This is a genomic window from Heyndrickxia ginsengihumi, from assembly GCF_011008565.1.
Taxonomy (GTDB): Bacteria; Bacillota; Bacilli; order Bacillales; family Bacillaceae_C; genus Weizmannia; species Weizmannia ginsengihumi.
Map to the genome: position 1 here is coordinate 1 of NZ_JAAIWK010000023.1, position 56,887 is coordinate 56,887.

71 protein-coding genes, 1 rRNA gene and 2 other annotated features (1 of these 74 cut by a window edge) are annotated in these 56,887 nt (G+C 37.4%); of the genes, 2 read left to right on the top strand and 70 right to left on the bottom strand.

The genetic code is table 11. The features are described 5' to 3' along the window. Both G4D61_RS13230 and G4D61_RS13235 read right to left on the bottom strand, forming a co-directional pair. Positions 1–59, bottom strand: a 16S ribosomal RNA gene (locus G4D61_RS13230); the annotation flags it as partial. A gap of 412 nt (positions 60–471) precedes the next feature. Beyond that, complete coding sequence (locus G4D61_RS13235) at positions 472–705, bottom strand: hypothetical protein (protein ID WP_025729760.1); 234 nt, start codon at positions 703–705, stop codon at positions 472–474. Positions 706–845: 140 nt separating this feature from the next. Here G4D61_RS13235 and pdaB point away from each other — a divergent pair, with 140 nt between their 5' ends. Then, positions 846–1,595, top strand: a complete 750-nt coding sequence (gene pdaB / locus G4D61_RS13240) for a polysaccharide deacetylase family sporulation protein PdaB (RefSeq protein ID WP_025729762.1) — start codon at positions 846–848, stop codon at positions 1,593–1,595. Between the two features lie 339 nt (positions 1,596–1,934). Continuing rightward, entirely contained in the window at positions 1,935–2,498 is a 564-nt protein-coding gene (gene gerD / locus G4D61_RS13245; RefSeq protein WP_025729763.1) for a spore germination lipoprotein GerD, read from the top strand. Positions 2,499–2,528: 30 nt separating this feature from the next. On the opposite strand, the gene salA is transcribed toward gerD, so the two are convergent. The 68 genes from salA to clpC form a co-directional block, all read right to left on the bottom strand. Further along, entirely contained in the window at positions 2,529–3,578 is a 1,050-nt protein-coding gene (salA, locus tag G4D61_RS13250; RefSeq protein WP_025729764.1) for an iron-sulfur carrier protein/transcriptional regulator SalA, read from the bottom strand. A gap of 144 nt (positions 3,579–3,722) precedes the next feature. After that, positions 3,723–4,439, bottom strand: coding sequence for an N-acetylmuramoyl-L-alanine amidase CwlD (cwlD, locus tag G4D61_RS13255; protein ID WP_025729765.1), 717 nt, complete (start codon positions 4,437–4,439; stop codon positions 3,723–3,725). 66 nt (positions 4,440–4,505) lie between these two features. Continuing rightward, on the bottom strand, positions 4,506–4,946 hold the full coding sequence (locus G4D61_RS13260; RefSeq protein ID WP_163174165.1) for a DUF2521 family protein: 441 nt from the start codon (positions 4,944–4,946) through the stop codon (positions 4,506–4,508). Positions 4,947–5,085: 139 nt separating this feature from the next. Further along, positions 5,086–5,967, bottom strand: coding sequence for a superoxide dismutase (locus G4D61_RS13265; RefSeq protein WP_163174167.1), 882 nt, complete (start codon positions 5,965–5,967; stop codon positions 5,086–5,088). A 142-nt stretch (positions 5,968–6,109) separates the two neighbouring features. Then, positions 6,110–7,564 (bottom strand): amino acid permease, encoded by a 1,455-nt coding sequence (locus tag G4D61_RS13270; RefSeq protein WP_081979051.1) that lies wholly within the window; start codon positions 7,562–7,564, stop codon positions 6,110–6,112. A 326-nt stretch (positions 7,565–7,890) separates the two neighbouring features. Further along, entirely contained in the window at positions 7,891–8,058 is a 168-nt protein-coding gene (locus tag G4D61_RS13275; RefSeq protein ID WP_155918482.1) for a hypothetical protein, read from the bottom strand. A 283-nt stretch (positions 8,059–8,341) separates the two neighbouring features. Further along, the gene (gene rpsI / locus G4D61_RS13280) at positions 8,342–8,734 is read right to left on the bottom strand and encodes a 30S ribosomal protein S9 (protein ID WP_025729773.1); all 393 of its coding nucleotides are present in this window, start codon (positions 8,732–8,734) and stop codon (positions 8,342–8,344) included. A 22-nt stretch (positions 8,735–8,756) separates the two neighbouring features. Then, positions 8,757–9,194, bottom strand: coding sequence for a 50S ribosomal protein L13 (rplM, locus tag G4D61_RS13285; protein WP_025729774.1), 438 nt, complete (start codon positions 9,192–9,194; stop codon positions 8,757–8,759). Positions 9,195–9,380: 186 nt separating this feature from the next. Then, entirely contained in the window at positions 9,381–10,118 is a 738-nt protein-coding gene (truA, locus tag G4D61_RS13290) for a tRNA pseudouridine(38-40) synthase TruA (protein ID WP_025729777.1), read from the bottom strand. Between the two features lie 11 nt (positions 10,119–10,129). Continuing rightward, positions 10,130–10,927 carry an energy-coupling factor transporter transmembrane component T family protein gene (locus tag G4D61_RS13295; protein WP_025729779.1) on the bottom strand — a complete coding sequence of 266 codons (798 nt, stop codon included), beginning with the start codon at positions 10,925–10,927 and terminating at the stop codon, positions 10,130–10,132. Continuing rightward, on the bottom strand, positions 10,924–11,787 hold the full coding sequence (locus G4D61_RS13300) for an energy-coupling factor ABC transporter ATP-binding protein (RefSeq protein ID WP_035354108.1): 864 nt from the start codon (positions 11,785–11,787) through the stop codon (positions 10,924–10,926). Before G4D61_RS13300 ends, G4D61_RS13295 begins: the two co-directional genes overlap by 4 nt. Next, positions 11,763–12,614: an energy-coupling factor ABC transporter ATP-binding protein gene (locus G4D61_RS13305; RefSeq protein ID WP_025729783.1), complete on the bottom strand. Its 852-nt coding sequence runs from the start codon at positions 12,612–12,614 to the stop codon at positions 11,763–11,765. Before G4D61_RS13305 ends, G4D61_RS13300 begins: the two co-directional genes overlap by 25 nt. Before the next feature lie 368 nt (positions 12,615–12,982). Next, the gene (gene rplQ / locus G4D61_RS13310; RefSeq protein WP_025729785.1) at positions 12,983–13,345 is read right to left on the bottom strand and encodes a 50S ribosomal protein L17; all 363 of its coding nucleotides are present in this window, start codon (positions 13,343–13,345) and stop codon (positions 12,983–12,985) included. Between the two features lie 57 nt (positions 13,346–13,402). Continuing rightward, positions 13,403–14,347, bottom strand: a complete 945-nt coding sequence (locus G4D61_RS13315) for a DNA-directed RNA polymerase subunit alpha (RefSeq protein ID WP_025729787.1) — start codon at positions 14,345–14,347, stop codon at positions 13,403–13,405. 176 nt (positions 14,348–14,523) lie between these two features. Then, positions 14,524–14,913, bottom strand: a complete 390-nt coding sequence (rpsK, locus tag G4D61_RS13320; RefSeq protein WP_025729789.1) for a 30S ribosomal protein S11 — start codon at positions 14,911–14,913, stop codon at positions 14,524–14,526. A gap of 23 nt (positions 14,914–14,936) precedes the next feature. Continuing rightward, positions 14,937–15,302, bottom strand: a complete 366-nt coding sequence (rpsM, locus tag G4D61_RS13325; RefSeq protein WP_025729791.1) for a 30S ribosomal protein S13 — start codon at positions 15,300–15,302, stop codon at positions 14,937–14,939. Between the two features lie 20 nt (positions 15,303–15,322). After that, the gene (rpmJ, locus tag G4D61_RS13330; RefSeq protein WP_003156543.1) at positions 15,323–15,436 is read right to left on the bottom strand and encodes a 50S ribosomal protein L36; all 114 of its coding nucleotides are present in this window, start codon (positions 15,434–15,436) and stop codon (positions 15,323–15,325) included. 159 nt (positions 15,437–15,595) lie between these two features. Further along, positions 15,596–15,814 carry a translation initiation factor IF-1 gene (gene infA, locus G4D61_RS13335; protein WP_025729794.1) on the bottom strand — a complete coding sequence of 73 codons (219 nt, stop codon included), beginning with the start codon at positions 15,812–15,814 and terminating at the stop codon, positions 15,596–15,598. Positions 15,815–16,531: 717 nt separating this feature from the next. After that, positions 16,532–17,179: an adenylate kinase gene (locus G4D61_RS13340; protein ID WP_025729796.1), complete on the bottom strand. Its 648-nt coding sequence runs from the start codon at positions 17,177–17,179 to the stop codon at positions 16,532–16,534. 65 nt (positions 17,180–17,244) lie between these two features. Beyond that, complete coding sequence (secY, locus tag G4D61_RS13345) at positions 17,245–18,537, bottom strand: preprotein translocase subunit SecY (protein ID WP_025729798.1); 1,293 nt, start codon at positions 18,535–18,537, stop codon at positions 17,245–17,247. Continuing rightward, a complete protein-coding gene (gene rplO, locus G4D61_RS13350; protein ID WP_025729800.1) occupies positions 18,537–18,977 on the bottom strand; it encodes a 50S ribosomal protein L15 in 441 nt (146 codons plus the stop codon). Before rplO ends, secY begins: the two co-directional genes overlap by 1 nt. A gap of 31 nt (positions 18,978–19,008) precedes the next feature. Beyond that, the gene (rpmD, locus tag G4D61_RS13355; protein ID WP_025729802.1) at positions 19,009–19,185 is read right to left on the bottom strand and encodes a 50S ribosomal protein L30; all 177 of its coding nucleotides are present in this window, start codon (positions 19,183–19,185) and stop codon (positions 19,009–19,011) included. A gap of 13 nt (positions 19,186–19,198) precedes the next feature. Then, complete coding sequence (gene rpsE, locus G4D61_RS13360) at positions 19,199–19,699, bottom strand: 30S ribosomal protein S5 (protein ID WP_025729804.1); 501 nt, start codon at positions 19,697–19,699, stop codon at positions 19,199–19,201. Positions 19,700–19,720: 21 nt separating this feature from the next. Then, positions 19,721–20,083, bottom strand: coding sequence for a 50S ribosomal protein L18 (gene rplR / locus G4D61_RS13365; RefSeq protein ID WP_025729806.1), 363 nt, complete (start codon positions 20,081–20,083; stop codon positions 19,721–19,723). Positions 20,084–20,114: 31 nt separating this feature from the next. Beyond that, the gene (gene rplF, locus G4D61_RS13370; RefSeq protein WP_025729808.1) at positions 20,115–20,651 is read right to left on the bottom strand and encodes a 50S ribosomal protein L6; all 537 of its coding nucleotides are present in this window, start codon (positions 20,649–20,651) and stop codon (positions 20,115–20,117) included. 28 nt (positions 20,652–20,679) lie between these two features. Further along, entirely contained in the window at positions 20,680–21,078 is a 399-nt protein-coding gene (gene rpsH, locus G4D61_RS13375) for a 30S ribosomal protein S8 (protein WP_025729810.1), read from the bottom strand. A gap of 29 nt (positions 21,079–21,107) precedes the next feature. Then, positions 21,108–21,293, bottom strand: coding sequence for a 30S ribosomal protein S14 (gene rpsN, locus G4D61_RS13380; RefSeq protein ID WP_025729812.1), 186 nt, complete (start codon positions 21,291–21,293; stop codon positions 21,108–21,110). 31 nt (positions 21,294–21,324) lie between these two features. After that, positions 21,325–21,864 carry a 50S ribosomal protein L5 gene (gene rplE / locus G4D61_RS13385; protein ID WP_025729813.1) on the bottom strand — a complete coding sequence of 180 codons (540 nt, stop codon included), beginning with the start codon at positions 21,862–21,864 and terminating at the stop codon, positions 21,325–21,327. Positions 21,865–21,890: 26 nt separating this feature from the next. After that, the gene (rplX, locus tag G4D61_RS13390) at positions 21,891–22,202 is read right to left on the bottom strand and encodes a 50S ribosomal protein L24 (RefSeq protein ID WP_025729814.1); all 312 of its coding nucleotides are present in this window, start codon (positions 22,200–22,202) and stop codon (positions 21,891–21,893) included. 36 nt (positions 22,203–22,238) lie between these two features. Beyond that, a complete protein-coding gene (gene rplN / locus G4D61_RS13395) occupies positions 22,239–22,607 on the bottom strand; it encodes a 50S ribosomal protein L14 (RefSeq protein ID WP_025729816.1) in 369 nt (122 codons plus the stop codon). A 45-nt stretch (positions 22,608–22,652) separates the two neighbouring features. Next, positions 22,653–22,916, bottom strand: a complete 264-nt coding sequence (gene rpsQ, locus G4D61_RS13400) for a 30S ribosomal protein S17 (RefSeq protein ID WP_025729818.1) — start codon at positions 22,914–22,916, stop codon at positions 22,653–22,655. 20 nt (positions 22,917–22,936) lie between these two features. After that, on the bottom strand, positions 22,937–23,140 hold the full coding sequence (gene rpmC, locus G4D61_RS13405; protein ID WP_025729820.1) for a 50S ribosomal protein L29: 204 nt from the start codon (positions 23,138–23,140) through the stop codon (positions 22,937–22,939). Then, positions 23,130–23,564 carry a 50S ribosomal protein L16 gene (gene rplP, locus G4D61_RS13410; RefSeq protein WP_025729822.1) on the bottom strand — a complete coding sequence of 145 codons (435 nt, stop codon included), beginning with the start codon at positions 23,562–23,564 and terminating at the stop codon, positions 23,130–23,132. Before rplP ends, rpmC begins: the two co-directional genes overlap by 11 nt. Positions 23,565–23,566: 2 nt before the next feature. Then, positions 23,567–24,223: a 30S ribosomal protein S3 gene (rpsC, locus tag G4D61_RS13415; protein WP_025729823.1), complete on the bottom strand. Its 657-nt coding sequence runs from the start codon at positions 24,221–24,223 to the stop codon at positions 23,567–23,569. 3 nt (positions 24,224–24,226) lie between these two features. After that, positions 24,227–24,568 carry a 50S ribosomal protein L22 gene (gene rplV, locus G4D61_RS13420; RefSeq protein WP_025729825.1) on the bottom strand — a complete coding sequence of 114 codons (342 nt, stop codon included), beginning with the start codon at positions 24,566–24,568 and terminating at the stop codon, positions 24,227–24,229. A gap of 18 nt (positions 24,569–24,586) precedes the next feature. Further along, the gene (gene rpsS, locus G4D61_RS13425) at positions 24,587–24,865 is read right to left on the bottom strand and encodes a 30S ribosomal protein S19 (protein ID WP_025729827.1); all 279 of its coding nucleotides are present in this window, start codon (positions 24,863–24,865) and stop codon (positions 24,587–24,589) included. A gap of 60 nt (positions 24,866–24,925) precedes the next feature. Then, positions 24,926–25,756 (bottom strand): 50S ribosomal protein L2, encoded by an 831-nt coding sequence (gene rplB, locus G4D61_RS13430; RefSeq protein WP_025729829.1) that lies wholly within the window; start codon positions 25,754–25,756, stop codon positions 24,926–24,928. A 34-nt stretch (positions 25,757–25,790) separates the two neighbouring features. Continuing rightward, entirely contained in the window at positions 25,791–26,075 is a 285-nt protein-coding gene (rplW, locus tag G4D61_RS13435) for a 50S ribosomal protein L23 (RefSeq protein WP_025729831.1), read from the bottom strand. After that, on the bottom strand, positions 26,075–26,698 hold the full coding sequence (rplD, locus tag G4D61_RS13440; RefSeq protein WP_025729833.1) for a 50S ribosomal protein L4: 624 nt from the start codon (positions 26,696–26,698) through the stop codon (positions 26,075–26,077). Before rplD ends, rplW begins: the two co-directional genes overlap by 1 nt. Before the next feature lie 27 nt (positions 26,699–26,725). Next, entirely contained in the window at positions 26,726–27,355 is a 630-nt protein-coding gene (rplC, locus tag G4D61_RS13445; RefSeq protein WP_025729835.1) for a 50S ribosomal protein L3, read from the bottom strand. A 36-nt stretch (positions 27,356–27,391) separates the two neighbouring features. Next, positions 27,392–27,700, bottom strand: coding sequence for a 30S ribosomal protein S10 (gene rpsJ, locus G4D61_RS13450; RefSeq protein WP_025729837.1), 309 nt, complete (start codon positions 27,698–27,700; stop codon positions 27,392–27,394). A 307-nt stretch (positions 27,701–28,007) separates the two neighbouring features. After that, positions 28,008–29,195 (bottom strand): elongation factor Tu, encoded by a 1,188-nt coding sequence (gene tuf, locus G4D61_RS13455; RefSeq protein ID WP_025729839.1) that lies wholly within the window; start codon positions 29,193–29,195, stop codon positions 28,008–28,010. Between the two features lie 128 nt (positions 29,196–29,323). After that, positions 29,324–31,402, bottom strand: a complete 2,079-nt coding sequence (gene fusA, locus G4D61_RS13460) for an elongation factor G (RefSeq protein WP_025729841.1) — start codon at positions 31,400–31,402, stop codon at positions 29,324–29,326. Positions 31,403–31,448: 46 nt separating this feature from the next. Beyond that, positions 31,449–31,919: a 30S ribosomal protein S7 gene (gene rpsG / locus G4D61_RS13465; RefSeq protein ID WP_025729844.1), complete on the bottom strand. Its 471-nt coding sequence runs from the start codon at positions 31,917–31,919 to the stop codon at positions 31,449–31,451. Positions 31,920–31,960: 41 nt separating this feature from the next. Then, on the bottom strand, positions 31,961–32,380 hold the full coding sequence (gene rpsL, locus G4D61_RS13470; RefSeq protein WP_025729846.1) for a 30S ribosomal protein S12: 420 nt from the start codon (positions 32,378–32,380) through the stop codon (positions 31,961–31,963). Positions 32,381–32,475: 95 nt separating this feature from the next. Then, positions 32,476–32,724, bottom strand: a complete 249-nt coding sequence (locus G4D61_RS13475; protein ID WP_025729849.1) for a 50S ribosomal protein L7ae-like protein — start codon at positions 32,722–32,724, stop codon at positions 32,476–32,478. 146 nt (positions 32,725–32,870) lie between these two features. Further along, a complete protein-coding gene (gene rpoC, locus G4D61_RS13480) occupies positions 32,871–36,464 on the bottom strand; it encodes a DNA-directed RNA polymerase subunit beta' (RefSeq protein ID WP_025729852.1) in 3,594 nt (1,197 codons plus the stop codon). A 152-nt stretch (positions 36,465–36,616) separates the two neighbouring features. Then, entirely contained in the window at positions 36,617–40,177 is a 3,561-nt protein-coding gene (rpoB, locus tag G4D61_RS13485; protein WP_025729854.1) for a DNA-directed RNA polymerase subunit beta, read from the bottom strand. Between the two features lie 237 nt (positions 40,178–40,414). Further along, a complete protein-coding gene (locus tag G4D61_RS13490) occupies positions 40,415–41,017 on the bottom strand; it encodes a class I SAM-dependent methyltransferase (RefSeq protein ID WP_025729857.1) in 603 nt (200 codons plus the stop codon). A gap of 103 nt (positions 41,018–41,120) precedes the next feature. Further along, positions 41,121–41,486 (bottom strand): 50S ribosomal protein L7/L12, encoded by a 366-nt coding sequence (gene rplL, locus G4D61_RS13495; RefSeq protein WP_025729859.1) that lies wholly within the window; start codon positions 41,484–41,486, stop codon positions 41,121–41,123. A gap of 61 nt (positions 41,487–41,547) precedes the next feature. Then, positions 41,548–42,048, bottom strand: a complete 501-nt coding sequence (gene rplJ / locus G4D61_RS13500) for a 50S ribosomal protein L10 (protein WP_035354116.1) — start codon at positions 42,046–42,048, stop codon at positions 41,548–41,550. A 35-nt stretch (positions 42,049–42,083) separates the two neighbouring features. Then, positions 42,084–42,230, bottom strand: a sequence feature (ribosomal protein L10 leader region). Positions 42,231–42,275: 45 nt separating this feature from the next. Continuing rightward, positions 42,276–42,974: a 50S ribosomal protein L1 gene (gene rplA, locus G4D61_RS13505; protein WP_025729863.1), complete on the bottom strand. Its 699-nt coding sequence runs from the start codon at positions 42,972–42,974 to the stop codon at positions 42,276–42,278. A 110-nt stretch (positions 42,975–43,084) separates the two neighbouring features. Beyond that, positions 43,085–43,510 carry a 50S ribosomal protein L11 gene (rplK, locus tag G4D61_RS13510; RefSeq protein ID WP_025729865.1) on the bottom strand — a complete coding sequence of 142 codons (426 nt, stop codon included), beginning with the start codon at positions 43,508–43,510 and terminating at the stop codon, positions 43,085–43,087. 171 nt (positions 43,511–43,681) lie between these two features. Continuing rightward, positions 43,682–44,215 (bottom strand): transcription termination/antitermination protein NusG, encoded by a 534-nt coding sequence (gene nusG / locus G4D61_RS13515; protein WP_025729867.1) that lies wholly within the window; start codon positions 44,213–44,215, stop codon positions 43,682–43,684. Positions 44,216–44,366: 151 nt separating this feature from the next. After that, positions 44,367–44,555 (bottom strand): preprotein translocase subunit SecE, encoded by a 189-nt coding sequence (gene secE, locus G4D61_RS13520; protein WP_025729868.1) that lies wholly within the window; start codon positions 44,553–44,555, stop codon positions 44,367–44,369. 39 nt (positions 44,556–44,594) lie between these two features. Then, positions 44,595–44,741 carry a 50S ribosomal protein L33 gene (rpmG, locus tag G4D61_RS13525; RefSeq protein ID WP_081750044.1) on the bottom strand — a complete coding sequence of 49 codons (147 nt, stop codon included), beginning with the start codon at positions 44,739–44,741 and terminating at the stop codon, positions 44,595–44,597. Between the two features lie 138 nt (positions 44,742–44,879). Continuing rightward, positions 44,880–45,530: an RNA polymerase sporulation sigma factor SigH gene (gene sigH, locus G4D61_RS13530; protein ID WP_025729869.1), complete on the bottom strand. Its 651-nt coding sequence runs from the start codon at positions 45,528–45,530 to the stop codon at positions 44,880–44,882. A 76-nt stretch (positions 45,531–45,606) separates the two neighbouring features. After that, entirely contained in the window at positions 45,607–46,116 is a 510-nt protein-coding gene (locus G4D61_RS13535; protein WP_025729871.1) for an NYN domain-containing protein, read from the bottom strand. A gap of 1 nt (position 46,117) precedes the next feature. Beyond that, the gene (rlmB, locus tag G4D61_RS13540; protein ID WP_025729873.1) at positions 46,118–46,861 is read right to left on the bottom strand and encodes a 23S rRNA (guanosine(2251)-2'-O)-methyltransferase RlmB; all 744 of its coding nucleotides are present in this window, start codon (positions 46,859–46,861) and stop codon (positions 46,118–46,120) included. After that, a complete protein-coding gene (locus G4D61_RS13545) occupies positions 46,858–47,286 on the bottom strand; it encodes a Mini-ribonuclease 3 (RefSeq protein ID WP_163174171.1) in 429 nt (142 codons plus the stop codon). The genes rlmB and G4D61_RS13545 overlap by 4 nt, the downstream gene beginning before the upstream one ends. Further along, on the bottom strand, positions 47,286–48,683 hold the full coding sequence (gene cysS, locus G4D61_RS13550; RefSeq protein WP_025729877.1) for a cysteine--tRNA ligase: 1,398 nt from the start codon (positions 48,681–48,683) through the stop codon (positions 47,286–47,288). Before cysS ends, G4D61_RS13545 begins: the two co-directional genes overlap by 1 nt. A gap of 4 nt (positions 48,684–48,687) precedes the next feature. Continuing rightward, positions 48,688–49,335 (bottom strand): serine O-acetyltransferase, encoded by a 648-nt coding sequence (cysE, locus tag G4D61_RS13555; RefSeq protein WP_035348845.1) that lies wholly within the window; start codon positions 49,333–49,335, stop codon positions 48,688–48,690. 89 nt (positions 49,336–49,424) lie between these two features. Then, positions 49,425–49,653: a binding site (T-box leader), on the bottom strand. Between the two features lie 57 nt (positions 49,654–49,710). Then, positions 49,711–51,168, bottom strand: coding sequence for a glutamate--tRNA ligase (gltX, locus tag G4D61_RS13560; RefSeq protein WP_025729879.1), 1,458 nt, complete (start codon positions 51,166–51,168; stop codon positions 49,711–49,713). A 150-nt stretch (positions 51,169–51,318) separates the two neighbouring features. Continuing rightward, a complete protein-coding gene (gene ispF, locus G4D61_RS13565; protein WP_025729881.1) occupies positions 51,319–51,795 on the bottom strand; it encodes a 2-C-methyl-D-erythritol 2,4-cyclodiphosphate synthase in 477 nt (158 codons plus the stop codon). A 44-nt stretch (positions 51,796–51,839) separates the two neighbouring features. Continuing rightward, complete coding sequence (gene ispD / locus G4D61_RS13570; protein WP_025729883.1) at positions 51,840–52,520, bottom strand: 2-C-methyl-D-erythritol 4-phosphate cytidylyltransferase; 681 nt, start codon at positions 52,518–52,520, stop codon at positions 51,840–51,842. Between the two features lie 45 nt (positions 52,521–52,565). Further along, on the bottom strand, positions 52,566–53,678 hold the full coding sequence (locus tag G4D61_RS13575) for a PIN/TRAM domain-containing protein (RefSeq protein WP_025729885.1): 1,113 nt from the start codon (positions 53,676–53,678) through the stop codon (positions 52,566–52,568). Between the two features lie 187 nt (positions 53,679–53,865). Then, complete coding sequence (gene radA / locus G4D61_RS13580) at positions 53,866–55,236, bottom strand: DNA repair protein RadA (protein ID WP_025729887.1); 1,371 nt, start codon at positions 55,234–55,236, stop codon at positions 53,866–53,868. A 101-nt stretch (positions 55,237–55,337) separates the two neighbouring features. Further along, positions 55,338–56,887, bottom strand: partial view of an ATP-dependent protease ATP-binding subunit ClpC gene (gene clpC / locus G4D61_RS13585; RefSeq protein WP_025729889.1) — the 3' portion only. 898 nt of this gene lie beyond the right edge of the window; 1,550 of the gene's 2,448 nt are visible here — the last part of the coding sequence; the start codon falls outside the window, past its right edge; the stop codon is at positions 55,338–55,340.

Below are 56,887 nucleotides of genomic sequence, written 5' to 3' on the forward strand. Positions count from 1 at the left end.
TGCATGTATTAGGCACGCCGCCAGCGTTCGTCCTGAGCCAGGATCAAACTCTCCAAAAAGATGTTTGATATAAGCTCATAAAAAATTGACGTTTCGTTTTGTTCAGTTTTCAAAGATCAATCACTTTTTTTCACAGCGACTTTTATATTATATCAGTATAATATGTCGTTGTCAACATTTTTTTAATTATTTTTTGTTGTTTACTAACTTCTTTAGCAGCAACGTTTAATAATATATCAAGTTTTTTAGGCATTGTCAACATGATTATTGATTTTTTTTAAAAGGCTTTGCCACATGTTAATTCGACTGTTTTTTTATAAAATCCTTACGAGCATATAAAAGGAATATTAGTCCTACCCCTATTGTTAACAACGTATAAACTTTTGTATCAAAAAAAGAAGTTTAACAGTTTAAATTAATATTTTGAAAAAACAATACCGATATCTTACTAAGACACATTCAAGGAAAAAACTAACCTTTTTTCTGCCGTTTCCTGATTGGGAGAATATAATGCGCACATTCACGGTGAGAAGAAGCTACTTTTGTAAATAATTTAAATAAAATTTGATATCTTTCCTCCATTGCCGTTTTTACAATTTGATTGAATCGATCGTCTCGAAGTTCAAATAAGATTTCATCCATTTCTCTTTTAAGTAAATATTGAATTTCTTGAATTTCTTGATCATGTACAATTAAACCGCGCATTCTACCACCCTTTCTGTTTAGCTTGGAAAGTATTTTTACCAAAAAACGAAAAATTATCAAAAAAAGATCTCATTGCATATTCACACAATATAAGAGCATATGATAAGACAGGAACTTGTCTAATAGGGGATGATAAAAACATGAATTTTTTCGTTACATTAAATGGGCGTAGGTTGAAGCAAATACTTTTTATCATAATTGTTTCTTTTTTTACGGCATTATTCTTTTATACACAAACAATCGCGCAAACTCCTGTTTTTTCAGCAAATGATGGCCCGAAAGCCATTTATAAAGGGGAAAAAGGGATTGCTCTGACTTTCAATATTGGATGGGGAGATGAAAAAGCAGTACCAATTATTAATACTTTACAAAAAAATGGGGTTAAATCTGCAACGTTCTTTTTATCCGGTTCATGGGCCGAACAACACCCCGACATCGTTGAGAAAATAGTAAAAAGTGGCTATGAAATTGGCAGTTTAGGGTACGCCTATGTTGATTATACTGAACTTGATGAAAGTAAAATTCGGAGCGATATATTAAAAGCTCAAGAAGTATTTAAAAAATTAGATGTTCATGATGTAAAGCTTTTACGTTCACCAACAGGGCATTTTGATAAAAAAACATTAAAAGTTGCTGAACAACTTGGCTATACAGTTGTACATTGGAGTGTCGACTCAGATGACTGGAAAAATCCCGGAGTGAAAACAATCGTCAATAAAACAGTAAAAGCGAAAAACGGGGATATTATTTTATTGCATGCATCAGATTCAGCAAAACAAACTGCGAAGGCATTGCCAATCATTACGAAAGATCTTTCACACAAAGGAAAATTCACTACCGTCTCAGATTTGATTACAAACGGTCATGTAAAAACAACACTTATTCAATAAATTTGAAAGAGGCTTAAGGATAAGGGATTTTCACCTTGTCCTTTTATTTTCCCCCCTGTTCCCCACTCCAACAATTGACATAACCCAAAGTACACTAATTTTGGCCAAATTATTACTTTCACTTAAAGTGATTTATTAAAATAATGATTCAGACACAATTCGAGGCTCCCTGACTGCCTGCGGAAAGCGGACCCCTGAAGCGAAACTCACCCCCTCCTTTTTTATGGAAAAAAGTTCCCGGAAAACAGACAAAATTAAAGAGGTTCGTGTGAATAAAACTGCTAAATTTCCTTATCCTATGTATAAGACAATGCATAGAAGAAGGGAAGTAGCCACTGAATGAACAAACTTTTACCTTTGCTCCTGTTATCTATTATCGGTCTAGCCGCTTGTTCAGGAGAAGCAACCTCAAGTGGTCAAATGGATTATAATCAAACGAAAAAAATGATGATTGATGTTTTAAAAACGGATGAAGGGAAAAAAGCGTTACAAGATATAATGACTGATGATGCAATGAAGCAAAAATTAGTCATTGATCAAGATTTTGTAAAGAAGACAATTGAAAGTACATTGACTTCTAAAAAAGGGCAGGAGTTTTGGAAGACAGCTTTTCAAGACCCTAAATTTACACAAGCATTTGCGAAAAGTATGGAATCACAAAATAAAGACTTACTAAAAAAGTTAATGAAAGACCCTGATTATCAAAAAATGATGATCGACATATTAAAAGACCCTGATTACGAGAAAGAAGTTTTAACTTTACTAAAAAGCAAGGATTTTCGCAGTCATATTCAAGATGTTATTATTGAAACTTATAATGACCCGCTTTTTAAAGCCAAATTAGAAGATTCTCTTTTAAAAGCCGCAAAAGAAATGAATAAAACTGATAATAAACAAAAATAAGGCGAGAAATCACTCTCGCCTTTTATCATTTTAGTCATTAAATGTTTGATCAATCTTATGAGCAATATCACCATAAATTTTTCCAACACGATGATCTTCTCCATATACGGAAGGAGCGAAATCCGCTTCATTCCAATCAGGTTGTTGTAATGGCAGTTGCCCTAATAACGATGTATTTAGCTCCTTCGCAAGCTTTTCACCGCCGCCTTTACCAAAAACATACTCACGTTCACCTGTTAATTTACTTTCAAAATAAGACATATTTTCAATTACACCTAAAATAGTATGTTCCGTTCTTAATGCCATAGCGCCAGCTCGCGCAGCAACAAATGCAGCAGTTGGATGCGGAGTTGTAACAATAATCTCATTACATTTTGGCAGCATGGAATGGACGTCTAAAGCAACATCCCCTGTTCCAGGAGGCAAGTCAAGCAAGAGATAGTCTAAATCTCCCCATTCTACCTCTTTAAAGAAGTTATTTAACATTTTCCCTAGCATTGGACCACGCCAAATAACAGGAGCATTATCCTCGACAAAGAATCCCATTGAAATTACCTTTACACCAAAACGTTCAACAGGATAAATTTTCTGACCGCGAACGACAGGACGTTGCATAATTCCCATCATGTCCGGAACACTGAAACCATAAATGTCAGCATCTACTAAACCAACTTTTTTACCAAGACGTGCAAGAGCGACCGCTAAATTAACGGATACAGTAGATTTACCTACACCACCTTTACCACTGGCAATTGCTATGTATTTCGTTCCTTTAGAGGATAATGGGTTATGCTCTGCTTCTAATTCCCCGCGGTATTTTTCTAATATTTCTTTTGGCAATTCAGCAAAACGAATTCCTACTGTATTTGCCCCAATTTCTTTTAATTTATTTACAATCGCCATTTGCAATTCTAATTGCTCTTTTGTTCCTGTTTTTGCAATGGCAACCTTTACACTGACATGCTGAATTTCGTCTTTTATTTTAACTTCTAGAATGCCATCTGTTTCTTCTAAAGTTTTATGTAAGAAAGGATCTTTAAACCCTTTAAGAGCATCTGTTACCTGTTTTTCGCTCAACATCTTTCCAAACACCTTCCTTAAAATGAATTCGTTCCCAATCTTTCATTAGTATAACACACTTACTACCATTTTTAGACTAGAACGACTTGTAAAAGCAGGGACTAAAAAAGGGCACACTATTTGTGTCCCTTTGAAAAACGTCGTTTATTTTAAATCCAAATCTTTTTCTTTTGAAAAATATCTCATCACCCCATTATAGATTGAGGCTGCAACCTGTGTTTGATATTTATCTGAAGTTAGATTCTTCCGCTCTTGCGGATTTGATAAAAAGCCAATCTCCACTAAAGCCCCTGGTTTTTTCGCATGCTTTAATAGATAGACGCTGGAAAGTGTCTTTGGAATCCTCTTTGTATTTTCAAGATTACGAATCAATTCCGCCTGAACAAAAGACGCTATCCGTTTATTTTCTACTAACTGCGGTGAATAAAAGGTCTGCGCCCCGCTCCACTGGGATTGAGGAATTGCATTTAAATGAATACTAATAAATAAATCCGCTTCGGACTCATTAATCATCGAAAGGCGTTTCTTTAAATCCTCTACTTTTCGGCGGCTATACCCTTTTGTATCGCTATCTGCCAAATCTGTGTCTGTTTCCCGTGTCATTAATACGAGTGCACCTTGCTGCTGTAAATAATCTTTAAGTTTCAGCGCAACGTTTAAGGCAATATCTTTTTCTAATACTTCATCACCGGTTGCCCCTCCGTCCGGTCCTCCATGTCCTGGATCTAAATAAATGATTTTTCCTGACAAAGGTAAGTTCCAAGACCGCCAAGTATCTTTTTGGAAAAATTGAAATTGAAAAAGTAAAAATAAAAGCACTGCTCCAATCATAAACGCGGTAATTTTTATCCGTTGTTTCATGGTATTCTTCCCTTCCTTGTCCTTATTGAATAATTATGGGACAAGGAAGGAATTTAGAACTGAATCTTAGTGAAGGCGTAATTTTCTTCGTTTCTCTGCCTTTTTAAAGCCTTCAGTCCACCAGTAATCTATAAATTGTTCACAAGTATAGTAAAGTGATTCTTGCATCGTACCAGTTTCATCAGTCCATAATTGCCAATCATTGTACAGTGTATCTGTAAGTTCTTTTAATTCCTTTGCACAGCGTTTTTTTGTTTGTTCAATCGTTTCACCATAAAGACCAAATCGGCTATAATGACCGCCTAATAAAAAAGATTCGATTGCGAGATCGCCACAGCCTTCTTCTGCACTACGTTGTATCCACGCTCCCCCGTTCAAGCGAATAAAATTAAAATGTGATTGAATACTTTTTTTCAATGCCTGAACGGGAAGCTCTCGTAATAATTTACGCTCATATTTAATTTGTCTTTCTCTCCGTTTTGAAGCTAAACTAATAAGGTCATTCATTGTTACACACTCCTTATATGTATTTTTCGATAGATAACCATTTCTCATTCAATCAATCATTTCCAATGTTTAGCTTCTATGCTATCTTTGTTTAATAAACTAACATAAAAAAACACGCCCTAATTTATAGGACGCGCCTTTAATACGGCTGCCATTTTACCCTTTTTGCTGTCATAAATCTTTTTTCGACATTCGGCCAATAAACAATATTCCACCATTGATCTACATATTTCCCACGATCATTTTTATATTGTAAATAATAGGCATGCTCCCAAACGTCAAGGACAAGAAGTGGAATCACATCCCATTGTGTTAATAATTGATGGCGTTCGGCTTGTAAAATTTCTAATTTCCAAGACCTCGGGGCCCATACTAATATCGCCCATCCAACACCTTCAACTTTTTTTGCCGCTTCGGTAAAATGTGCTTGAAATAATTCATAACTGCCGAAATCATGTTCAATTTGAGCAAGTAAATCTCCTTTTGGCTTTCCACCTCCATCAGGATTCATCACTTCCCAAAAAATGCAATGCAAGTAATGGCCCGCACCATTAAAAGCCAATTCTCTTTCCCAATGTTTTATTAGCTCATAGTCATTATGTTGGCGCGCCTCTTGCATCTTCATCTCCGCCTTATTTAATCCATCAACATAGCTTTGATGGTGCTTCGTATAATGAAGCCGCATGATGTCCTCGCGAATATAAGGTTCTAACGCATTATATTTATAGGGCAAAGGCGGGAGTTGATGTTTGCCAATTGGCACAGCTCCATAAACCCTCACTTGCCGGTTATCATCAATGCGATGATCAATATCTCGAACGGTACGTTGAAGTTCAATAAGTGTTGGTTCAGTAATAGACTCCTCCGCGAGGCAATGCTGTACATCTTTTCTTACTAACTTGATTTTTTCAATTACATCTTGATCAATATCTTCATTCCGACTATACAAAAAAAGCTCCACATCCCGCAGCCAAGTTTCTACTTCCCTTAAATATTGAATTGCCTTTTGTTCAAACGCCATCATCTTTTTCCCCCATCATCTTACCTTTTAAATAGGTCATATACCCATAATGTATTATTCATCTATAAAAACGTGACTAGGAAGGACTTTGATAAACTAAAAAAGGGGAACCCATATAGAGCACCCCCTGAAAGGAAACATATTATTTTAATTCATCTATGTCAATTTTACATTCTTGCAAAGGTACGACTTTTGTCTTCCTCACAAATTTGTATCCTAACCACATGATTATAAATAAAGGAATTCCTAAATAAGCTGCAATTACATTAAGCCAATCAATTTTGTCGCTAAGAAAGGCTTGATAATCTTGAGCTAAAATAACGATCAGCCCAACAGCTAAAGCAAAAATCGGACCAAATGGGTAAAGCTTTGCAGTGTATGGCAGCTTTTTTACATCGTGGCCTTGCGCGATAAATGCTTTACGAAATCGATAATGGCTGGCTGCAATCCCAAGCCAGAAAATAAAACCAGTGACACCTGCAGCATTTAATAGCCACATGTAAATAGTACCATCGCCAAAGATTGACGCTAGGAAAGCAAGTAATCCAACAACGGTCGTTGCTACAAGGGCAGCAACTGGAACTCCGCGCTTGTTTAATTTCCCAAAAAGTTTTGGCGCTTGACCTTCCTTTGCCATTGCATACAGAATTCTTGTTGAAGCGTATAAACTAGAGTTTCCGGCAGATAGAACAGCTGTTAAAATAACTGCGTTCATTAATGAAGCCGCAAATGCTAATCCTGCTTTTTTAAACACAAGCGTAAATGGACTAACCATAATATCGCTGCTTTGCAATGTTTCTGTCGTATACGGAATAATCAAACCAATTACGAAAATCGCTAATACGTAAAATAAAAGAATTCTCCAAAAGATACTTCTAATGGCTTTTGGCACATTTTCTCTAGGATTTTCACTTTCACCAGCGGCAACACCAACAATTTCCGTTCCTTGAAACGAGAACCCAGCGGTTAGGAACACACCTAAAATCGCTAATATTCCACCGTGGAATGGTGCATCACCTACTGTAAAGTTTTTAAAACCTACTGCATCGCCTTTCATAATTCCAAAAATCATTAGTAAACCAACAATAATGAAAATAATAATAGTCGTTACTTTAATAAATGAAAACCAATATTCTCCTTCACCATATCCTCTAACAGAAAGGATATTCAAACCAAAAATAATAATGATAAATATTCCACTCCATAGCCATGACGGACTATGCGGGAACCAAAACTTCATAACAAGTGTAGAAGCAGAAAGCTCTGCCGCAAGCGTAATTGCCCAGCTGTACCAATAGTTCCAGCCTAATGCAAACCCTAGGGCTGGATCAATAAAGCGAGTTGCATACGTACTGAATGCTCCACTCGATGGCATGAAAGAAGCCAACTCTCCCAAGCTTGTCATAATAAAATAAACCATCACACCGATGATCAAATATGCTAATAGTGCTCCGCCAGGCCCTGCCTCATAAATCGCCGAACCACTACCTAAAAACAGTCCTGTTCCAATCGATCCACCTAGTGAAATCATCATCAGATGACGCGCTTTTAACCGCCGTTGCAGTCCACCATTTTGATCGACATGTTGATCTTTCATCATAAACACCTCTATTACACGTTAGTTCATACTATTTAACGAATTATATTTACAACATATCATGCATAATTAATCAAAAACACAACTATAATACAATATCATAAACATTCACTCTTGAAAATAGAAATTTGTATATTTTATCACTGGTATGTATTTTATTGCATGGATGAATTTGGAAAGCTGTTATGGAGATTCGTTCAAAATGTTATTTGGTTTATCTCCAATCTATGTTGTGATGCATTAGAATATGAAAACATAAGTAAGCGATCATCCTAATTAGGACAATCACTTTTTAAATCCAAAACGCCTTCCGCGAGAGTACTATTTTAGAGCCCTCCGCAAGAAGGATTTGTTGTTTTCCCCTTTTCCTCCGCTGATTCAGTTGGTACTGAAACATAACCATAACCTGTAGGGCTAATTTCTAGCACATCTTGATTCGCTTTCCCATTTGAACTTAAATTAAGATTCTTTCCATTTGTTAAGCGACTTTTCATTAAACATCCTCCTTATTAAAATTTTATAAACTAGATATACTTTGCCTTGGCTAATGAATATATTTTTTTCTTTCGCCAATACAACTAACAATACTTTCCCCTAAAAACGGAAAACAACTCTTTTAATACATGTTATAACTCCAAATGATACCTGCGATATTTATTTCATATTACGCGTAAAAATATAGAAGCATTAAAAAGATCATTCCCTCAGAATGATAAGCTTTTTACATAAAAAAAGACCCCCAACCAAATTGGTTGAGAGCCTTTGAAACGCAAACAATTAACGTTTTGAGAACTGAGGTGCACGACGAGCGCCTTTAAGACCGTATTTTTTACGTTCTTTCATACGAGCGTCACGAGTTAACAATCCAGCGCGTTTTAGTGTTCCACGATATTCAGGATCAGCTTGTAGCAATGCACGAGCGATACCATGACGAATTGCACCAGCTTGACCAGTGAAGCCGCCACCTTTAACGTTTACTAAAACATCATAGCTGCCTACAGTTTCAGTTGCAACTAATGGTTGTTTAATTACTTCGATTAATGCTGCGAATGGAATATAGTTTTCAACATCGCGACCATTGATTACGATACGACCGTTACCTGGTACTAAGCGAACACGAGCAACAGAACTTTTACGACGTCCTGTTCCGATATATTGAACTTGTGCCAAAATAATAACCTCCTTTTAGTAATTATCCGCGAAGTTCGTAAACTTCTGGTTTTTGTGCTTCATGTGGATGTTCTGCACCAGCATACACATGTAATTTTTTAAACATTTGACGTCCTAAAGAACCTTTTGGAAGCATACCTTTAATAGCAAGTTCCAACATTTGTTCTGGATAGTTTGTACGCATTTCGTTAGCAGTACGTTGTTTAAGACCACCAGCGAATTGTGTATGACGGTAGTAGATTTTGTCAGTTAATTTTTTACCTGTTAATTCAATTTTAGATGCATTTAAAATGATAACATGATCACCAGTGTCTACATGTGGTGTGAAAGTTGGTTTATGTTTACCACGTAAGATAGATGCTACTTCAGAAGCAAGACGACCTAAAGTTTTGCCTTCAGCATCTACTACGTACCATTTACGTTCAATGTTATTTGCATTAGCCATATAAGTAGTACGCATTCGTTACCCTCCTAAAAAAATAATAAAAACATTTCATTTTCTATTTATTCTAATCACGAATAAGTTTCCGGGGCTTATCGTGGGTTTAAAAAAAACAGTACCATAGGTAATAATACATTCTTAGAACATCAATGTCAAGACAATGTTACGCCTGGTTAAGTTGTTTTCTCCTTGGGAAATATTCCTTTAATAAAATACTTTCCATAAGTATAACCCTTCGGCGGGTGCTGTCTTTCCAGCTGCACTTCTGTCCCGCTTCTCAAGAATAGGACGCATATCTTCCGGCTTCTTTCGCCCTGTTCCTACTTCTAGTAATGTCCCTACTAAAATCCTTACCATATTATATAGAAATCCATTACCAACGAATTGAATAACCCACTCTTCATCCGTCTTGTAAAAGGAAATTTCTTTAAGCGTGCGGACTTTATCATTTACTTCTGTTTTTGCAGAGCAAAAGCTTGTAAAATCATGGGTTCCTAACAACTGTTCTGCTGCTAATTTCATTGCTTCAAAATCCAATTGATAAGGAACTTGATAAGCATATTTTCTTTTTAATGGATCACGTATCGGTGATTGGTACATCCGATATTGATAAGCTTTACCAACGGTTGAAAAACGGGCATGAAAATGATCATCTACTATTTCCGTTTTTAAAATGGCAATATCGTCCGGTAATAATCCATTTAAGACAATGGGCCATTTTTCTATCGGGATCGATAGCGGGGAGTCAAAATGGATGACCTGCCCCTTTGCATGGACACCAGCATCTGTCCTGCCTGAAGCAAATATTTTAATCACTTCACCTTTATGAATTGTTGCAAGTGCTTGTTCAATTTCTGACTGCACCGTTCGTTTATTCGGTTGGACTTGATACCCGGAAAATTGTGAACCATCGTAGCTGACAATACATTTGTATCTCTTCATAATGCCCTCCATTAAGCACGGAAAATGACAAGTAGAATGGTTACAAGGACAAGAGAGAGCAATGCAAGCGTATCGCGAAATTTCCAAATTAAAATGCGGTATTTCGTTCTCCCCTCTCCCCCTTGATAGCCCCTTGCCTCCATGGCAGTTGCCAATTCTTCCGCTCTTTTAAAAGAGCTAACAAACAACGGGATGAGCAAAGGAATAATCGATTTAATCCGATTTGTCATACTGCCGCTAGAAAATTCTACTCCTCTTGCCATTTGCGCCTTCATAATTTTTTCAGTCTCATCCATTAATGTCGGGATAAACCGTAACGAAATCGACATCATCAGTGCTAATTCATGAACAGGAAATTTTATTTTTTTGAGCGGATTTAATAATGCCTCTATTCCATCTGTTAAAGAAATTGGCGTCGTTGTCAACGTCAATAAAGACGTCAAGAAAATCAAGAGTAAAAACCGCACTGAAATAAATATACCTTGCCGGATTCCTTCACTATAAATTTTGACAATGCCTAAATGGTAAACTAAATGTCCTTCACGGTTAAAAAATATTTGTAAGATCAGTGTAAATAATACTAACCATAGAATTGGCTTTAATCCATTCAAGAAAAAGCGAAGAGACACTTTCGAAATGAATATAATCAGAATGGTAAAAACTGCTAATATTCCATATGTAATGGTATTATTAGCTATAAAAACAATACAAATATAGGCAAAAACAAAGATTAACTTTGAACGAGGGTCCATGTGATGGATAAAAGAGTCACCAGGGACATAACGTCCAAATATCATTTTTTCCATCATTGCAAGTCACCTCGCATACTTTGCAATTCCTCTGCCAGCTCTTCAATTGTTAGACATGTCTTATTTAATTTGCGATTAAGCTTTTGCTCCACCATATACTGAAAATGAACAATATCTGGGACACTTAATCCCCATTGCTCCAATTCCTTTGGAGATGAGAAAATATCCCTCGGGCTGCCCTTCTTCTTCATTTCACCGTGATGCAAAATGACAAGTTCATCTGCATACAGTGCCGCATCCTCCATACTATGTGTAACAAGAATCGTTGAAAGATTTTTCTCTTTATGCAAATTGTAAAACATACTCATCATTTCTTTCCGACCACGGGGATCCAAACCTGCAGTAGGTTCATCAAGTACAAGCACATCTGGTTCCATTGCCAATACTCCTGCTATTGCAACACGGCGCATCTGACCGCCAGATAAATCAAAGGGTGATTTGTTCAGCACCTCTTCAGGCAGTCCAACCAATTGAACTAAACGATGAGCACGCTTGATTGCTTCTTCTTTAGAAACGCCAAAATTCATTGGTCCAAAGCAAATATCTTTTTCAACAGTTTCTTCAAAAAGTTGATGTTCAGGGAATTGGAAAACAATTCCGACCTTTTGACGAATCTCTCGTAAATTTTTTCCTTTTTGACCTGCCTGAATCGTGCGATCACCTATTTTCATTTGACCTTTCGTAGGCTGCAGCAAGGCGTTTAAATGTTGCAAAAGCGTTGATTTCCCTGAACCAGTATGTCCAATGATAGCAACGTAACTACCGGACGGAATATTCATGGAAATGTCATGAAGTGCGAGTCTTTCAAAAGGTGTATGTTGCTGATAACGATATTCTATTTGTTCAAGTGTAATGTCCATAATGCATCCACCAATTCTTTATCTGTTAAATATAATGTTGGAAAGTGAAAACCTTTCATCTCTAATGCTTTTGCCATTTTTATAGAAAAAGGAATATCTAAACCAAGTTGAGTCAATTCACTTTCTAATTGAAAGATCTCCATTGGAGTACCTTCCCGATATACTTTTCCTTGATTCATGACAATGATACGATCTGCCTGTGCTGCCTCATCTAAATCGTGGGTAATTGAAATAACTGATAATTCCAGTTCATCTTTTAATTGCCTTATTGTTTCAATTACTTCTTTTCGGCCAATTGGATCTAACATTGATGTTGCTTCATCTAAAATAATTACTTTCGGTTGTAAAGCAATAATACCAGCTATTGCAACTCTCTGTTTCTGTCCACCAGAAAGATGGTGCGGCTCTTGATTTAGAAACTCCGACATCCGAACTCTTTGCAATGCGTCATGCACACGCTTCTCCATAATTGCTTGAGGAATTCCTTGATTCTCCAAACCAAAAGCCACATCATCTTGGACAGTCGTTCCTACGAATTGATTGTCCGGATTTTGAAATACCATACCAACACGTTTTCTAATATCCCAAACAGTGTCCTCAGATAGTACGAGCCTATCGACCTGTATCGTACCTGATTCTGGATATTGCAGTCCATTCAATAATTTTGCCAATGTAGACTTTCCAGAACCATTATGACCGACAATGGCAAGCCATTCTCCATTATATACTTTAAAAGAGACATCACTTAATGCATACCTGTCCTGATCTGGATAGCGAAACGACACATGATCAATTGAAATCATTTCAGTTCCCTGATTGTTCACCATCAACCCCTCCTCTCTCATACTCACCTAATCTCTGCTCATCTAATATAACTAAAAAGGATAGCCATAAATAGCTGTGTTCCTTTAAAACAGAATAAATTGATTATAAGGTGGAAACATAATGATATATTAAAAAGCTCCTCATAATAAAAAAGCCTGCACCCCTCTTCAGTGTGTAGACATTAAATGATTGATACAAAAATATTTAAATGAAGAGGGTTGCAAGGAGCTAGACGGGACATGAACAAATCTTTCATGCCCATCATAACACTCAATATGCTTTTAAAAATCAGAAAAAACGTTAAACAAAAAGGGCATAGAAGCAGTTAAGATATGTTCCTAAACTGTCCTGCCCTAGATGTGTAAGTATATTAAACTAATTCGATGACAACAACTGGTGCACCGTCACCACGACGAGGTCCAAGTTTCATGATACGAGTGTATCCACCTTGACGCTCTACATAGCGAGGAGCAATATCAGCGAATAACTTTTGAACAGCATCTTGCTTAGTTTCAGCGTTAGCCACTTCATGACGGACAAATGCAGCTGCTTGTCTACGAGCATGAAGATCGCCACGTTTACCAAGAGTGATTAATTTTTCAACAACTGAACGTAATTCTTTAGCACGAGCTTCAGTTGTTTCAATGCGTTCGTTAATGATAAGGTCTGTTGCTAAATCGCGTAGCAATGCTTTACGTTGGGCACTTGTACGTCCTAACTTTCTGTAAGGCATGAAGTTTCCCTCCCTTATTATTGAATTATAATTCTCATATTAATAAATTGACTGTTATCAATCATCTTTGCGTAGACCTAAACCTAAATCTTCTAACTTCGCTTTAACTTCTTCTAAAGACTTACGACCTAAATTACGTACTTTCATCATATCTTCTTCAGTTTTATTAGCTAACTCCTGAACAGTGTTAATACCAGCACGTTTTAGACAGTTATAAGAACGAACAGAAAGATCTAGTTCCTCAATTGTCATTTCAAGAACTTTTTCTTTTTGATCTTCTTCTTTTTCAACCATGATCTCAGCATTTTGTGCCTCATCAGTAAGTCCTACAAAAATATTTAAATGCTCAGTTAAAATTTTAGCTCCTAAAGCAATAGCTTCTTTAGGTCCAATGCTTCCATCTGTTAACACATCTAGTGATAGCTTATCAAAGTTGCTCACTTGTCCAACACGTGTATTTTCTACTTGGTAGTTTACACGTTGAACTGGAGTGTAAATGGAGTCGATTGGAATTACGCCAATTGGATGATCTTCTCGCTTGTTTTGGTCAGCCGGTGTATAACCACGGCCTGTAGAAGCCGACATACGCATACGGAAATGACCATTAGCTGCAACTGTTGCAATATAAAGGTCTGGATTTAAAATTTCAACATCACTGTCGTGCGTAATATCAGCAGCAGTTACGATTCCTTCTCCCTGCACATCAATTTCAAGCGTCTTTTCTTCGTCAGAATAAATTTTTAAAGCAAGTTTTTTCAGATTAAGAATAATGGATGTAACATCTTCTACGACGCCTTCAATTGTTGAAAACTCATGCATAACCCCATCTATTTGAATAGATGTGACAGCGGCACCTGGGAGTGAGGATAGTAGGATACGACGTAAGGAGTTACCCAAAGTAGTACCATATCCACGCTCTAGCGGCTCCACGACGAATTTGCCATAAGTAGCATCATCGCTAACCTCAATCGTTTCAATTTTTGGTTTTTCAATTTCAATCATTCAAATTTAACCTCCTTCAAAACGTCGAAACCCCGCATAGACCTCCACGAGTTCTATCCGAAATTCCCCATGTTTACATTCCCGATTGTGCACAACAACTGGATTAATCAATTCTTTGTTTAAGATACTATATCATATCCCATTATTGACAAGGATACAAAATCTATACAAAAAAATTAAACACGACGACGTTTTGGTGGACGGCAACCATTATGTGGAACTGGAGTTACGTCTTTAATTGCTGTTACTTCTAAACCTGCAGCTTGTAATGCACGAATAGCAGCCTCACGACCAGCACCTGGTCCTTTTACAGTAACTTCAAGAGTTTTCATACCATGTTCCATAGAAGCTTTAGCAGCTGTTTCTGCAGCCATTTGTGCAGCAAAAGGAGTAGATTTACGAGAACCTTTAAAACCTAATGCACCAGCACTTGACCATGCAACAGCATTACCATGAGCATCCGTAATAGTTACAATTGTATTGTTAAATGTAGAACGAATATGGGCTATACCAGATTCAATATTCTTTTTCACACGACGTTTACGAGTATTTGTTTTACGTGCCATAAGTTAATACCCTCCTTTACAAATTATTTCTTTTTACCTGCTACAGTTTTACGAGGACCTTTACGTGTACGAGCATTGTTTTTCGTATTTTGTCCACGTACAGGTAAACCACGACGATGACGAAGGCCACGGTAAGAACCGATTTCGATTAAACGTTTAACGTTTAATGAAATTTCACGACGAAGGTCACCTTCAACTTTTAATTTATCAATGACGTCACGAATTTTATTAACTTCTTCTTCAGTTAAATCGCGAACGCGTGTATCTTGAGAGATACCAGCTTCATCTAAAATTTTGATAGCAGTTTGTTTACCAATTCCATAAATGTAAGTTAAAGAAATGACAACCCGCTTATCACGTGGAATGTCAACACCAGCAATACGTGCCATATATGCGCACCTCCTTTAAATTATCCTTGTTTTTGTTTATGTTTTGGGTTTTCACAAATTACCATAACTTTACCTTTTCTGCGAATAACTTTACATTTTTCACAGATCGGTTTCACTGATGGTCTAACTTTCATCTGTTATTACCTCCTTAATATTACGGAGTGCATGATTAGTTATCATAAAAATAACACTAATTTCTACACGTCAAGGTTGATAATCAAGCAATACTAATAAAATGATCGCAAACACGAATTAACAACTAGCAATAAGTAGAACGAGCGTTAAACATTTAATTATTTAAAACGATATGTGATTCTTCCACGAGTTAAATCATACGGAGAAAGCTCAACTGTTACTTTATCACCTGGTAAAATACGAATGAAATTCATTCTAATTTTTCCAGATACATGTGCAAGAACAGTATGACCATTCTCTAATTCTACCTTAAACATTGCGTTTGGCAAAGTTTCACTAACTGTACCTTCAACCTCGATAACATCATCTTTCGCCATCGAACTTTTCTCCCTTCTTCTAACATTTGGGACCTTAATAAAATACCTCTTCCGTAAACCTCAAAAACTATACGGCTCGCCCAAATTCCTATTTTTATGACTGTTAGACGCTTAACGAATAATGAACAACACTAGATACATGTAAAGCGGATGATCGGCTCTCACAATTCTATCGTTGCTCCCATTGGACATCTCAAAAAGACATATGCATACATCATCATACTAGATCATGCTTCAGGCAATTGGCGAGGGCCTATAGGTGGTCCATCACGAGGTATATTAGTTCTTCATGTCAGTCTTGACCAATCCCATGTCCGGCATACCCGCGAACGATAGAAAGCCACTTACATGAAAAAAACTGAATTGCATGAGAGACGTTCGATTGACGTTAACTAGCCAATCACTGTTAAAACAATAACAGACTAGTAATTCCTCATCTATTTTCAACAGAATATTTAGAAGAAGAATATTATATAAATTAATCCTCTGGTTTTCACCAATTAAATATTCTGTGATCCTTCAATGGTGAAAATCGTCACGATAACCATTATAACCTTTTCAAGCCGGAAATGCATCATACTCATAAAGAAAATTTTCAGCAATTCCAACAAAAAATGGAATTTACTCAGACTATGCTGCTTTCCAAAAAAATGAAGAGTGTTTAAAGCATGTAAATTGCTGCTACTCTCATGAATTCATCAATGCTTTCTAACGACCTTATAAACTGCTTAATAACTGATCGATATCGGCAAACACTTGCTTAATTTCTTGTTGACCATTTACATTGCGTAAATAACCTTTTTCAGCATAAAAGTCAAGAAGAGGTTTCGTTTGTTTAATATTTACATCTAAACGGTTTTGAACTGTTTCTTCATTATCATCTGCACGTTGATATAATTCTCCGCCACAACGATCACAAACACCGTCTTTAGCAGGAGGATTAAATTCAAGATGATATGTCGCACCGCAATTTTTACAAATTCTACGTCCTGTTAAGCGTGCCATTAAAATACTTTTATCAACTTCTATATTGATGCAATAGTCGAGGTGTTTATTTAGATCTTTTAATATTTCTTCCAAAGCTTCTGCTTGAGCAACTGTTCTAGGAAAACCATCGAGCAAAAATCCTTTGCTGCAATCGTCCTTGCCTAATCGCTCACGAACAATTCCAATTGTAACTTCATCTGGAACAAGCTCACCTTTATCCATAAAGGATTTCGCTTTTAAACCTAATTCCGTCTCATCTTTGATTGCTGCACGAAACATGTCCCCAGTAGAAATATGAGGAATGGAATACTTATCAACGATCTTTTCAGCTTGAGTACCTTTACCAGCACCTGGAAGGCCCATTAGCACTAAATTCAACGGTACAGCCCCCTCAATCTGTTTATTTACGGTTTTAGGAACAAGCGATTGCCCCCAAAACCTAATTATTTAATAAACCCTTTATAATGACGTTTTACTAATTGAGATTCTAATTGTTGCATTGTTTCAAGTGCAACACCAATAACAACTAGCAAACTTGTACCGCCAATTCTTACTGAGGAAGGTAGACTTGCAATATTTGTGAAAATGACTGGAAGAATCGCAATTACAGCCAAAAATAACGAACCTACAAACGTTAAACGATATAAAACGCTTGTTAAATATTGCTGAGTGTTTTTACCAGGACGAATACCCGGAATATACCCACCTTGTTTTTTTAAGTTTTCAGCAAGCTTTTCAGGGTTAACCTGTACAAAGGCATAAAAATAAGTAAAAGCAATAATTAATGCAACGTAGATCAATGCTCCAACTGGTTTGGTGTAATCGAAAATCCATTGAATGGTGCTTGCAATATTACTAGAACCAAAAAATGATGCAATGGTTTGTGGTGCAATAATAAACGAAATTGCAAAGATAACAGGAATAACACCAGCTGCATTTACCTTAAGTGGTAAATGGGTAGATTGACCGCCAACTTGGTTTCTTCCAGCAAGACGTTGTGCATATTGAATAGGAATCTTTCTCGAAGCTTGTTGAAAAAAGATGACTCCCACTACAATCGCTAAAACAACAAGAACAAAAAGAACAAGAAGAACAATTTTTAAGAAAAGTTGTGATCCTGCATTTTGAATTTGTTGCGCGTAAATTTGGTTAATAGCTGTCGGCATTCCTGCCACAATCCCTGCCATAATGAGAATAGAAATTCCATTCCCGACACCTTTGGTTGTAATTTGCTCACCTAACCACATTAAGAAGGTAGTACCTGCCGTTAATGTAATCGCAATGATAATATACGTACCAATACCAGATTGTGTAATCAGTGCACCTTGAGCTAAATTATTGAAGCCATAGGACATACCTAACGCTTCAATAAAACCAAGAATTACGGTAAAATAGCGCGTAAACTGATTTAGCTTACGACGACCAACCTCTCCTTGTTTTGCCCATTCTGCAAATTTAGGAACTACGTCCATCTGCAACAACTGTATGATAATAGATGCTGTAATATATGGCATAATTCCCATTGCAAAAATAGAGAAGTTTCTTAATGCACCTCCACCAAATGTATTTAGAAAACCAACTAAACCATTTTGGGTAGAGGCATCTAATACAGAGGCATCAACATATGGAACTGGTATGAATGCACCAATTCGAAAAACCACAAGCATTAAGAGGGTGAAAATAATTTTTCTTCTTATATCACCCACACGCATAAAATTGGAGATTGTTCTAAACATTAGATCACCTCAATTGAACCGCCAGCAGCTTCAATTGCTTCTTTAGCAGCAGAGGAGAATTTATGTGCTTTTACCGTTAATTTTTTCTCAAGTTTACCGTTAGCAAGTACTTTAATACCTGATTTTTCCTTGCTTACAACACCAGTTTCCAAAAGAAGAGCAGGTGTTACTTCAGTACCTTCGTCAAAACGGTTCAAAGCATCTAAGTTTACAACTGCATAATCTTTACGATTGATGTTTGTGAAACCGCGTTTTGGTAAACGACGGAATAAAGGAGTTTGACCACCTTCAAATCCAAGACGTACACCGCCGCCGGAACGAGCCTTTTGACCTTTATGTCCTTTACCAGCAGTTTTACCGTTACCAGAACCAGTACCACGACCAACACGATTACGTTCTTTACGAGATCCTTCCGCAGGTTGTAATTCATGAAGTTTCATTGTCCGCACCTCCTTATTTTAGAATCATTGATTATTCTTCTACTGTTACAAGATGACTAACTTTGTTAATCATTCCGCGAATAGCAGCATTATCTTCTTTCTCAACAGTTTGGTTTACTTTACGTAATCCAAGAGCAATCACAGTATCACGTTGATCTTGTGGACGACCGATCACGCTGCGAGTGAGGGTAATTTTTAATTTTGCCATTAGTGTTCCCTCCTTAACCTAATAGTTCTTCTACTGATTTGTTACGTAATTTTGCAACTTCATCCGCACGCTTTAATTGACTAATACCGTTCATAGTAGCACGAATCATATTAATTGGTGTATTAGAACCTAAAGACTTAGATGTAATATCAGCAACACCAGCTAATTCTAATACGGCACGAACAGGACCACCAGCGATAACACCAGTACCTGGAGAACCTGGTTTTAATAAGATTTTACCTGCACTGAAGTGTCCAACTACTTCATGAGGGATTGTTGTACCAACAAGAGGTACTTCAACTAGGTTTTTCTTAGCATCTTCAACTGCTTTACGAATAGCATCAGGTACTTCTTGTGCTTTACCTGTACCAAAGCCAACGTGTCCGTTTTTATCTCCAACAACAACTAGTGCAGAGAAGCGGAAACGACGTCCACCTTTAACAACTTTCGCAACACGATTTACCGTAACTACGCGTTCTTCTAATTCAAGTTTGTTTGGATCAATGCGACGCATCTGTTTTTCCCTCCTTTATGATTAAAATTGTAAGCCGTTTTCACGAGCTGCATCAGCAAGAGCTTTAATACGTCCGTGATATAAATAACCACCACGATCAAATACTACTTCACTTAATCCTTTTTCTGTAGCACGTTTAGCGATTAATTCACCAACTTTTTGTGCTGCTTCAACATTACCAGTAGATTCAAGATTTAATTCTTTATCAACAGTTGAAGCACTAACTAAAGTTACACCATTTACATCATCAATTAATTGAGCGTAAATGTTTTTATTAGAACGATACACGTTCAAACGTGGACGAGTAGGAGTTCCGCTTAACTTAGCTCGTACGCGAGCGTGTCTTTTTTTACGCACTTGGTTTTTATCAGGTTTAGTGATCATCGATTTCACTCCTTTCTCAAACTATGCAGCATTATTTACCAGTTTTACCTTCTTTTCTACGTACATATTCGCCTTCGTAACGAATTCCTTTTCCTTTATAAGGTTCAGGAGGACGTACAGCGCGAATATTTGCAGCAAGAGCGCCTACACGTTCTTTACTTACGCCTTTAACGATAACTTTTGTATTAGAAGGAACATCGATTTCAAGTCCTTCTTCTGGATCAAATTCAACTGGATGAGAATAACCTACATTCAAAACAAGTTTTTTACCTTGTTTTTGAGCACGGTATCCAACACCAATTAATTCTAATGATTTTTCATAGCCTTTTGATACACCTTCAACCATGTTTGCAAGTAAGGCACGAGTTGTACCATGCAATGCACGATGATTTTTTGCATCAGAAGGGCGAGTTACGTTAATGATATTATCTTCGATGTTAATTGCGATATCAGGACTAAAGCTGCGAGTTAATTCGCCTTTAGGTCCCTTTACCGTAACGTCATTGTTATTAATTGTTACAGTAACTCCAGCTGGAATTTCAACTGGTTTTTTTCCTACACGTGACATGCTTTGCACCTCCGTTCAACTTCAATTATTACCAAACGTATGCTAATACTTCTCCACCGATCTTTTTAGAACGAGCTTCTTTATCAGTTAAAACACCTTGAGAAGTAGAAACAATCGCAATACCAAGACCGTTTAATACTTTAGGAACTTCGTCAGCTTTTGCATAAACGCGAAGTCCAGGTTTACTGATACGTTTAATTCCAGTGATAACACGTTCGTTATTCGCACCATATTTCAAGAAGATCCGAATGATTCCTTGTTTATTATCTTCAATAAATTCAACATCACGAACGAATCCTTCACGTTTAAGGATTTCAGCTACATCTTTTTTAATCTTAGAAGCAGGAACTTCTAATTTTTCGTGACGTACTGTATTTGCATTACGAATACGAGTTAACAAATCTGCAATTGGATCTGTCATGACCATTTAAATAACCTCCTTCCCAATATTGGGTTTTACCAGCTAGCTTTTTTAACGCCAGGTATTTGACCTTTATATGCAAGTTCACGGAAACAAATACGGCAAAGTTTAAATTTACGAATTACTGAGTGTGGACGGCCACAACGTTCGCAACGAGTGTAAGCTTGCACTTTAAACTTTGGCTCGCGTTTTTGTTTCGCAATCATTGATTTTTTAGCCACGTTTTCGCCTCCCTTATTTAGCACACAGCTATTATTTTTGGAATGGCATTCCGAGTTGTGTTAACAATTCACGAGATTCTTCGTCAGTGTTTGCAGTTGTAACAATAACGATATCCATACCACGAACTTTGCTAACTTTATCATAATCAATTTCAGGGAAAATCAATTGTTCTTTAATTCCCATTGTGTAGTTACCACGTCCATCGAATGATTTCTTCGATACGCCGTGGAAGTCACGAACACGTGGAAGTGAAACAGAAATAAGTTTGTCAAGAAACTCATACATGTGTTCACCACGAAGAGTAACTTTTGTACCGATTGGCATACCTTCACGAAGGCGGAAACCAGCGATAGAATTTTTTGCTCTAGTTACTACTGGTTTTTGACCAGCGATAAGTGTTAATTCTTCAACTGCGTTATCTAATACTTTAGAATTTTGTACAGCGTCACCAACACCCATGTTGATAACAATCTTATCGATTTTTGGTACTTGCATAACTGATTTATAGTTAAACTTGTTCATTAAAGCAGGAACAATTTCGTTAACATATTTTTCCTTTAGGCGGTTCATGTCGTGTACCTCCCTTCATCAAAAAACTATTTATCTAAAACTTCACCAGATTTTTTTGCTACACGCACTTTTTTGCCATCAACTACTTGATATCCAATACGAGTTGGCTCATTTGTTTTCGGGTCAACTACCATTACATTAGATACGTGAATTGGTGCTTCTTTATCGAAAATTCCACCTTGTGGATTCGCTTGAGAAGGTTTTGAATGTTTTTTCACAACGTTCACACCTTCAACAATTACACGGTCTTTTTTAGGAAAAGCTGCAAGGATAGTTCCTGTTTTGCCTTTATCTTTACCTGAAATAACCATAACTTTATCGCCTTTTTTTACATGCATCTTCATCGCACCTCCTTAACAACAAATCATTTTTTATTAAAGAACTTCCGGAGCTAACGATACGATCTTCATGAAATTGTTGTTACGTAGTTCACGAGCAACAGGTCCGAAAATACGTGTTCCACGAGGACTCTTGTCATCACGAATAATGACGCAAGCATTTTCATCGAAACGAATATATGAACCATCTGTACGACGTACACCACTCTTAGTACGTACTACAACAGCTTTCACAACGTCACCTTTTTTAACAACGCCTCCTGGTGTTGCTTGTTTCACAGTAGCAACGATAACATCGCCAATATTAGCTGTTTTACGTCCAGATCCACCTAATACTTTGATTGTAAGCACTTCTCTAGCACCAGAGTTGTCAGCTACTTTCAAACGAGTTTCTTGTTGTATCATTACGTTTACCTCCCTTCGGAATAAACATCAATCCGAACCGATATATTAAATAATAACTGCTTTTTCAACGATTTCAACAAGACGGAAACGTTTTGTCGCAGATAATGGACGAGTTTCCATAATGCTTACGATATCGCCTACTCTTGCTTCATTATTTTCATCATGAGCTTTAAATTTCTTAGAGTACTTTACGCGTTTACCGTATAGAGAATGTTTCTTGTAAGTTTCAACAAGTACAGTAATCGTTTTGTCCATTTTATCTGATACGACACGACCTGTATAAACTTTTCGTTGGTTGCGTTCACTCATTTATCGCAAACCTCCTCCCATTATCGATTGTTAATACCAATTTCTCTTTCACGAATAACAGTTTTCATACGAGCAATCGATTTACGTACTTCACGAATGCGGGCTGTATTTTCTAATTGACCAGTAGCTAACTGGAAGCGAAGGTTGAATAACTCTTCCTTCAGTGATTTGACTTTTTGTTCAATTTCGGCAGTGGTTAAATCACGGATTTCATTAGCTTTCATTAGAATCACCACCAATTTCTTCACGTTTTACAAACTTACATTTAATAGGAAGTTTGTGTGCTGCAAGACGAAGTGCTTCACGTGCAACTTCTTCAGATACTCCAGCAATTTCAAATAAAATTTTACCAGGTTTTACTACTGCTACCCATCCTTCAGGAGCACCTTTACCAGAACCCATGCGGACTTCAAGAGGTTTTGCAGTATAAGGTTTGTGAGGGAAAATTTTAATCCATACTTTACCGCCACGTTTCATATAACGTGTCATAGCGATACGAGCAGCTTCAATTTGACGGTTTGTAATCCAAGAAGCTTCTAAAGCTTGAAGACCGAATTCTCCGAAGCTTACTTCTGTACCACCTTTTGATTGCCCACGCATTTTCCCACGATGTTCACGACGGTATTTTACACGTTTAGGTAACAACATGATTAGTTTCCCCCTTCCTCAGTTTTTTTCTTAGTTGGAAGAACTTCTCCACGATAGATCCATACTTTAACACCAAGCTTACCGTATGTTGTGTCAGCTTCTGCATGTGCATAATCAATGTCAGCACGTAAAGTATGAAGAGGTACAGTTCCTTCACTATAATGTTCAGCACGAGCGATATCAGCGCCACCTAGACGACCTGAAACTTGTGTTTTAATACCTTTAGCACCAGCGCGCATTGCACGTTGAATTGCTTGTTTTTGAGCACGGCGGAAAGATACACGGTTTTCCAATTGACGTGCAATGTTTTCAGCTACTAATTTCGCATCAATATCAGCCTTTTTAATTTCAACGATATTGATATGAACTCTTTTACCAGTTAATTCGTTTAATGCTTTACGTAATGCTTCGACTTCAGTACCGCCTTTACCAATAACCATACCTGGTTTCGCAGTACGAATAGTAATATTTACACGATTTGCAGCACGTTCGATTTCTACGCCAGAAACAGAAGCGTCTGATAATCGTTTTGCGATATATTCGCGGATTTTAATGTCTTCGTGTAAAAGATCTGCATAGTCTTTTTCAGCGTACCATTTAGATTCCCAGTCACGAATAACACCGATCCGCAAACCGATTGGATTTACTTTTTGACCCACAAATTATCCCTCCTTCTGATCTGATACTACGATAGTAATATGACTAGTACGTTTGTTGATTTGGCTTGCGCGGCCTTGTGCACGTGGACGGAAACGTTTCAGTGTTGGACCTTCATTTACATAAGCCTGTGTAACAACAAGACTGTTAATATCCATATCGTAATTATGTTCTGCATTTGCGATAGCAGATTTTAATACTTTTTCAATGACTGGTGAAGCAGCTTTTGGAGTGTATTTTAAGATTGAAATTGCTTCGCCTGCTTGCTTTCCTCGAATTAGATCAACAACTAGTCGTGCTTTACGAGGAGCAATACGAACTGTTCTTGCAACAGCTTTTGCTTGCATTGAAATGCCCTCCTCTCATTAGCGTCTTGTTTTCTTATCGTCACTAGCGTGACCTTTATAAGTACGTGTTGGTGCAAATTCACCAAGTTTGTGGCCTACCATATCTTCTGTAACATATACAGGTACATGCTTGCGACCATCATAAACAGCAATTGTATGTCCAACAAATGCTGGGAAAATCGTTGAACGACGTGACCAAGTTTTAATTACTTGCTTTTTGTTATCTGCATTTAATTTTTCAACCTTTACCATTAAATGATCATCAACAAAAGGCCCTTTTTTTAAGCTGCGACCCATGGTCGAACCTCCCTTCGTGATTGCGCTACGGTCCTTATTTTGAACCGTAGTTCAACCGCATTATTTTTTACGACGACGTACGATAAATTTATCTGATTTGTTCTTTTTCTTACGAGTTTTGTATCCAAGAGTTGGTTTACCCCAAGGAGACATTGGTGATTTACGTCCGATTGGAGCGCGTCCTTCACCACCACCGTGTGGGTGATCATTAGGGTTCATTACAGAACCACGAACTGTTGGGCGGATACCTAACCAACGAGAACGACCAGCTTTACCGATGTTCACTAGTTCATGTTGTTCATTACCAACTTGACCGATTGTAGCACGGCAAGTAGCAAGAATCATGCGGACTTCACCAGAGTTTAGACGTACTAATACGTATTTGCCTTCTTTACCAAGCACTTGCGCAGAAGTACCAGCTGAACGAATTAATTGTCCACCTTTACCAGGTTTTAATTCGATATTGTGGATAACAGTACCAACTGGAATATTTGCTAGTGGTAATGCGTTACCTACTTTAATATCAGCTTCTGGACCTGACATGATTTCCATGCCAACTTTTAAATTCTTTGGTGCAATAATGTATCGTTTTTCTCCATCTAAGTAATGGATTAAAGCGATGTTAGATGAACGGTTTGGATCATACTCAATTGTAGCAACGCGTCCTGGTATACCATCTTTATCGCGTTTGAAATCGATAATACGGTATTGGCGCTTATGACCGCCACCTTGATGACGAACAGTTAACTTACCTTGGTTATTACGTCCGGCTTTTTTGCTTAGTGGAGCTAATAAAGATTTCTCAGGTTTACTAGTAGTAATTTCTTCGAAATCTAAAGCTGTCATACCGCGACGTCCATTAGAGGTTGGTTTATACTTTTTGATCGCCATTTTTTTCCCTCCTCTTTCGTTGAAATTATACTAATTAAAGTTCAAAGATTTCAATTTCTTTGCTATCAGCAGTTAAAGTAACAATAGCTTTACGGCGCTTGTTAGTGTAACCTGCAAAACGACCCATGCGTTTAAGTTTGCCTTTGTAATTTGCAATGTTTACTTTTGCAACTTTTACACCAAATACTTCTTCGATTGCGTCTTTTACTTGCGTTTTGTTCGCTTTAACATCAACTTCGAATGTGTATTTTTTATCGGCAACAACTTGCATAGAACGTTCAGTAATTACGGGGCGCTTAATGATATCACGAGCTTCCATTATCCAAGCACCTCCTCTACTTTTTCAACAGCAGCTTTAGTCATAATTAAATGGTCATGACTTACTACATCTAAAACATTAATACCGTTAGCTTCAACAACAGTTACTCCAGGTATATTACGAGCAGAAAGTGCAACATTTTCATCTAAACCATCTGTTACAACAAGAGCTTTCTTATTTACAGATAGATTTTTAAGAACTGCAACAAATTCTTTTGTTTTTGGAGCATTGAAGTTTAATGCATCTAGTACTAAAATGCTTTCTTCTTGTACTTTAGAAGATAACGCAGATTTAATTGCTAAACGACGTACTTTTTTAGGTAATTTATAGCTATAGCTACGTGGAACAGGACCAAATACAGTACCACCACCACGCCATTGTGGAGAACGGATAGAACCTTGACGGGCACGACCTGTACCTTTTTGACGCCATGGTTTACGACCACCGCCACGTACTTCTGAGCGACCTTTTACTTTATGTGTTCCTTGACGAAGTGAAGCTCTTTGCATAACGACTGCTTCAAATACAACATGGTTATTAGGTTCAATACCAAACACTGAATCGTTAAGTTCTACTTCACCAACTTTTGATCCGGTTTGATTGTATAGAGCAACTTTTGGCATTCCTGTTTCCTCCTTTCTGAATAAATATTATTGTGCTTTAATCGCTGATTTCACGATAACCATTGATTTTTTAGGACCAGGAACGTTCCCTTTTACTAAAAGTAGATTGCGTTCTGCATCAACTTTAACGATTTGAAGGTTTTGAATTGTAATTCTTTCTCCTCCAGTACGTCCAGGTAATGCTTTTTGCTTAAATACACGGTTTGGCGCTACAGGTCCCATTGAACCAGGACGACGATGGTAACGAGAACCGTGGGCCATTGGACCACGAGATTGACCATGACGTTTAATTACGCCTTGGAATCCTTTACCTTTAGAGATTCCAGTAACGTCTACGATGTCACCTTCCGCAAAAATATCTACTTTGACTTCTTGACCAATTTCAAAATCACCAGTGTTTACTCCGTTAAATTCACGAATGAAGCGCTTAGGAGCAGTATTGGCTTTTGCAACATGACCTTTTTCAGGCTTGTTTGCTAATTTATCGCGTTTATCTGAAAAACCAAGTTGGATCGCTTCATAGCCATCTGTTTCAGCAGTTTTCTTTTGAAGAACAACGTTTGGCGCTGCTTCAATAACAGTAACTGGAATAAGATCACCATTTTCAGCGAATACTTGTGTCATACCGATTTTTCTTCCTAAGATTCCTTTGGTCACGAGTCACACCTCCTAATATATTATCAAATATGTTTATTAAAGTTTAATTTCAATGTCAACGCCAGATGGTAAATCTAAACGCATTAATGAATCTACAGTTTGTGGTGTAGGATTCACAATATCAATTAGGCGTTTATGTGTGCGCATTTCAAATTGTTCACGAGAATCTTTGTATTTATGAACCGCACGAAGAATTGTGTAAACAGATTTTTCTGTTGGTAGTGGGATCGGACCAGAAACACTAGCACCAGATCTTTTAGCTGTTTCAACAATTTTTTCTGCTGATTGATCAAGAATTCTATGATCATATGCTTTTAAACGAATGCGAATTTTTTGTTTTGCCATTATTTTCCCTCCTTTATCGCCTATTTTATAATAGACATTCTCCATGGAAATTTCCTACACACGCGCCATGGCAAAGCGGCCGGGTGTGTCAGCAACCTTCCACTTCATCGCAGTCAAAGACCAACATCATCTATTATACACATATCGCCCATGAAATGCAACACGTATATAATATTTAATTGGTTTTTCAACACTTTTTCTATTATACATATTTAATACCAATACATCAAGTTTTACAAAAAAGAAATAAAAACCAAAAAAGAGCAATTGGAAGACCAACTGCTCTTTTTCTTATTAATCATGAAGATTATTTTTCGATTGAAGATACTGATCCAGCACCTACAGTACGTCCACCTTCACGGATTGAGAACTTAGTTCCTTCTTCGATAGCGATTGGAGAAATAAGTTCCACAGTCATTTCAATGTTATCTCCAGGCATTACCATTTCAACACCTTCTGGTAATTGGATGATTCCAGTTACATCAGTAGTACGGAAATAGAATTGTGGACGATAGTTAGAGAAGAATGGAGTATGACGTCCACCTTCTTCTTTAGAAAGAACGTAAACTTGTGCTTTAAATTTTGTATGTGGTGTAATTGAACCTGGTTTAGCCAATACTTGACCACGTTGTACATCTTCACGAGCAACCCCACGGAGAAGAGCTCCAATGTTGTCACCAGCTTCTGCATAGTCAAGAAGTTTACGGAACATTTCAACACCAGTTACAGTTGTTGAAGCAGGTTCTTCAGAAAGACCGATGATTTCAACAACGTCACCAACTTTAAGTTGTCCACGTTCAACACGACCTGTAGCAACAGTACCACGTCCAGTAATTGAGAACACGTCTTCAACTGGCATCATGAATGGTTTATCAGTTTCACGTTGTGGAGTTGGAATGTATTCATCAACAGCATCCATAAGTTCGATGATTTTAGCTTCCCATTCTGCATCGCCTTCAAGAGCTTTAAGAGCAGAACCTTTAATTACAGGAATATCATCTCCTGGGAAATCATATTCAGAAAGTAAGTCACGAACTTCCATTTCTACTAATTCAAGTAATTCTTCGTCGTCTACCATGTCGCATTTGTTTAAGAATACAACGATGTAAGGAACACCTACTTGACGAGAAAGAAGGATATGTTCACGAGTTTGTGGCATTGGACCATCAGCAGCAGAAACTACTAAGATAGCTCCGTCCATTTGTGCAGCACCAGTGATCATGTTTTTAACGTAGTCAGCATGTCCTGGGCAGTCAACGTGTGCATAGTGGCGTTTTTCAGTTTCATACTCAACGTGTGCAGTATTAATTGTGATACCACGCTCACGTTCTTCTGGTGCACCGTCGATTTGATCATATGCACGAGCTTCAGCTTTACCTGATTTAGATAAAACAGTTGTGATAGCAGCTGTTAAAGTAGTTTTACCATGGTCAACGTGACCGATTGTTCCAATGTTAGCATGTTCTTTTGAACGATCGAATTTTTCTTTAGCCATTAGGAAATCCTCCTTAATATGTTAAATTAGATTTTTAAGTATATTAGAAGCTTTAAAGTGGCATTACCAACTTTAAAGCGACATACCATTATAGTAGTAGTTATACTGTATTAAAGCGAATAAATCAATTATTCGCCTTTATTTTTTTTGATAATTTCTTCTGAAATTGCTTTTGGTACTTCTTCATAGTGATCAAAGTGCATAGTGAATACACCACGACCTTGTGTGCTTGAACGAAGTGCAGTAGCATAACCAAACATTTCAGAAAGTGGAACAAACGCACGAACAACTTGAGCATTACCGCGAGCTTCCATACCTTCTACACGGCCACGACGAGCTGTAATTTGTCCCATGATATCGCCTAAGTATTCTTCAGGGATAACAACTTCAACTCTCATAACAGGTTCTAATAGAACTGGATCACATTTTGAAGCAGCATTTTTAAGTGCTAATGAAGCAGCAATTTTAAACGCCATTTCACTTGAATCGACATCATGGTAAGAACCGTCATAAAGTTTAGCTTTGATATCAACTAATGGATAACCAGCTAGTACCCCACGTTGAAGTGCATCTTCAAGACCAGCTTGTACAGCTGGGATGTATTCACGTGGAACTACACCACCGACAATTGCATTTTCGAATTCAAAACCTTTTCCTTCTTCATTTGGAGTGAATTCAATCCAAACGTCACCGTATTGTCCGCGTCCACCAGATTGACGAGCGAACTTACCTTGAACTTGTGCAGACTTACGGAAAGTTTCACGGTAAGCAACTTGTGGAGCACCAACATTGGCTTCAACTTTGAATTCACGTTTCATACGGTCAACGATAATATCAAGGTGAAGTTCACCCATACCAGCAATGATTGTTTGACCTGTTTCTTGGTCAGTATGAGCACGGAATGTTGGATCCTCTTCTTGTAATTTTTGAAGAGCTGTTGTCATCTTATCTTGGTCTGCTTTAGATTTAGGTTCAACAGACAATTGAATTACAGGTTCAGGGAATTCCATAGACTCTAGGATTACAAGGTTTTTCTCATCACATAGAGTATCACCTGTAGTTGTATCTTTTAAACCTACTGCAGCAGCGATGTCTCCAGCGTAAACTTCAGAAATTTCATTACGGTGGTTCGCGTGCATTTGAAGAATACGACCTACACGTTCACGTTTGCCTTTTGTTGAGTTTTGTACATAAGATCCTGAACTTAAAGTTCCTGAATATACACGGAAGAATGTTAACTTCCCAACAAATGGGTCAGTCATAACTTTAAACGCTAACGCAGAGAATGGTTCATCATCGCTTGAAGGACGTGTTACTTCTTCATCTGAACCAGGAATAGTACCTTTAATTGCTGGTACATCTAATGGTGATGGGAGGTAATCAATAACAGCATCAAGCATTAATTGAACACCTTTGTTTTTGAACGCAGACCCACAAAGAACAGGGAAGAATTCAACATTAATGGTACTCTTACGAATAGCAGCTTTTAATTCTTCTTTAGAAATTTCTTCGCCACCAAGGTATTTTTCCATTAATTCTTCATCAAGTTCAGCAACTGCTTCAATTAGTTTTTCACGGTACTCATCTGCTTGATCTTTGTATTCTTCAGGAATATCACGAACTTCGATATCTGTACCTAAGTCATTACCATAGAATGTTGCTTTCATTTCAATTAAGTCAATGATACCTTCGAAATTATCTTCAGCACCAATTGGTAATTGAATTGCATGAGCGTTTGCTTGTAGACGATCATGGATAGTATTTACAGAATATAAAAAGTCTGCACCGATTTTATCCATTTTATTTACAAACACAATACGAGGAACCCCGTATGTTGTAGCTTGTCGCCAAACTGTTTCAGTTTGTGGCTCTACACCAGATTGTGCATCTAGAACTGCTACAGCACCATCTAATACACGAAGAGAACGTTCTACTTCAACAGTGAAGTCTACGTGCCCTGGAGTATCGATAATGTTTACACGATGGTTGTTCCATTGTGCAGTTGTTGCAGCAGATGTGATTGTGATACCACGCTCTTGCTCTTGTGCCATCCAGTCCATTTGAGACGCACCTTCATGAGTTTCACCGATCTTATGAATACGACCAGTGTAGTAAAGGATACGCTCAGTAGTTGTAGTTTTACCAGCATCAATGTGAGCCATGATACCGATATTACGAGTGTTTTCTAAGGAGAACTCTCTTGGCATCTCGTATTTCTCCTTCCTTTAACTAGATTTTAGGAGTATAAAATTATTACCAACGATAGTGAGCAAATGCTTTGTTTGCTTCAGCCATTTTATGAGTGTCTTCACGTTTTTTAACAGAAGCACCTGTATTGTTAGCAGCATCTAAAATTTCATTAGCTAGGCGTTCTTCCATTGTTTTTTCACCGCGAAGTCTTGCATAGTTTACTAACCAGCGAAGTCCTAAAGTCGTACGACGTTCAGGGCGCACTTCAACTGGAACTTGATAGTTAGCACCACCAACACGGCGAGCTCTTACTTCAAGTACAGGCATAATATTTTTTAAAGCTTGATCAAATACTTCCATAGGATCTTTACCCGTACGTTCACGGATAATATCAAATGAAGAATAAAGGATAGTTTGAGATTTACCTCTCTTACCATCAATCATCATTTTGTTAATCAAACGTGTTACCAATTTTGAATTATAAATAGGATCCGGTAATACGTCTCTTTTTGCAACAGGTCCTTTACGTGGCATGTATGAGATCCTCCTTTCAATAAGTCTTATAATTTAAGTTATTATTTTTTTTCTTTAGGTTTTTTAGTACCGTATTTAGAACGACCTTGTTGACGGTTATCAACACCAGCTGTATCTAATGCACCACGAACGATATGGTAACGTACCCCTGGTAAGTCTTTTACACGTCCACCACGAATAAGAACAACACTGTGCTCTTGTAAGTTGTGTCCGATACCTGGGATATAAGCTGTTACTTCGATTCCATTTGTTAAACGAACACGAGCATATTTACGAAGTGCTGAGTTCGGTTTTTTCGGTGTCATTGTACCTACACGAGTACATACTCCACGTTTTTGAGGTGAAGATAGATCTGTGTTGATTTTTTTGAAACTGTTGTAACCTTTGTTAAGCGCAGGTGATTTTGATTTCTCGATTTTAGATTTACGAGGTTTGCGCACTAATTGATTGATAGTAGGCATCTACTTTTCCTCCCTTCGAATAATTTAAGTCCACACATCCAGGTGGTTCATTTAAATGTAAAAACATATTTTTGCAGTGTATACCGCAAAAATGTTTAATAAATAAGTGCAACAGTTGCAGCTCCAACTTCAATACCACATGTCTTACCAAGTTGTTTCATAGAATCAACATAAGTAACTGGTATATGAAACTCTTGAGCGATATTCACAACTTTACTAGTTATTGCTGGGTCAGCATCTTCAGCAACAAGAAGTTCATTTACTTTACTCGCCTTAAGAGCTTTTACTGTTTGTTTTGTCCCTACAATAATTTCTTTAGCCTGAGTTACTTTTTCATAAGACATATTTAACATCCTCCAAAGTATACAGGTAATTGATAGGAGCACCTTGAATATATTATCATTTTAAAAATTCAAAGTCAACATCCATCTTCTTAAAATTTAATATTTCTATGTGCCGATACTAATACCGGCACATAGAAATGATTTTATTAATCAACTGGTACTTCTTCTTCTGTTTTAACAACTTCTGTTTGGGCTTTACGATAACGTGTCATACCAGTACCTGCTGGAACAAGTTTACCGATAATAACATTTTCTTTTAATCCTAGAAGTTCATCGCGTTTACCCTTAATAGCAGCATCTGTCAACACACGTGTTGTTTCTTGGAATGATGCAGCTGATAAGAATGAATCTGTTTCTAAGGATGCTTTTGTAATACCCAATAGAATTGGTCGGCCAGTTGCTGGTTGGTTACCTTCAATCAAAGCTCTTTCGTTTGCTTCGGTAAATTGGTGAATATCAAGTAATGATCCCGGCAATACATCAGTATCTCCAGCGTCAAGTACTCGGACTTTGCGAAGCATTTGACGTACCATTACTTCAATATGTTTATCACCGATTTCAACCCCTTGCATACGATAAACCTTTTGCACTTCATGAAGCAAGTATTCTTGAACAGTTTTAACGTCTGTTACACGTAGCAAGTCTTTAGGATCAATTGAACCTTCAGTTAATTCTTGACCTCTAACAACATGGCTGTCAACTGCCACTTTTAATCGTGACGTGTAAGGTGCTGTATATGTGCGTGTCTCAACTGCACCTTGAATTACGATTTCGTATTGGCGGTCACGACCTTCACTAATGGATGTTACAACACCATCAACCTCAGAGATCACCGCTTGACCTTTTGGATTTCTTGCTTCAAACAACTCTTGGATACGAGGAAGACCTTGTGTAATATCGTCTCCTGCTACTCCACCAGTATGGAATGTACGCATTGTTAACTGTGTACCAGGTTCACCGATAGATTGAGCAGCAATAATACCAACTGCTTCACCTACTTCAACTTCTTGACCTGTAGCTAAATTACGTCCATAACATTTCTTACACACACCATGACGAGTGTTACATGTAAACGCTGAACGAATCCAAACTTTTTCATAACCGGCATCTACAATTTCTTTCGCAACATCTTCGTTGATGAAACCATTCTCTTCTACAAGAATCTCACCAGTTTCAGGATGTTTAATTGTTTTTCTTGAATATCTGCCAATTAAGCGTTCTTCAAGAGATTCAATGATTTCATTTCCTTCTTTAAGTGCACTAATTAGCAATCCTCTATCTGTACCACAATCATCTTCACGGATGATAACATCTTGTGCTACATCAACGAGACGACGTGTCAAGTAACCAGAGTCAGCTGTTTTAAGGGCTGTATCGGCAAGACCTTTACGGGCACCATGTGTCGAAATAAAGTACTCTTGTACAGTTAAGCCTTCACGGAAACTTGATTTAATTGGCAACTCAATAATACGACCAGCTGGGTTGGCCATCAGACCACGCATACCAGCAAGCTGGGTAAAGTTTGAGGCGTTACCACGGGCTCCTGAGTCACTCATCATAAAGATTGGGTTCCGTTTATCGAGAGAAGCCATTAGCTTACCTTGGATCGTGTCTTTAGCAGCACTCCAAATAGAAATGACTCTGTCGTAACGTTCATCTTCAGTAATAAGACCACGTCTAAACTGTTTCATGACCTTATCAACTTTAATTTGCGCTTCATGAAGGATTTCTTCTTTTTCTCCTAATACAACAATATCTGCTACCCCAACAGTAATACCTGCTTTAGTAGAATATTTGAACCCTAGATCTTTCAAGCGGTCAAGCATCTTAGAAGTTTCAGTAATCTTAAATCGTTTGAACACTTCAGCAATGATGCTTCCTAGGAATCCTTTAACAAACGGCTTATTAAGCGGTTGTTTTTTAATATACTCTTTTACATCAACAGTCGGATCAACAAAATACTTTTCTGGTGTTTTTTCTTCCAGATTCGATTTTGTTGGCTCGTTGATATACGGGAAGCTTTTTGGCAAAATTTCGTTAAAAATAACTTTACCAGCAGTTGTAATTAATAATTGTTCATTTTGTTTTTCTGTAAATGTTGGATTATTTAGAGAACCAGCTTTAATCGCAATACGCGTATGGAAATGAACATAACCATTTTGATAAGCAAGATGCACTTCATTCACATTATTAAATATTGATCCTTCACCTACAGCATCTTCACGTTCTAAAGTAAGATAATAGTTACCTAATACCATATCTTGAGATGGTGTAACAACTGGTTTACCATCTTTCGGATTTAGAATGTTTTGCGCTGCTAACATCAACATACGTGCTTCAGCTTGAGCTTCTGCTGATAATGGAACGTGGACAGCCATTTGGTCACCATCAAAGTCCGCGTTGTATGCTGTACATACAAGTGGATGAAGGCGAATAGCGCGTCCTTCAACAAGCGTTGGTTCAAAAGCTTGAATCCCTAATCTATGCAAAGTCGGTGCACGGTTAAGTAATACTGGGTGTTCCTTAATAACTTCTTCTAGGACATCCCAAATTTCCGGCTGTAAACGTTCGATTTTACGTTTAGCACTCTTAATATTGTGAGCTAAACCTTTTTCAACTAGCTCTTTCATAACAAAAGGTTTGAACAATTCAATTGCCATTTCACGCGGCAGACCACATTGATACATTTTTAAGTTTGGTCCTACAACGATAACAGAACGGCCAGAGTAGTCAACACGTTTACCTAACAAGTTTTGACGGAATCGACCTTGTTTACCTTTCAGCATATGAGATAGTGATTTTAATGGACGGTTACCTGGTCCAGTTACAGGACGGCCACGGCGACCATTATCAATCAACGCATCTACAGCTTCTTGTAGCATACGTTTTTCGTTTTGAACAATGATACTTGGAGCACCAAGATCTAACAATCGTTTTAAACGGTTGTTACGGTTAATAACACGACGGTATAAATCATTCAAGTCAGAAGTAGCAAATCTTCCACCTTCCAATTGAACCATTGGACGTAATTCAGGCGGTATAACAGGAAGAACATCTAGAATCATCCAATCTGGATTATTTCCGGAATTACGGAATGCTTCTAACACTTCCAAACGTTTAATTGCACGAGTACGGCGTTGCCCTTGTGCTGATTTTAGTTCTTCTTTTAACATTTCTACTTCTTTATTGACATCGACGTCTTGGAGAAGTTTCTTAATCGCTTCAGCACCCATTCCTGCTTGGAATTTATTACCGTATTTTTCGCGGTACGCACGATATTCTTTTTCTGAAAGTAATTGTTTCTTTTCTAGTGAAGTATCACCTGTTTCAGTAACAACATAAGAAGCGAAATAAATTACTTCCTCTAATGCACGTGGAGACATATCTAGCACAAGTCCCATGCGGCTAGGTATCCCTTTAAAGTACCAAATATGTGATACTGGTGCAGCTAATTCAATGTGACCCATTCTTTCACGACGTACTTTTGCTCTCGTAACTTCTACACCACAGCGGTCGCAGACAACACCTTTATAACGAACACGCTTATATTTTCCACAATGACATTCCCAATCTTTTGTTGGACCAAAAATACGTTCACAGAAAAGACCATCTTTTTCAGGCTTTAATGTACGGTAATTAATCGTCTCAGGTTTTTTTACTTCACCATATGACCAAGAACGGATTTTATCTGGTGAAGCGAGACCTATTTTCATATATTCAAAATTATTTACATCTAGCAAGGGGCCTACCTCCCTTTAGTCTTTAGGTTATTACCTTAAAACAGCTTCTAGAAGAACAGAAATAGAAGTCAATACGTACGGATATAACATGAAAATGTGTTTTACCATCCGACCCATGACCTCTCATTTCTGTTCCATCTAGCTTCTAGATACTATTCCTTTGATGCACCTATTTCTTCTGGTTCTTCCTTAGTTTCTGGAGCAATATTTAAAGTATCAGCTTGATTTAGATCATCTTCATCCTCTAAATCACGCATCTCAATTTCTTCATCATCACTTGACAAGATTTTAACATCAAGGCCTAAACTTTGTAGTTCTTTAATCAATACTTTGAATGATTCAGGAACACCTGGTTCAGGGACATTTTCGCCCTTAACAATCGCTTCGTAAGTTTTCACACGGCCTACAACGTCATCTGACTTAACAGTAAGGATTTCCTGTAATGTGTATGCAGCACCATAAGCTTCCAGTGCCCATACCTCCATTTCTCCAAAACGTTGCCCACCGAATTGTGCTTTACCACCAAGCGGTTGTTGTGTAACAAGTGAGTAAGGTCCCGTTGAACGAGCATGAAGTTTATCATCAACCATGTGAGCCAATTTAATCATGTACATAATACCAACTGACACACGGTTATCGAACGGTTCACCAGTACGTCCATCATATAGAATCGTCTTGGCATCACGGGCCATACCAGCTTCTTCAATTGTTTCCCAAACATCTTCCTCACGTGCACCATCAAATACTGGTGTTGCGACACGGAGTCCAAGTTGTCTTGCAGCCATACCTAAATGTAATTCGAGTACTTGCCCGATGTTCATACGAGATGGCACGCCTAATGGGTTTAACATAATTTGAACTGGTGTACCATCTGGCATAAATGGCATATCTTCTTCAGGAAGAATACGGGAGATAACCCCTTTATTTCCGTGACGACCCGCCATTTTATCCCCTTGATGGATTTTACGTTTTTGTACAATATATACACGTACAAGCTGATTAACACCTGGTGGTAATTCATCACCAGCTTCACGAGTAAATACTTTGACATCTAAGACGATACCGCCCCCGCCGTGTGGAACACGTAGAGAAGTATCACGGACTTCGCGTGCTTTTTCACCAAAGATAGCATGTAATAGACGTTCTTCAGCAGTTAATTCTGTTACGCCTTTTGGTGTTACTTTACCAACAAGTAAATCGCCATCTTTAACTTCCGCACCAACACGAATGATTCCTCTTTCGTCTAGATTACGTAGCGCATCTTCACCGACATTTGGAATATCGCGTGTCATTTCTTCAGGTCCTAGCTTAGTATCACGTGCCTCAGATTCATACTCTTCAATATGAATAGAAGTGTAAACATCTTCTTTTACAAGTTTTTCACTCATAATGATGGCATCTTCATAGTTATAACCATCCCATGTCATAAAGGCAACTAAAACGTTTTGACCTAACGCTAATTCCCCTTGGTCCATAGATTGACCATCGGCAAGAATTTCGCCTTTTGTTACACGGTCACCTTTTTGAACAATTGGACGTTGGTTAATACACATACCATTATTTGAACGTTTAAACTTTTGTAGTCGATATTTATCAAGATCACCTTGAATTTCTTGGCCATCTACTTCTTGAATACGGCGTACCCAAATCTCACGAGCTTCAACATGTTCTACAATACCATTATGTTTACAAATTAAAGCCGCACCTGAATCTTTGGCAGAAACATATTCCATTCCAGTACCAACAATCGGCGCAGATGGTTTCATAAGTGGAACAGCTTGACGTTGCATGTTCGCTCCCATTAACGCACGGTTTGAGTCGTCGTTTTCAAGGAATGGGATACAAGCTGTAGCGGCAGATACTACTTGTTTAGGTGATACGTCCATATAATCAACGCGATCTGTTTTAACTACAATGTTTTCACCTCTAAAGCGAGCGTAAACTTCTTCCTCAGCGAAATATCCTTCATCATCCAAAATTGCATTCGCTTGAGCAACAACGTAATTGTCTTCTTCGTCTGCAGTTAAATAATCAATATGCTCAGTAACACGTCCTGTTTCAGGATCAACACGACGATACGGTGTTTCAATGAAACCAAAACGGTTTACCTTTGCATACGTTGATAACGAGTTAATTAGCCCAATGTTAGGTCCCTCAGGAGTTTCGATAGGACACATACGGCCATAGTGAGAATAGTGAACGTCACGAACTTCCATACCTGCACGTTCACGTGTTAAACCACCAGGTCCTAATGCAGATAAACGACGCTTATGCGTTAATTCTGCTAACGGATTTGTTTGGTCCATAAATTGTGACAACTGAGAGCTTCCAAAGAACTCTTTAATAGCCGCAATGACAGGACGAATATTAATTAATTGTTGCGGTGTGATTGTATTTACATCTTGGATAGACATTCTTTCACGTACTACCCGTTCCATCCGAGACAAACCGATACGGAATTGGTTTTGTAATAATTCACCAACAGAACGTAAGCGGCGGTTTCCAAGATGGTCAATGTCATCAGTGTCACCAACACCGTACAATAAATCAAAGAAATAACTGATAGACGCTACAATATCTGCAGGCGTAATATGTTTAATTTCTTCATCAACATAAGCGTTTCCGATTACATTTATTACTTTTTCATTATCATCAATTGGAGCATAAATTTTAATGGATTGCAGAACAACATCTTCTTCTACAACTCCTCCAACTTGCTGATATGTTTTGAAACCTAATCCACTTTCAAGGTTAGGTAAAATTTTATCAAGAGTTCGACGATCTAAAACTGTTCCTTCTTCAGCAATAATTTCTCCCGTTTCCGGATCTGCTAAAGTTTCAGCAAGACGTTGTCCGAAAAGACGAAACTTCATATGAAGTTTTTTGTTTATTTTATAACGACCAACATTTGCCAAATCGTAGCGTTTTGGATCGAAGAAACGTGAAATCAATAGACTTTTTGCGTTTTCTACGGTTGGTGGTTCACCTGGACGCAATCTTTCATATATCTCTAGTAAGGCCTTTTCAGTTCCTTCAGTATTGTCTTTTTCTAGTGTATTTCGAAGATACTCATTATCACCGATTAGATCAATTATCTCTTGATCAGAACCAAACCCAAGTGCTCTAAGAAGAACGGTTACAGGAAGCTTTCTTGTACGGTCAATACGAACATACACTACATCTTTAGCATCTGTTTCATATTCAAGCCATGCTCCACGGTTCGGAATTACAGTAGCAGTAAAACCGAATTTACCGTTTTTATCCATTTTTTTATTGAAGTAAACACTTGGTGAACGTACTAACTGAGATACAATAACACGCTCAGCACCGTTAATAATGAATGTTCCTGTTTCAGTCATTAACGGGAAATCACCCATAAAAACATCCTGGTCTTTTACTTCACCAGTCTCTTTATTCACAAGACGAACTTTTACGCGAAGTGGAGCAGCATATGTAACATCACGCTCTTTGCATTCATCTATAGAATATTTAGGCTCACCAAGACTATAATCGATAAATTCTAAAGATAAGTTACCAGCAAAATCCTCAATTGGAGAAATATCTTGAAACATTTCTCGTAAACCTTCATCAAGGAACCATTGGTATGAAGCTGTTTGAATCTCGATTAAGTTTGGTAATTCTAATATTTCACTAATACGCGCATAACTTCTACGTTGGCGGTGCCGTCCATACTGAACTAGTTGATGTGACAACTGATTCACCCCTCAAATCAAGCGTTTTGTTTGCGTCTTTAAGTCCAAAATCCTTCAGGCATGAGACAAAAAGAAAAAGGGTTTTTTACTAAAAACCACAATATCGCATGACGAGCTATTATTTTATAAGTATTTTCCATTAAATCCAAAATATATACTTGACAAAATAAAATTAAATTGGATTATGGAAAATATGATATTGGCATTTTATGATTTTAACACATGGTTAGATGTGAGTCAACTCTTTTTCGCTTTATAAATATAATATCCTTTTTCTTTTCCTACCAATTCCACCTCAGCAAAGATACTTTCTAGTTTTGCTTTTGCAGATGGTGCTCCTTGTTTCTTTTGAATAACAATCCATAATTCCCCACCCAATACAAGGTGCTGGTAGCTTTTTTCAAAAATTTCATGGACAACTTTTTTTCCGGCACGAATCGGCGGGTTTGTAACAATTAATGAAAAATGATTTTCACTGACATGTTCATAAATATTACTTTGGTAAATAAGAACATTAGAAAGGCCGTTGTATGAAGCGTTTTGTTTAGCCAAATCCACGGCCCTCTCATTCACATCAACCATATGAATTGTTCTTTCCGGAAAAGATTTTGCTAACGCTAAACCGATTGGTCCATACCCACAACCCATATCAAGAATCGGACCATTAATTTCTGGGAGTTGAATCTTCTCCACTAACACCCTAGATCCAAAGTCAACTTCATTTTTTGAAAAAACCCCTTGATCAGTACGGAAATGAAATGAATGACCTCTCAATATAAAGTCCCATGACATCGGTTTGCTTTCAACTTCTGGATGTTTCGAATAGTAATGTTCGGTCATATGCTACGCCTCTTTCTTATTAGAGGTTTGAGGTAAAAATATAGGAGTTTAAATATTAGTTGCAAAAAAGCCCGCCAAAATAGCGGGCTTTTCTAAGGCAATATTACTTAACTTCTACGCCAGCTCCAACTTCTTCAAGTTTAGCTTTGATTTCTTCAGCTTCTTCTTTAGCAACGCCTTCTTTAAGCGGTTTTGGAGCGCCATCAACAAGTTCTTTTGCTTCTTTAAGTCCAAGACCAGTGATTTCACGAACCACTTTGATAACTTTGATTTTTTGATCTCCAGCGCTAGCTAGGATTACATCAAATTCAGTTTTTTCAGCAGCTGCTTCTCCACCTGCTGCTCCGCCAACAACTGCAACAGGAGCTGCAGCAGTTACGCCAAATTCTTCTTCAATTGCTTTAACAAGATCGTTTAATTCAAGAACTGTCATTTCTTTGACAGCTTCAATGATTTGTTCTTTAGTCATTTTGAAATCCTCCTAAGATTTTTATTTATACTAACTGAAATTTAAATTACGTACTGATAGATTAAGCGCCTTGCTCTTCTTTTTGATCTGCAACAGCTTTTGCAGCAAGAGCAAAGTTGCGAATTGGTGCTTGTAGAACACTAAGCAACATAGAAAGCAATCCTTCACGTGATGGAAGATCAGCAAGAGCTTTAATATCTTCTGCAGAAGCAACATTGCCTTCGATAACACCTGCTTTAATTTCTAAAGCTTCGTGTTTTTTAGCAAAGTCATTTAAAATTTTTGCCGGAGCAACAACATCTTCATTACTGAATGCAATTGCATTTGGACCAACTAAAACTTCATTTAGACCTGAAAGATCTACTGAATCAGCAGCACGGCGAGTCATAGTATTTTTATATACTTTGAATTCAACGCCTGCTTCACGAAGTTGCTTACGAAGTTCAGTAACTTCAGCAACGTTTAAACCACGGTAGTCAACAACTACTGTAGAAACGCTAGATTTTAATTTAGTAGCAATTTCATCAACTACTTGTTTCTTTTGTTCAACGATACTGCTCATCTTGACACCTCCTAATAGATATTCTTGATGAACATTTATACCAATTAAAAGCCCCCATATCGCGAAGACATGGAGGCTCAATGCATAAGTCTGCTAAACAGACAATCAATCTATACGCATTACCTCGGCAGGGAATTAAGCTTTTCAGCACCTGCTGTCTACGGTACAAATGTTTATTTAATTAACAACGAAATATATTTTATCAAGACACTTTTAAAATGTCAATATTATTTTACAGCGAATGAAGATGGGTCTACTTTAATTCCAGGTCCCATTGTAGAAGTAACGCTGATATTTTTCATGTAAGTACCTTTAGCAGCAGATGGTTTTGCTTTTGCTAAAGTTTCAAATAGAGTAGTAAAGTTTTCAACTAATTTTTCAGTATCAAATGAAGTTTTACCGATAGGAGCATGTACGTTACCAGCTTTGTCTACACGGTATTCAACTTTACCAGCTTTAATATCGTTAATAGCTTTCGTTACATCGAAAGTTACAGTACCTGTTTTAGGGTTTGGCATTAAACCTTTTGGTCCTAAAACACGACCTAGTTTACCAACTTCACCCATCATATCAGGTGTAGCAACGATTACATCAAATTCAAACCAACCTTGGTTGATTTTGTTAATATAATCTGTATCACCAACATAGTCAGCACCTGCAGCTTCTGCTTCTTTCGCTTTTTCACCTTTAGCAAATACTAAAACGCGTTGTGTTTTACCAGTTCCGTTTGGAAGAACGACAGCACCACGAATTTGTTGGTCTGCTTTCTTAGGGTCAACACCTAAACGAAATGCTACTTCGATTGTTGCATCGAATTTTGCAAAACTTGTTTTTTGAGCAAGTTCAATTGCTTCTTGTACTGAATAAGCTTTAGAACGATCAACTAGTTTTAAAGCTTCAATATATTTTTTTCCTTTTTTAGCCATTATATTTTTCCTCCTCGAATGTGGTTTTAACGGATTAACCTCCCACGAAAAAGGTTGCGAGCAAGAGTAGCATCGCAACCTCGTCGGACAGAAACCATTATGAGCATGGATTAATCTTCGATTGTGATTCCCATGCTACGTGCAGTACCTTCTACCATGCGCATAGCTGCTTCAACGCTAGCTGCATTAAGGTCAGGCATTTTTGTTTCAGCGATTTCACGTACTTTGTCGCGTTTAACAGTTGCCACTTTATTGCGATTTGGTTCACCAGATCCAGACTCAATACCAGCTGCTTTTTTAAGTAAAACTGCAGCAGGTGGGGTTTTTGTGATAAATGTAAATGAACGGTCTTCAAATACCGTAATTTCAACAGGAATAATCAAACCAGCTTGATCTGCAGTACGAGCGTTAAATTCTTTACAGAATCCCATGATGTTTACCCCAGCTTGACCAAGTGCAGGACCAACTGGTGGAGCTGGATTTGCTTTACCAGCAGGAATTTGTAATTTTACAACTTTCACTACTTTTTTAGCCACGAGACACACCTCCTTAAGTCCGTGATGTGGTAATAGGGACAAGCCCTCCCACTCATTTAACTAAATCTTTATTACGATAAAGATAATTTTATTGTTCAGTCTCTGTTCAGATGAACATACTGACTTATAACATATTATCACTTACAACGATAGATTTCAAGCCATTTCAAATTATATTTTGTCTAATTGCCCGAAAACGAGATCAACTGGTGTTTCTCTATCAAACATGTTGATCATTACTTTCACTCTACCTTTATCTTGATCAATCTCAATAATTTTGCCCTCAAAGTTTGCAAACGGCCCTTCTTTTACAGTTACCGTCTCACCAACTTCAAAGTTTGTATCTGCCTTTTTCTCTTCAAGTCCCATTCTTTTCAAAATAACATTAATCTCTTCCGGAAGTAGCGGAGATGGTTTTGAACCTGATCCCGAAGAACCAACAAACCCTGTAACACCAGGTGTGTTTCTCACTACATACCATGAATCATCTGTCATCACCAATTCAACGAGCACATATCCTGGAAATACTTTGCGTTTTACTACTTTTTTCTTTTCATTCTTTACTTCTACTTCTTCTTCTTCAGGAACAACAACTCTAAAAATCTTGTCCTGCATTCCCATTGATTCTACACGTTTTTCTAAGTTTGCTTTTACTTTATTTTCATAGCCTGAATAAGTATGAACAACATACCAGTTTTTTTCCATTAATAAGGACTTTATGTCCGTCCCTCCCTGCTAGAGCTCATTAATTTAATTTTCAACAAATGAAAAAACCCGTTAACCGGGTTAAAATCGTTGTTTATTTTCTCCATTATACCATGTATAAATAGATGTTATTCAAGAATAAAATAAAAAACTATTGTTTTGAATCAGCAATCCACCGAATTAATGCGGAAATACCTAAGTCAACAACAAGAAAAAAGACAGCTAAAAAGACAACTGTGACAACAACCGTAATCGTATAGTTAGTAAGCTCTTTACGTTTCGGCCAACTAACCTTTCTCATTTCTGTTGATACGTTACGGAAAAATTTTGTTATGGACATGTTTTTTAACCTCCAACCAAAAACTAAAATAAATCCTTACTATTTTGTATCACGGTGGATTGTATGTGCATTGCAATACTTGCAAAATTTCTTTAGTTCTATTCGCTCAGACTGCGTTACATTACGGGCTGTCGTATAATTTCTTGAACCGCATTGTGAACAGGCCAATGCCACTTTCTTTTGCATGTAAACACCATCTTTTAAACTTTTTATAAACACAAAATGAATTTTAGTTCCATTTTTCAACTTAACACGCTTGTACAACTTTTGTCAACATAGGCTATCGTATAAACTAAACGTTCGTTGTTTACTCAGACTGACTACTCATAAAGATAATTCTCTATTCTCTAGATAGCGCTCCAACTTCCGTTTTACCCTTTGTAAAGCGTTGTCAATTGATTTTACATGGCGATTCAATTCCTCTGAAATCTCTTGATATGATTGACCATCTAAATACAATGCTAATACTCTGCGTTCTAAATCACTTAATAGTTCGGAAATCTTCCCCTCAATATTCACATATTTTTCACGATTAATCAATAACTCTTCCGGATTAGACACCTTTGCTCCGGTAATGATATCCATCAAAGTACGATCAGAATCTTCATCATAAATAGGCTTATCCAAGGAAATATAGGAATTGAGCGGTATATGTTTTTGACGGGTGGCAGTTTTGATTGCGGTAATAATTTGTCGAGTAATACATAACTCGGCAAAAGCTTTGAAAGAGGTAAGTTTTTCCCCTTTGTAATCGCGAATGGCTTTGTACAAACCAATCATTCCCTCTTGTACAATATCTTCACGATCTGCACCTATTAGAAAATATGAGCGCGCTTTTGCCCTCACAAAGTTACGATATTTCTGAATGAGGAAATCTAACGCTTCACTCTCTCCATTATGAATCCACAAAATTAGTGTTTCATCTTCTACTGTACCATATTTTTCGCTATGTGTTACCTCCGTGTTTAGGTTCACATAAATCCCCTCCGCCCTCTCAAAAAAGCATTAGATAGAAATATTATACATTACTGAATTTTTGAGCGTCAATATATCATTGCTTCCCTCTGCGCAATTTTTCAAAAATTTCTATAACCTCTTTGCTAAGGGGAATTCTTGAAGTTGGTCTATCCTCTTGAATTTCCTGCACACTTCTTTTAATATTCTTTTCAATCATTTCTACTTTCGTCAGCAACTCTCTTGCTGATATTCTTAAAGCACCTTGTCCAAAAATCTGCCATTGTTCCGTCAAATCAGATGTAGCGACATATATTTGCGTTTTTATATTATTTAATTCTATCGCCATTTTTTCGATTCTTTCATCTGCTGTTTCATTTTCCTTTGTGAAATAAACATCTACTTTATGGTATTTATATTTTTTCTCTAACCCTTTTACACCATATGCGTCAAAAACAACCATGACTTTATAGCCTGTGTAAGCTTGATATTCAGCCATTATTTCTACTAAACGATCTCGAGCTGCAGCGAGATCGTTTTTTTTTAATTTGCTTAGTTCAGGCCATGCGCCAATGATGTTATAACCATCCACAATTAAGATATTCATTTTATTCACCTAGCGGATGACGCTTTCTATATACTTCATACATTAATAAACTTGCTGCAACAGATGCATTTAAAGATGTGACATGACCAACCATTGGGAGTTTCACTAAGAAGTCACAGGACTCTTTCACAATCCTGCTCATTCCTTTTCCCTCACTGCCGATAACAATGCCTAAAGGTATCGTTGCATCCATCGAACGATAGTCTTGTTTTCCAGAAGCATCAGTGCCAACAATCCATACACCTTGCTTCTTTAAATCGTCAATTGTTCTTGCCAAATTTGTAACGCGTGCTACTGGAATATGTTCAATAGCCCCGGTAGAGGCCTTTGCAACTGTTGCTGTTAAGGCTACAGATCTTCTTTTTGGAATGATAATACCGTGTGCACCAACTGCATCAGCTGTTCTTAATATTGATCCAAGATTATGCGGATCCTCTAACTCATCTAAAATAAGAAACAGTGGTGGCTCATTTCGTTTCGCGGCCAAGTTAAAAAGATCATCTATTTCTGCATAATGATAAGCTGCTACTAGCGCGACAACGCCTTGATGTGTTTCGTCTACAAATTGATCAATTTTTTGCTTTGGCACAAATTGCACCAACACCTTTTTCTGTTTAGCTAATTGCACAATTTGCTGCATAGAACCTTTTTGTGATCCCTCAGCAATCCAAATTTTATTAATTTCCCTATTTGCCCTTAATGCCTCAATAACAGGATTTCTCCCTGCAATATATTCCTGATTCATTTAGACGCCCCTCCTTTCTTTTCTTCAGCTATTTCAATGGCCTTTTCAATAAGGAATTCCATCCTCTTCTTATTGTTTGCCAAAAATAAAAATCCGATCAACGCTTCAAAAGCAGTACTATATCGATATGTTTGCACATCCGTGTTTTTTGGAATAGTCCCTGATTTTGCATTTCTTCCCCGTCTAACAATCGCCTGTTCTTCTTCTGTCAAAATACCTTCATCAAAAAATTGCTTTAATACAAATGCCTGTGCTTTTGCTGAAACAAAATGAATCGCATACCGATGCAATTGATTCGGCTTTGTTTTCCCCCGCATCAGGACATAGTACCTGACATATTCCTCATAAACTGCATCACCCATATATGCTAAGGCAAGGCTATTTAATTGTTTTAAATCAACCTGCTTATTCTCATGCTGCACCATCATCCACGTCTCCACCTAACTCCTTGAGGTGTGTCCTCTAACACAATATTCATATCTTTTAGTTGATCACGAATTTGATCAGCCAATTGGAAATTACGGTCTTTTCTTGCTTGATTTCTCTTTTCAATCAATGCCTCAATTTCTTCGTCTAAAAGCTCATTACTTTCTAAGTTTAGTCCTAAAACTGCAAAAAGATCCTCAAACTCTTTCATGAATGCATCAATTACTTTATCTGATGTATTTTTTTCGCGCAAATAATAATTAGCCTGCTTTGAGAGATCAAATAACACAGAAATTCCGTTCGCTGTATTAAAGTCATCATCCATTTCGTTAATAAATTGCTGATGAAGACCTTCAATTGTATTCAGCCATTCTTGATTGTTTTCCGTTAAGTTCATACTTGCTTGTTTGCGATGCTTTAAATTCTCATAAGACGTCTTTATTCTATCCAATCCCGCTCCAGCATTTTCTAATAACTCCTCATTATAATTAATAGGATGACGATAATGAACTGAGAGCATAAAAAATCTTAATACTTGTGGATCGTGATGCTTAATGATGTCATGAACCAAAACGAAATTCCCAAGTGATTTTGACATCTTTTCATTGTCAATATTGATATAACCGTTATGCATCCAATAGCGAGCAAATGTTTTTCCTGTCAAAGCCTCAGATTGTGCAATTTCATTTTCGTGATGAGGAAAAGCTAAATCTTGACCGCCGGCATGAATATCAATCGTATCCCCAAGGTATTTCTTCGCCATCGCTGAACATTCGATATGCCACCCTGGGCGCCCTTTCCCCCATGGACTATCCCAAGAAATTTCTCCTTCTTTTGCAGCTTTCCAAAGGGCAAAATCTAAAGCATCATCTTTCTTTTCTCCAATTTCAATACGCGCACCCGATTTCAGTTCATCAATTGATTGGTGCGATAGTTTCCCATACTCTTTAAAACTACGGGTGCGATAGTATACATCTCCGCTTGATTCATAAGCATAACCTTTATCAACCAACATCTGAATAAATGTAATGATGGAATCCATATTTTCTGTTACCCGCGGATGCACATCTGCATGTTTGCACCCTAGTGCTGTAACATCTTCAAAGTATGCCTTTATAAAACGTTCACTAATAACAGGAACCTCTTCTTTTAGCTCTTTTGCGGCCTTAATCAATTTATCATCTACGTCAGTAAAATTAGAAACGTACTGGACATCATAACCACGATATTGTAAGTAACGTCGGACTGTATCAAATACGATAGCTGGTCGTGCGTTACCAATGTGAATGTAGTTATAAACCGTTGGACCACATACGTACATTTTCACCTTTCCTTCTTCAAGAGGAACAAACGGCTCTTTCTTTCTCGATAATGTATTATAAATCTGAATGCCCATATACTTATTGAACCCCTTCCTTTTTTAAGCCTTCAATTTCATTTCGCAGTTTGCTTAATTCCAGTTCCATTTTATTGATACGATCAGATACAGGATCTGGTAATTCATTATGCTTTAAATCTTTATTAATTTTAACACCATCTTGGACAACTACTCGTCCGGGTATACCAACAACTGTAGAATTTGGAGGGACATCTTTTAGTACGACTGATCCTGCACCTATTTTAGAGTTTTCCCCAACTGTAATCGAGCCTAAAACCTTTGCTCCCGCAGCAATAAGTGCATTGTCTTTAATCGTCGGGTGTCTTTTCCCTTTTTCTTTTCCTGTACCACCTAAAGTGACACCTTGATAAACGGTAACATTATCACCAATTTCACAAGTTTCCCCTATTACAACACCCATACCATGATCGATAAAAAAGCGCCTGCCAATTTTTGCTCCAGGATGAATCTCAATTCCCGTAAAAAACCGACTCAGTTGTGAAATAACGCGTGCAATAAAGAAGAATTTTTTATGATAGAAAAAATGAGCAATCCGGTGTGCCCATATTGCATGTAGTCCAGAGTAGGTTAAGATTACTTCTACAGCATTTCGTGCCGCAGGATCTTGATCAAATACAACTTCCACATCTTCCTTAATTCTTTTAAACAACTATTCCACTCCTTCCTCGATTCATTAAATAAAAGTTAGTATGTTAGATTGACTCCTTAAACAAAATAAAAAGGGAGCGTCTCTGTATAGACAGAGACGCTCCCTTTGCGCGGTTCCACTCTGTTTGATTGCAAGCTATAACGAGCTGCAACCCAACTTTTCCTGTTAACGAGAGGACCCGCTTTATCCTACTAAATAATTTTCGGATTCAGACTCAGAGGTGCATTTCAAAAAAGGAGGGGCTTAAACCACTTCCAGCCACCGGTGGTTCTCTCTATTAAGCATCCTTTCTTTACTTCTCCTCATCAACGCTTTACATTATTAAGGACTATTATCTAAATATATATCCTATGATATTACATAAACATTAAAATGTTAACCAATTAGTTTTTGAATACGTTGGATTACTTTTTCTTTTCCAAGTAATTCAATTACGCTTGGCAATTCTGGTCCGTGACTTACACCACTCACTGCAATGCGGATAGGCATAAATAATTTTTTCCCTTTATGTCCTGTAGCCTTTTGAACTCGTTTAATTGCTTGCTTAATCTCATCTGCTTCAAATACTTCAAGCTGGTTAAGCTCATTTACGAGTGCGCTTAATACTTCCGGAACTTGTTCTTCACCTAAAATTGTCTTTGCTTCTTCATCATAAGTAATATCATCTTTAAAGAATAGCTCAGATAGTTCTACAATTTCAGCACCATAGCTCATTTGTTCTTGATAAAGAGCGATTAATTTCCGTACCCACTCATTTTCCTCAGCGGATCTATTTTCAGGAACTAGCCCTGCTTTTACAAGATGTGGTAAAGATAATTCAACGACTTTGTCCAAATCTAACTTCTTCATGTATTGATTGTTCATCCATGCTAGTTTTTGACGGTCAAATAGAGCAGGTGATTTCGACAATCTTTCCGCATCAAAAATTTCGATGAACTCTTCACGAGAGAATATTTCTTCTTCACCTTTTGGTGACCACCCTAAAAGCGCAATGAAGTTAAAAATCGCTTCTGGTAAATAACCTAGCTCTTCATATTGTTCAATAAATTGAATAATACTTCCATCACGTTTACTTAATTTCTTACGACTTTCGTTAACAATTAATGTCATATGTCCAAATATAGGAGGCTCCCAACCAAACGCTTCATAAATCATCAATTGTTTTGGTGTATTAGAAATATGGTCATCCCCACGTAGAACATGGCTCATCTCCATTAAATAATCATCAACAGCAACAGCAAAATTATATGTTGGTACGCCATCTTTCTTGACAATAACAAAATCGCTAATACCGTCTGATTCAAATGAAACTTCGCCTTTAACGATATCATTGAAAGTATAAACCTTTCCTTCTGGAACACGGAAACGAATGCTTGGCTTTCTTCCTTCTTGCTCTAGACGTTGTTGGTCTTCTTTTGTTAAATGACGGCATTTGCCAGAGTAATGAGGCATTTCTCCACGTGCAACTTGAGCTTCCCGTTCCGCTTCAAGCTCTTCTTCCGTACAGTAGCATTTATAAGCTAGTCCACGTTCTAATAGGTCCTCATAGTACTTTTTATAAATTTCGAGGCGTTCTGATTGTCGATAAGGCCCGTATTCACCACCGCAATCAATGCTTTCATCCCAGTCCATTCCTAGCCATTTTAAATATTTAAGCTGGCTTTCTTCTCCACCTTCAATATTCCGTTTTTGATCAGTATCTTCAATTCGGATTACGAAAGTGCCACCTTGGCTGCGGGCAAATAAATAATTGAATAATGCAGTACGTGCATTTCCAATATGCAAAAATCCAGTTGGGCTTGGTGCATAACGGACCCTTATTTCTTTTTTCATTTTTATTCTCCTTTATTAATCTATTACCAATTTTGTAGAAATACGATTTTTATACTAATTTATTTTATCACCGTATTATAGTTGATGAAAGGATAAATACGGAAAAATTTGACGGAAGCGTTCCCTTTTGAACTCCATACTTATACTGTTTTACTGCTTTTGTAAAAGAATGACAGCCTGTGCCGCAATTCCCTCTTCGCGACCCGGGAAACCTAATCTTTCAGTTGTAGTAGCTTTAACATTGACTTGTTCTAAGCTTCCTTCTAAAAGGTTAGCAATATTTTCACGCATACGCTCTATATGAGGGGCCATTTTTGGTTGTTGTGCAATAATTGTACAATCAACATTTCCTAAAACAAATCCTTTTTCCTTCACAATTTTCCATACATGTGCCAATAGCTTTGACGAGTCCGCATCTTTAAATGCAGGGTCAGTATCTGGAAAATGCCTTCCAATATCACCTTCACCAATCGCTCCTAAACAAGCATCTGCAACAGTATGGAGAAGGACATCAGCATCAGAGTGCCCCAGTAGTCCTTTGTCATGAGAAATTTCCACTCCGCCTATAATTAATGGACGCCCCGCTGTTAATTGATGAACATCAAATCCTTGTCCAATACGAAACATGATTATTCTCCTTTGCTCCTAGTTACTATACTTATATATTACTTTCAGCTACGCTTTTTTAAAATTGCCTCAGCAAAATATAAATCTTCAAGTGTTGTTAGCTTAATATTATCATAACTGCTCATTACTATTTGTACAGGATACTTTAAACGTTCTACAAGCGACGCTTCATCCGTACCTAAAAACTGATCTTCTATTGCCTTTTGATGCGCCTTTTGTAATAAAGAAACGCGAAAAGCCTGTGGTGTCTGAACTTGCCACAAGCTACTACGCTCAATAGTTTCAATAACGGTTTGCCCTTCTACCTTTTTAATCGTATCTTTTACTGGTACCGCAGCAATTGCTGCTCCATGCTTAACCGCTTCTTCAACTAGTTGATGAATGACAGAAGATGTAATAAAAGGTCTTGCCCCATCATGAACGAGTACAATTTCTACATTTTTTACTTCCTGCAGTCCATTATAAACGCTGTATTGGCGTTCATTTCCGCCAATAATAAAATGGATCTTTTCAGATAATGGGGAGTTTGCAAAAAGGTTCATCATTTCATCTTGATCTTGTTCGTTTATCACTAACAAAACTTGTTTGCATTGTGTATCTTGAAGAAATATTCGAACAGTGTGTAAAATAATGGGCTCACTATTTAATTCTAAAAATAACTTGTTTTTTCCAACACCCATGCGCTTTCCTTGCCCCGCTGCCGGGATAATAACATTGTAATTCATTTCTCCAATACTCCCATTCCCAAACCTAACATTATATAGTAAAACTTATAAAGCCTTTTCCATCAATTTTGGTTTTGCGAAAATCATTCGACCAGCAGATGTCTGTAAAACGCTTGTTATGAGCACGTCAATCCTTTGGCCAATATAATTCTTCCCTTCTTCAACAACAATCATCGTACCATCATCTAAATAAGCAATCCCTTGATGGTGCTCTTTTCCATCTTTAATCACTTGAACATTTAGTTCTTCCCCAGGCAATACCACTGGTTTTACGGCATTTGCCAAGTCATTAATATTAAGGACCTGAACCTTTTGGAATTCACATACTTTATTTAAATTATAATCGTTCGTAACGACGATACCATTTGTTAGCTTCGCAAGTTTAATAAGCTTACTGTCTACTTCTTGTATATCGTCAAAATCTCCTTCGTACATTTGAACTTCAATTGGAAGTTCTTTTTGAATACGATTTAATATATCAAGGCCTCTTCTTCCTCTATTTCTTTTTAGAGCATCTGAAGAATCAGCAATATGTTGTAACTCATCTAAAACAAATTGCGCAATCACAATTGGGCCATCTAAAAAGCCTGTTTGACAAATATCTGCAATTCGCCCATCTATAATAACACTTGTATCCAAAATCTTCATCGTTGAACCTTGCTTTACTTGCTCTTCACGCTCACTTGTCTTTTCTTCCTGATCCGTACTAGCTTTTCGCTTGCTGGCACGATTTAAAAACATATTCATAAACTCTTCACGTTTTTTAAACCCGACTTGGAATCCTAAATAACCAAGCAAAACGGTTAAAATGATCGGGACAATCGTATCAATAATTGGAATGCCCACTTTATTAAATGGGATACCCGCCAAATAAGCAATAAAAAGCCCTACAATAAGTCCGATACTGCCAAATACAATCTCAGTAATAGGCACTCTAACTAATGAATCCTCGAACCATTTTACAAAATCAACGACATAATTAATTGACCAAAAAGTCATAAAATAAAAAATAATAGCTCCTAGAAGGGCTGAAACATAAGGATTTGCAATTAAAACATATTGATTAATATTCATAAGTCTGTATAAATCCGACAATAAAAATACGCCGAGTGTTCCACCAATAAGTATAAAGCAAATCTGTACAAGTTTTTTTAACATAATTTCACCTCCTATATTCATTATAAACAAAAAATATTGTTTAAAACGTGAGATTGTAGAATATTTTCAATTTGTAACCTTTTCGACATCTTGTCATAATAAACGAACCGTTTTTCAAACATATCTATGTCTCCTCTACCCTTAAATTGAGTGACTCAACAAAATGAATACTTAATTAAAACTTCTATTATTCACCGAGCGTATATTTTAATGCTTCATGTATAGAAGAAACGCCAATGATTTCGATTCCTTTAGGAACAGACCAACCACTCACATTATTTTTAGGAATAATGGCTCTTTTAAACCCTAATTTTGCCGCTTCTTGTACACGTTGTTCAATCCTCGATACTCTTCTAATTTCCCCTGTCAGTCCTACTTCACCGATAATACAATCATCCGCTTTAGTAGGCTGATCGCGAAAACTTGAGGCAATACTTACTGCAACAGCTAAATCAACTGCCGGTTCATCAATTTTAAGCCCGCCAGCTACTTTCAAATATGCATCTTGATTTTGGATGAGAAGCCCTGCTCTCTTTTCTAACACTGCCATAATTAAAGTGACTCTGCTTTGATCAATTCCTGTAGCCATTCTTCTTGGCATATTAAAAAATGTTGGCGAAAGCAATGCTTGAACTTCTACTAATACAGGCCTCGTTCCTTCGATTGATGCAACAACGGTTGAACCGGCTGTACCTTTTGTCCGTTCTTCTAAAAAAATTTCGGAAGGGTTCTGAACTTCTTCCAATCCCATTTCCTTCATCTCTAGTATGGCGATTTCATTAGTAGATCCGAAACGATTCTTAACCGCTCTTAATATACGATATGAGTTATGGCGCTCACCTTCAAAATAAAGCACTGTATCTACCATATGTTCTAGCACTCTCGGGCCTGCAATCGATCCTTCTTTTGTAACGTGTCCAACAATAAAAATCGTTACACCCTTTGTTTTTGCAATTCTCATTAATTGCGACGTACTTTCACGAACTTGTGATACACTCCCTGGGGCAGATGTAACCTCCGGGTGATAAATTGTTTGAATTGAGTCAATCACTACAAACTTTGGATTGAGTTCGTCAATGGCTTGTTGGATCATCGCTAAGTTCGTTTCTGGCAAAACATATAAATGATCTGATGATACATTTAAACGATCTGCACGTAATTTTGTTTGCTTTGCTGACTCCTCACCAGAAATATATAAAACATTTAAATGATGTTTCGCCAATTGAGAAGAAACTTGAAGGAGCAAAGTAGATTTACCGATACCGGGGTCTCCCCCTATTAAGACAAGCGAGCCTGCAACAATCCCTCCACCTAATACTCGGTTCAATTCTTGGAATTCGATTTCAATTCTTTTCTCTTCATTTGACTCTATATACGTAATAGGTGTTGCTTTGGTTTCACTTCCTGGAGCACTATGTAAAAAAACCCCTTTTGGCTTCGGTAATTCCACCTCCTCAACCATCTGATTCCACTGGTTACATTGAGGGCATTTCCCCATCCATTTAGGAGATTCATAACCACAGGATTGACAAACAAATTTCACTGTTTTTTTCGCCATATTGAATTCCTCTCTTTATAGGTATACATAACTTAACTTTATTTTTCCTTAACCTATTTAAAAAAGGGTACAAATACTTATATTGTACCCTTTCAAAAGTTTTATTTTGCTGTTACGGATTCTTTTGCATCGGAAGAAATAACGAAGTCGCCATTTTGGTAATCAACGGTTACACGTTGACCCTCTTTTACAGTTCCTTTTAACATTTCTTCTGATAAACGATCTTCAATATTTTTCTGAAGGGATCTGCGTAAAGGTCTTGCTCCATATTCTGGATCATACCCTTTTTCTGCTATTTGTTCTTTAGCTGCATCTGTTAAGACTAACTCGATATTTCTTTCCGTTAAGCGTTTTGATAATTCTTTTGCCATCAACGTAATAATCTGATTCAAATGTTTCTTCTCTAGTGAGTGGAACACAATTGTTTCGTCGATACGATTTAAGAATTCAGGGCGAAATGCCTTTTTCAATTCTTCCAACACTTTTTCCTTCATATCTTTATAATCAGCTTCAGCATGATCTTGAACGTTAAATCCAACATATTTATTACGCTTAAGTGCATCGGCGCCAACATTAGAGGTCATGATAACAATTGTATTACTAAAATCAACCGTTCTTCCTTTAGAGTCTGTTAAACGACCATCTTCAAGCACTTGTAATAAGATGTTAAATACATCAGGATGGGCCTTTTCAATTTCATCAAGCAGCACGACAGAATATGGTTTACGACGAACCTTCTCTGTTAACTGACCACCTTCTTCAAAGCCAACATATCCTGGAGGAGAACCGACTAAACGAGATGTAGAATGTTTCTCCATGTACTCTGACATATCAACACGAATAATTGCATCTTCATCACCAAACATCGCTTCTGCAAGTGCTCTAGCTAATTCAGTTTTACCTACACCTGTTGGTCCAAGGAAAATAAATGACCCAATTGGACGTTTTGGATCTTTTAATCCAGCACGGGCACGGCGAACAGCTTTTGCTACTGCAATAACAGCATCCTCTTGACCAATAACTCGAGAATGGAGAATTTCTTCAAGACGTAATAATTTTTCTGTTTCTGTTTGTGCAAGCTTAGAAACTGGTATCCCGGTCCAGCTCGCAACAACTAGTGCAATATCTTCGACAGTAACTGCACTATTCTCTTGGCCTTGTTTCTCTTTCCAAGTTTTTTTCGTTTCTTCTAATTGCTCACGTAGTTTTTGTTCTGTATCGCGTAATGAAGCTGCTTTTTCAAACTCTTGACTCTGCACAGCTGCATCTTTTTCTTTACGAACCTCTTCCAGTTTCAATTCCAATTCTTTTAAATTCGGTGGGGTTGTAAAAGAACGTAAACGTACTTTTGATCCTGCTTCATCAATTAAATCAATTGCTTTATCTGGTAAAAATCGATCAGAAATATATCGGTCAGATAATTTAACTGCCGCTTCAATCGCTTCATCTGAGATCGATACACGATGATGCGCTTCATAGCGATCACGCAAACCTTTTAAAATTTGTATAGACTCTTCTGTTGAAGGCTCATCAACCTGAATCGGCTGAAATCTTCTTTCTAAAGCTGCATCTTTTTCAATATATTTACGATACTCATCTAAAGTAGTCGCACCAATACATTGTAATTCACCACGAGCAAGAGACGGTTTTA

Excerpts from the sequence above, each read along its gene's own strand:
- G4D61_RS13235 (WP_025729760.1), bottom strand. The coding sequence starts at position 705 with ATGCGCGGTTTAATTGTACATGATCAAGAAATTCAAGAAATTCAATAT.
- pdaB (WP_025729762.1), top strand. The coding sequence starts at position 846 with ATGAATTTTTTCGTTACATTAAATGGGCGTAGGTTGAAGCAAATACTT.
- gerD (WP_025729763.1), top strand. The coding sequence starts at position 1,935 with ATGAACAAACTTTTACCTTTGCTCCTGTTATCTATTATCGGTCTAGCC.
- salA (WP_025729764.1), bottom strand. The coding sequence starts at position 3,578 with ATGTTGAGCGAAAAACAGGTAACAGATGCTCTTAAAGGGTTTAAAGAT.
- cwlD (WP_025729765.1), bottom strand. The coding sequence starts at position 4,439 with ATGAAACAACGGATAAAAATTACCGCGTTTATGATTGGAGCAGTGCTT.
- G4D61_RS13260 (WP_163174165.1), bottom strand. The coding sequence starts at position 4,946 with ATGAATGACCTTATTAGTTTAGCTTCAAAACGGAGAGAAAGACAAATT.
- G4D61_RS13265 (WP_163174167.1), bottom strand. The coding sequence starts at position 5,967 with ATGGCGTTTGAACAAAAGGCAATTCAATATTTAAGGGAAGTAGAAACT.
- G4D61_RS13270 (WP_081979051.1), bottom strand. The coding sequence starts at position 7,564 with ATGAAAGATCAACATGTCGATCAAAATGGTGGACTGCAACGGCGGTTA.
- G4D61_RS13275 (WP_155918482.1), bottom strand. The coding sequence starts at position 8,058 with ATGAAAAGTCGCTTAACAAATGGAAAGAATCTTAATTTAAGTTCAAAT.
- rplM (WP_025729774.1), bottom strand. The coding sequence starts at position 9,194 with ATGCGTACTACTTATATGGCTAATGCAAATAACATTGAACGTAAATGG.
- truA (WP_025729777.1), bottom strand. The coding sequence starts at position 10,118 with ATGAAGAGATACAAATGTATTGTCAGCTACGATGGTTCACAATTTTCC.
- G4D61_RS13295 (WP_025729779.1), bottom strand. The coding sequence starts at position 10,927 with ATGATGGAAAAAATGATATTTGGACGTTATGTCCCTGGTGACTCTTTT.
- G4D61_RS13300 (WP_035354108.1), bottom strand. The coding sequence starts at position 11,787 with ATGGACATTACACTTGAACAAATAGAATATCGTTATCAGCAACATACA.
- G4D61_RS13305 (WP_025729783.1), bottom strand. The coding sequence starts at position 12,614 with ATGGTGAACAATCAGGGAACTGAAATGATTTCAATTGATCATGTGTCG.
- rplQ (WP_025729785.1), bottom strand. The coding sequence starts at position 13,345 with ATGCCTTACAGAAAGTTAGGACGTACAAGTGCCCAACGTAAAGCATTG.
- G4D61_RS13315 (WP_025729787.1), bottom strand. The coding sequence starts at position 14,347 with ATGATTGAAATTGAAAAACCAAAAATTGAAACGATTGAGGTTAGCGAT.
- rpsK (WP_025729789.1), bottom strand. The coding sequence starts at position 14,913 with ATGGCACGTAAAACAAATACTCGTAAACGTCGTGTGAAAAAGAATATT.
- rpsM (WP_025729791.1), bottom strand. The coding sequence starts at position 15,302 with ATGGCACGTATTGCTGGTGTTGACATTCCACGTGATAAGCGGGTTGTC.
- rpmJ (WP_003156543.1), bottom strand. The coding sequence starts at position 15,436 with ATGAAAGTTAGACCATCAGTGAAACCGATCTGTGAAAAATGTAAAGTT.
- infA (WP_025729794.1), bottom strand. The coding sequence starts at position 15,814 with ATGGCGAAAGATGATGTTATCGAGGTTGAAGGTACAGTTAGTGAAACT.
- secY (WP_025729798.1), bottom strand. The coding sequence starts at position 18,537 with ATGTTTAGAACAATCTCCAATTTTATGCGTGTGGGTGATATAAGAAGA.
- rplO (WP_025729800.1), bottom strand. The coding sequence starts at position 18,977 with ATGAAACTTCATGAATTACAACCTGCGGAAGGATCTCGTAAAGAACGT.
- rpmD (WP_025729802.1), bottom strand. The coding sequence starts at position 19,185 with ATGGCAAAATTAAAAATTACCCTCACTCGCAGCGTGATCGGTCGTCCA.
- rpsE (WP_025729804.1), bottom strand. The coding sequence starts at position 19,699 with ATGCGTCGCATTGATCCAAACAAACTTGAATTAGAAGAACGCGTAGTT.
- rplR (WP_025729806.1), bottom strand. The coding sequence starts at position 20,083 with ATGATCACTAAACCTGATAAAAACCAAGTGCGTAAAAAAAGACACGCT.
- rplF (WP_025729808.1), bottom strand. The coding sequence starts at position 20,651 with ATGTCACGTGTAGGAAAAAAACCAGTTGAAATTCCAGCTGGAGTTACT.
- rpsH (WP_025729810.1), bottom strand. The coding sequence starts at position 21,078 with ATGGTCATGACAGATCCAATTGCAGATTTGTTAACTCGTATTCGTAAT.
- rplE (WP_025729813.1), bottom strand. The coding sequence starts at position 21,864 with ATGAACCGCCTAAAGGAAAAATATGTTAACGAAATTGTTCCTGCTTTA.
- rplX (WP_025729814.1), bottom strand. The coding sequence starts at position 22,202 with ATGCATGTAAAAAAAGGCGATAAAGTTATGGTTATTTCAGGTAAAGAT.
- rplN (WP_025729816.1), bottom strand. The coding sequence starts at position 22,607 with ATGATACAACAAGAAACTCGTTTGAAAGTAGCTGACAACTCTGGTGCT.
- rpsQ (WP_025729818.1), bottom strand. The coding sequence starts at position 22,916 with ATGAGTGAACGCAACCAACGAAAAGTTTATACAGGTCGTGTCGTATCA.
- rpmC (WP_025729820.1), bottom strand. The coding sequence starts at position 23,140 with ATGAAAGCTAATGAAATCCGTGATTTAACCACTGCCGAAATTGAACAA.
- rplP (WP_025729822.1), bottom strand. The coding sequence starts at position 23,564 with ATGTTGTTACCTAAACGTGTAAAATACCGTCGTGAACATCGTGGGAAA.
- rplV (WP_025729825.1), bottom strand. The coding sequence starts at position 24,568 with ATGCAAGCAAAAGCTGTTGCAAGAACAGTTCGTATTGCTCCTCGTAAA.
- rpsS (WP_025729827.1), bottom strand. The coding sequence starts at position 24,865 with ATGGGTCGCAGCTTAAAAAAAGGGCCTTTTGTTGATGATCATTTAATG.
- rplB (WP_025729829.1), bottom strand. The coding sequence starts at position 25,756 with ATGGCGATCAAAAAGTATAAACCAACCTCTAATGGACGTCGCGGTATG.
- rplW (WP_025729831.1), bottom strand. The coding sequence starts at position 26,075 with ATGGAAGCTCGTGATATCATTAAGCGCCCCGTAATTACTGAACGTTCT.
- rplD (WP_025729833.1), bottom strand. The coding sequence starts at position 26,698 with ATGCCAAAAGTTGCTCTATACAATCAAACCGGATCAAAAGTTGGTGAA.
- rpsJ (WP_025729837.1), bottom strand. The coding sequence starts at position 27,700 with ATGGCAAAACAAAAAATTCGCATTCGTTTAAAAGCATATGATCATAGA.
- tuf (WP_025729839.1), bottom strand. The coding sequence starts at position 29,195 with ATGGCTAAAGAAAAATTCGATCGTTCAAAAGAACATGCTAACATTGGA.
- fusA (WP_025729841.1), bottom strand. The coding sequence starts at position 31,402 with ATGCCAAGAGAGTTCTCCTTAGAAAACACTCGTAATATCGGTATCATG.
- rpsG (WP_025729844.1), bottom strand. The coding sequence starts at position 31,919 with ATGCCACGTAAAGGACCTGTTGCAAAAAGAGACGTATTACCGGATCCT.
- rpsL (WP_025729846.1), bottom strand. The coding sequence starts at position 32,380 with ATGCCTACTATCAATCAATTAGTGCGCAAACCTCGTAAATCTAAAATC.
- G4D61_RS13475 (WP_025729849.1), bottom strand. The coding sequence starts at position 32,724 with ATGTCTTATGAAAAAGTAACTCAGGCTAAAGAAATTATTGTAGGGACA.
- G4D61_RS13490 (WP_025729857.1), bottom strand. The coding sequence starts at position 41,017 with ATGACCGAACATTACTATTCGAAACATCCAGAAGTTGAAAGCAAACCG.
- rplL (WP_025729859.1), bottom strand. The coding sequence starts at position 41,486 with ATGACTAAAGAACAAATCATTGAAGCTGTCAAAGAAATGACAGTTCTT.
- rplJ (WP_035354116.1), bottom strand. The coding sequence starts at position 42,048 with ATGAGCAGTATCGTTGAACAAAAGAAACAAGTAGTTGATGAAATTGCT.
- rplA (WP_025729863.1), bottom strand. The coding sequence starts at position 42,974 with ATGGCTAAAAAAGGAAAAAAATATATTGAAGCTTTAAAACTAGTTGAT.
- nusG (WP_025729867.1), bottom strand. The coding sequence starts at position 44,215 with ATGGAAAAAAACTGGTATGTTGTTCATACTTATTCAGGCTATGAAAAT.
- secE (WP_025729868.1), bottom strand. The coding sequence starts at position 44,555 with ATGTCCATAACAAAATTTTTCCGTAACGTATCAACAGAAATGAGAAAG.
- rpmG (WP_081750044.1), bottom strand. The coding sequence starts at position 44,741 with ATGCAAAAGAAAGTGGCATTGGCCTGTTCACAATGCGGTTCAAGAAAT.
- G4D61_RS13535 (WP_025729871.1), bottom strand. The coding sequence starts at position 46,116 with ATGAATATCTTAATTGTGGATGGTTATAACATCATTGGCGCATGGCCT.
- rlmB (WP_025729873.1), bottom strand. The coding sequence starts at position 46,861 with ATGAATCAGGAATATATTGCAGGGAGAAATCCTGTTATTGAGGCATTA.
- G4D61_RS13545 (WP_163174171.1), bottom strand. The coding sequence starts at position 47,286 with ATGGTGCAGCATGAGAATAAGCAGGTTGATTTAAAACAATTAAATAGC.
- cysS (WP_025729877.1), bottom strand. The coding sequence starts at position 48,683 with ATGGGCATTCAGATTTATAATACATTATCGAGAAAGAAAGAGCCGTTT.
- gltX (WP_025729879.1), bottom strand. The coding sequence starts at position 51,168 with ATGAAAAAAGAAATAAGGGTCCGTTATGCACCAAGCCCAACTGGATTT.
- ispF (WP_025729881.1), bottom strand. The coding sequence starts at position 51,795 with ATGTTTCGTATTGGACAAGGATTTGATGTTCATCAATTAACAGCGGGG.
- ispD (WP_025729883.1), bottom strand. The coding sequence starts at position 52,520 with ATGAATTACAATGTTATTATCCCGGCAGCGGGGCAAGGAAAGCGCATG.
- G4D61_RS13575 (WP_025729885.1), bottom strand. The coding sequence starts at position 53,678 with ATGTTAAAAAAACTTGTACAGATTTGCTTTATACTTATTGGTGGAACA.
- radA (WP_025729887.1), bottom strand. The coding sequence starts at position 55,236 with ATGGCGAAAAAAACAGTGAAATTTGTTTGTCAATCCTGTGGTTATGAA.